Origin of the sequence: Haloarcula amylovorans, from assembly GCF_004681185.1 — an archaeon.
Lineage (GTDB): Archaea > Halobacteriota > Halobacteria > Halobacteriales > Haloarculaceae > Haloarcula > Haloarcula amylovorans.
On record NZ_SRIF01000007.1, the window covers coordinates 107397 to 164265 of the forward strand.

The window sequence follows — 56869 nt, forward strand, 5'->3', positions numbered from 1 at the left end:
CGACAATCACCGCCGACAACAAATATAGTCTACCCTATAAATAGTGGCAGCGGCTCCTTAGCCGCCCCATCATCGCCGCTCAGTCGTAGAGCGTGTACTCGTCGGTCAGTCCGTCGACGCGGGCGCTGACCTCGGCAATCAGATCGTCGTCGTCGGGCGCGTCGGCGACATCGTAGATTAGGTCGGCTACCTCGCGGCAGGCGTCCTCGTCGAAGCCGCGGGTCGTGAGGCCAGGCGTGCCAGCGCGGATACCCGAGGGGTTGAACGCCGAGCGCGTCTCGCCGGGCACGGTGTTCGCGTTCAGGACGATGCCGGCCGTTTCGAGAGCTTCCTCGACTTCTTTACCAGTCGTATCCGGATGCGAGGGTCGCAGGTCGATGAGAACGAGATGGTTGTCTGTGCCGCCTGAAACAAGTTCGAGGCCGTGTTCCTGCAGGCGGTCGCCGAGCGCTTTCGCGTTGGCGATGGTCTGTTCGGCGTATTCTTCGAACTCGGGATCGAGCGCCTCGCCAAAACCGACCGCTTTGCCGGCGACGTTGTGCATGAGCGGGCCGCCCTGCGAACCAGGGAAGACGGCTGAGTCGACGTCGTCGGCGTACTCCTCGTCACACATGATGATGCCACCGCGACCAGAACGGATGGTCTTGTGCGTCGAGCCGGTGACGAAGTCGGCGACGCCGACGGGCGACTCGTGGACGCCCGCGGCGACGAGTCCGGTGATGTGAGCGATGTCGGCGAGGTGGTAGGCGTCTACGGCGTCGGCCGTCTCCTGAATCCGCTCGAAATCAACCTCTCGGGGGTACGCCGAGTAGCCCGAGACGATGACGTCAGGTTCGAACTCCTCGGCGTGGTCGGCGAGGCCCTCGTAGTCGATGTAGCCCGTCTCCTCGTCGACCTCGTACTGCTCAACCTCGTAGACCTGTCCGGCGAAGTTCACGGGGTGGCCGTGCGAAAGGTGGCCGCCGTGAGTCAAGTCCAGGGAGAGGATCTTGTCGCCCGGTTCGAGGGCGGCAAGATAGACGCCCATGTTTGCCTGTGAGCCGGAGTGTGGCTGGACATTAACGTGGTCGGCACCCCACAGTTCCTTCGCGCGCTCGATGGCCAGTTCTTCGACCTCGTCAGCGTACTCACAGCCACCGTAGTACCGCTCGCCGGGATATCCTTCGGCGTAGTTGTTGGTCAACTCGGAGCTCTGGGCCTCCATGACTGCTTCGGAGACGTGGTTCTCGCTCGCGATCATCGCTAGCGTGTTATTCTGTCGCTCCCGCTCGCCTTCGAGCGCGTCTGCGACGGCTGGGTCTGCCTCTCGGACATTTTCGTACGTCATAGCCGAACGATAGAGCCATAGCGACAATAAACTGACTCTCGACACAACGTGTCTGGTGAGTTACGAGACGCGCTACGCCTCGTCGGCAAGGGTGTGTGGACGGTAAGTGAGAATACAGCATGTCGACCAGGCTACTTTTTGAGGCGCTCGTACCTCCACGACATGGTATCTGGGGTCTGGTTAAACGTGTAGATGTGGACCCCGCTGATATTGTACTGGCCATCGTCAACGTAGGGCGCCTTCTTCTCCCTCGCCTCGGCGAGCGTCTCGTCGTCGATGAAGTCGTGGACCTCCGGGTAGCCGGTGACAGTTCCTGCGTCTGCTGGCGTCGGAGGTCGAGGTGTCGCTGGACCTCGTAGATGGTCGCTGAATCGACGACGGTGTCGGCGACGTCCTCTAACTGGACGTTCTCGGGGAGGCCGTCGGTGACGAGTTGCTCGTTGGGAATCGTCTCCACTGGGTCGTCGGTAGTAGTCGCCGTCGTAGCAGGGTCGACGTCTGTCATCACGTTCGAGTCGTTAGCGTCTTTTTCTGTCACCTCGGTGGACGTCGACGTATCGTAGGTGGTCGGGTCGTGGACGCTCGTCTCTATCATATAGCGCCGGACCGTCTCGGAAAATATGTCCATCCGATTCGTTTGCTCATCTCGATAAAGTTTGCGCAGGTCTCGTAGAGACGCTGGAGGTCCGCTGTGTCCTCGTACGGCGGAACCTCGTCATCACGGACCTCCGCGAGTTCGTCCGAGACCGACTCGTCTCGGCATCCGCAGACGACGGGGTCGTTCAACGGATTCCTCCTCTGTCTCAGCCGACTCGGTGCCGATGGGTCCGAGGTCCGTGAGTCGGGAGCGACGTCTACGTCCGCACCAGTCTCAGACGTCGTCTCGCCATCGGACGGGTCGATAGTCAATTCCACTTCTAGAACGATACTGCCGTCCTCGACACGTATGGCCTCTTCGCTCGTCGAAATAGAGGCCGCGGCGGTCGACGGGAGCGAAGCGAAGGCGGAGGTCGAGAACTCGACCAGTAGCCCGCCATTGTCGGTCAGGGTGGCCGTCTCCGGGGTGAGCTCGCCATGGACGCCGTCACCGGATACTGCACACAGCGACACCGGAATTTCCATCGACACCTACAGTGACCCGCTATCGCCGTCGATTGTCATCGCTTCGACCTGTCGGACGGCCCTACCACGCGACTCGCACTGTTCGACTATATCGGCGAGGACGTCGAACGAAGTTTGTAGACCCATGTTATTGGTTATCGATGTCACTTTGTGAAGTATAACGATGTGTAAGTGGTAACTAATTTACATATATATATATATACCTCGAATACGGCCTTGGCTATCTTACACCTGTGGGCAAGGCTGGTCCGGCGCCGACTGGAACACAGTCACACCAGCGTCGCGACACCGGCGATTCGCTCGCCCGCGACGACCACGGCCTCGCGGGCCAGCGAGTAGGCGACGCCACCGTCGTCGGTGGTGACCGTCTGGAGTCGTTCAAACGTCGAGGGGGAGTAAACAGTTCCCAGTGTCTCGCCGGGACTGAGGTGGTCTCCGACCGAGAGGTCCGGCTGAAGTTCGAACAGGCCGGAATCTTCGGCTCTGATGGTAGCTCCGTCGTTCCGGAGTCGCGTCTGGTTTGGCGGCCGGGCCGGATCGTCCGGAAGGATACCGAGTTCACGGAGGACATTCTCGACGCCAGCCACGCCGGTGTCAATGGCCGAGTGCGTGACGGTTCTGCTGTTGGCTAGTTCGACGGTAATCGCCGGGATATCCGCGCGTGCGGCGGCTGTCCGGAACGTCCCGCTAAACTCGTCGTCCGCAGGCGTTTCGTCGTCGACGATTAGATACTCCGTCTCGAACGCCTCCGCGAGCGTCTCGGCCTCGGGTTCGCCCTCCCGATAGCGGACATGTTCGAGCATATCCGCAGTGCCCGTGTGAAGGTCGATAGCGGCGTCGGCGTCACCTACGAGGTCCCACAATCGGGCGACCAGTCGCTCCTGCAGACTCCCGCCGTCGTCACCTGGCCAGACGCGATTCAGGTTCGGGTTCATCACGTCGTACTCCGCGGGGGTCATGTACGACCGGTGGTCGAACGCTAGCGGGTTCACTACCGGGACGACGACGACGGTGCCCGCGATGTCGGCGTCCACCAATCGCTCGTGGAGACGCCGTAGTGCCGCCGGGCCATTGAGTTCGATGCCATGCTGGGCACCTTGTACATAGATGGCCGGGCCGGGGCCACCGACGTACCGGTGGACGGTCACCGACACGTCGCTTCCCGAGGGGAGGCGATCGAGACGACGGTCGCTCGTAGTATGCGTGACAGACTCGTACTCCATACGTCGCCACTGCGGCGCGAGTGGAAAAAAATACCGGGAGTAGGAGCCTTTATTCGAGTCCGAACAGAGGGTGCGCGTATGCACATCACAACAGAGACGTGGACAGACCTCAACGATGTCGAGACGAATCTGGCCCTCCTCCCGGTCGGGAGTACGGAGCAACACGGGCCGCACGCGCCACTGGGGACGGACACTCTCAACGCGGAGGAGGTAGCCGAACGCGCCGCCGAGGAGTACGACGGTGAGGTGGTCGTCGCACCCGCGGTTCCGGTCGGCGTCGCTGAAGAACACCGCGCCTTCACGGGGACACTCTGGACCTCCGAGTCGACGTTCCGGGCCTACCTCAGGGACGTTGTGGAGAGTTTGGCCCACCATGGATGGGACCACGTGGTCCTAGTCAACGGTCATGGCGGCAACATCGCGGCGCTTCGGGAGGTTGCGGGTCGGATTTCGAGACACGACGAGGCATACGCGGTACCTTTCACGTGGTTCGACGAGGTGGGTGAACACAGTTCCGACATGGGCCACGGCGGCCCGCTCGAGACATCACTCCTCCAGTACGCGAACCCCGAGACAGTACACGAAGACCGACTAGAGACTGCCGCCGAAGAGGGGAGCGAGCGCTGGGGCAACTGGCAGGGTCGCGTCAACCTCGCGTTCGACTCCGCCGAGTTCACCGAAAACGGAGTGGTCGGCAACCCCCTTGAGGGGAGCGCCAAACTGGGTGAGAATCTGCTGACTGCGGCTGCGGACGCCCTCACGGACCTGCTCGACGCCGTCGAAGAGCGTAAGCCGGGTCCACGGGACGACTAGCGGTTCGTCACTTTGTGAGTTCGTTCCACCGTTCGACGCCTGCCTCTGCTACTTCCCGGTCCTGTGAGACGGCGCCACCGGAGACGCCGATGGTGCCGACAATATCGCCGTCGCGTTCGAGCGGGTACCCCCCGCCGAAGATGACAATTCGTCCCTCATCCGTGGTCTGAAGCCCGTACAGCGAGTTCCCGGGTTCAGACGGTTCGGCCAGTTCGTGGGTCGGCGTCTCCAGTGCCGCGGACGTGTACGCCTTGTTCCGGGAGATGCTCACCGACGCGAGCCACGCACCGTCCATCCGGTGCTGAGCGACGAGGTTGCCCTCGCTGTTGGCCACGGTGATGACCATCGGATTCTCTATCTCTTCGGCCTTTGACTCTGCAGCTGCTATCAGTTCTGTCGCTGTCTCCAGCGCGATGGAGTCGACCATGCAGGTGAGAAGGCACACGAGAGGGGCAAAAGGATTGTCATCACTTGCGAACGGCACCTACGCGGAAAGGCAACCATTCGAGACGCTCTGGCGCTTAATCCGCCGTATACACTGATGGGTGTGGGGCATCAGTCGAGGACGTCAAACCGTCCCTCCACAATGTTTCACAACACTATCACTATGAAGTCAAGAACCTATACCAGATAGTGAAGTGACTATTTGAAAACCATCAGGGGAAAGGGGATAACTATATTTGACCGCCAGAGTCACTTTCGAACCAGCATATGGAGACGAAAGACAGCCTGCCGTCCGAGGCTGGCACCGTCATCGTCGGTGCCGGCATCGTCGGCTGTAATCTGGCGTATCAGCTAACGGAACTTGGTCGCGACGACGTCGTCGTTGTCGACCAAGGCCCAATGCCGACTACGGGTGGATCCTCGACGCACGCGCCGGGGATTATGTTCCAAACGGCCGAGTCGAAGGTACTCAGTCAGTTCGCGGACTACAGCCGTCAGTTGTACTCCGAACTCGAGGGTGCCGACGGTGAACAGGCGTACAAAGAGGTCGGCGGCATCGAAGTCGCCCGGAGTGAGGAGCGAATGGACTTTCTCCAGCGCCGCGTCGAACACGCCGAAGCGTGGGGCATCAAGGACCCACAACTTCTCTCTCCCCAGGAAATCACGGACCACCTCCCACTGGTGAACGAAGACGAAATTCTAGGTGGCTACTATTCGCCGACGGACGGACAAGTGTCCGGCGTGGTGGCCTGTGACGCGCTGGCCCGGGAAGCGATGGACAACGGCGCGACGTTCGTCCCCCACACGCGCACCGAAGGCGTGGTGACCGAGGGAACCTCCATCGAGGGCGTCGTCACGGAACACGGCACCATCAGCTGTGACGAAATGGCCATCGCGACGAACATCTGGGCCCGGCAACTCGGCGAGAGACTCGGCGTCCACCTGCCGGTGACGCCCGTCGAACACCAGTACACGGTGACGGAGTCACTTAACGAACTTGCGGAGAGCGCCGTTGACATCACGGACCATCCGCTGTTCGAGAACTATGAGAACGTCTCCGGTGAGAAGGCCAAGCGCTTACTCGTCGGCCCGGACCGTCCGATTCTCCGGGATCAAGATAACGCGATGTACTACCGGACTCACGGAGACGCCTACGGTATCGGCTCGTACAACCACGAGTCAATCGTCCCCGACCCACAGGAACTCGGCAGCAACGACCCAGACGGCGAGCAGGGGTCTGTCCACGAGTTCACGGATTACCACATGAACACCGCGACGCACCCGGACCGGCTGGACAAGGCGCCGCGACAAGCCAGCAACGAACTCCTTCCGTCGACGAACGACAAGAACCTCGAACACAAGTACAACGGGATGTTCGCGGAGTCGCCAAACGGCCTCCCGATCATGGGACCGGTTCAAGAATACGACGGCCTCTGGACAGCGGCGGCCATCTGGGTCACCCACGCAGGCGGTGCAGGGAAGGCCCTGGCCGAATGGATGGAAAACGGTGTGCCGCGCCTCCCTGAAGGGCCAATCGACCTCGCGCACTGCGATGTAAATCGCTTCGACGAACACGAGGGCAGTTGGGACTTTGCCCGTGATATCGGTGGCGAGGAGTATCGCATCGTCTACAACATCATGCACCCTAAGTGGGTGTGGACGGGCAAGCAGCGCGACATCCGGAGGACACCGATGTACCACTCGCACAAGGAGTGGGACGCGGAACTGTGGGCCGAGGCCGGCTGGGAGGAACCCCAGTGGTTCGAAGACAACGCCGACCTGTTAGCGAAGTACGGTGACCAGATTCCCGACCGTGATGGCTGGGAAGGCAAGTACTGGTCGCCTATCGAGGGCGCCGAGGCGTTGAACGTCCGCGAGAACGTCGGCTTGCACGATATGACCTCCTTCAACAAAATGGAGGTCGTCGGCGAGGACGCCGGCGAGTTCGTCCAGTATCTCTGTACAAACGATATGGACATCAATGTTGGCGAAGTGAAGTATACCCTCATGTGCAACGAAGGCGGCGGCGTCCGCGCCGACATCACCGTTACGCGCACGGATGAGGACCGGTACCTCCTCCTGACTACGGGCCGTGAAGTAGGGAACAACCACGTCGCGTGGGTCAAAGAACAGTCCCCCGACAGCGTCCTCGTCAACGATGTCACCTCGAGCCTCGCCGCGATGGTCTGTACGGGACCGAACGCCCGGAAGGTGCTGTCGAAGGTCACCGACGTCGACCTCTCGGACAATGCCTTCCCATTCTTCACCAGCCAGCAGTTCTTCGTGAAGAACGTGCCCGTGACCGCATTGCGTGTCTCCTACGCCGGTGAACTCGGGTGGGAGCTGTACACGCCCTCCGAGTACGGCGAACGGCTCTGGGAGCACATCATGGAGGCCGGCGAAGAGTACGACATCCGACCGTACGGAAACGGTGCGCTCGATGCCCTCCGCATCGAGAAGGGCTTCCGCCTGTGGGGCGAGGACCTACACACTGAACACAATCCCTACGAGGCTGGTCTCGGCTGGGCCGTCGATCTAGAGACCGACTTCATCGGCAAGGAAGCCGTCACCGCAGCCGCCGACGGCAACAACATTGACCACAAAGTCGCCTGTCTGACGCTGGACGATCCCGAGGCGGTCGTGTTAGACAGCCGACCGGTACTCGACGGTGACGAGGTACTGGGCTACCTCCACAGCGCCGAGTACGGGTACTCCGAGGGCGCCTGCGTCGCCTATACTTACCTGCCGCCGGAATACGCCGAGCCTGGCACCTCAGTAGAGGTTCTCTACGAGGGCGAGCGCTACGACGCGACGGTCCGCGAGGAGCCACTCGTCTCCTGACAGGCCCGTCCTTAGCGCCGCTCCTAATCGTATCGTTCTACTGTCATACTGTGGTTCACGCAATACGCTCGAGAGTCTCATTCTCCCGGCCGGAACGTCCAAAATCCCAAAATTGTCGATTTCGATACTCTCTATACTTCTGTGGCTACTTCACGAAACAGGGCCATTCTCACCGTCGGTGTATTTAAGATAGTGACAGAAGGACTCAGAGACGAGATACATGAGCACAGAGGACCCACCATCACAGGCAAACACCGTCGTCATCGGTGCCGGTGCCGTCGGGTGTAGTGTTGCATATCATCTGACCGAACTCGGCGCAGAGGATGTGACAGTCATCGACCAAGGCCCCTTGCCGGTCACAGGCGGGTCGTCCGTCCACGCGCCCGGCATCATCTTCCAGACGTCGCCGTCGAAGATTCAGACAAAGGCGGCTCACTACACGAGTCGGTTGCTCTCGGACGCCGGCGTGTACAACGAGGTCGGTGGCATCGAACTCGCGCGAAGTGAGGAGAGGATGGACTTCCTCCGACGCCGCAAGGAGTGGGCGGTATCCTACGGACTGCCGGAGCCACAGCTCCTCTCGCCCGAAGAGGTCACCGAGCACCTCCCACTGGTGAACGAAGACGAGATTCTCGGTGGCTACTACTCGCCAACTGACGGCCGCGTCGACGGCATCTCGGCTCTGCAGTGGTACATAAGCGAATCCTCGGCGGACTTCTACGGTAACATCGAGGTTACCGACCTGGATGTTTCCGGTGGCGAGATACAGACCGTCGAGACTGACAAGGGCCGCATCGACTGTGGCCGCTGTGTCATCGCCACGAACAACTGGGGCTACCAGACCGGGCAGATGGCAGGGCTGGACCTGCCAATCGCGCCTGTCGAACACCAGTACGTCGTCACCGAACCGATGGAGGAACTGTCTGACGCTGGCTTCTCTGTCGGAGACAACACGACGGGACTGGATGTGCCCGGCGAGCGCTCCATCGCGGAGTACATGAGTGAAGCGCCGCACCGTCCGGTCGGTCGCGACCAGGACCATTCATTGTACTTCCGTACCCACGGCGACTCGCTGGGGATGGGGTCGTACAACCACGAGACCCTGTCCGTGGATCCTGAAGAGATGGGCAAGAACTCCGAGGAACGACAGGCGTCGGTCCGTGGGTTCACCGAGGAACACTGGACTCAACCGACCCACCGCAACCGCGACAAGTCTGCAAAGCAGGCCTTCGACGAACTGCTCCCTGCGAGCCAGGATCTAGACTACGAGGTCACCGAGAACGGCATCTTCGTATTCACGCCTGATGGGATGCCCGCCGTCGGCGAGACGGCCCAAGTCGACAATCTCTGGACGGCGCTAGCCATCTGGTGGACCCACTCCGGCGGATATGGCCGCATCCTCGCAGAGTGGATGGAAAACGGCACACCCCGCCTCCCGTCCGGACCAGTCGATACCGGTGGCATCCACGTCCGGAGATTCGAACCCCACGCAGGTGAGAAGGATTACTTCGTCGACCGGGGGGCGAAGCGCTACGAGCAGGTGTATAGCATCGTCGAACCGCGCTGGCAACCCGACGACCACCGCCGCCTGCGCACCAGCCCGTTCTACCATCAGGAGAAGGAACTGGGCGCCGAGTTCTACCAGAGCGGCGGCTGGGAGTCCCCGCAGTACTACGAGTATAACGAGGACCTCGTCGACGAGTACGAGGACCAGATTCCCGAACAGGACGGCTGGCAGGGCATCAACCGCTCGCCAATCGAGGCCGCGGAGCACCTTCACACTCGCGAGAAAGTGTCGATGTTCGACATGACCACGTTCAGTTCCATCATGGTCTCAGGTGAGGGGAGCGGCGAGTTCCTCCAGCAGGTCTGTAGCAACGACATGGACATCGACGTTGGGCAGGTCCGCTATTCGCTGCTACTGAACGAGGGTGGCGGTATCCTCGCTGACATCACCGTCGTGCGCCTCGACGACGAAGAGTACATGGTCACCACCGGTGGCGGCAACTCGCCGGGCATCCACGGCGGGTGGCTCGAAGAACACGCACCCGAGACTGTCTCGGTCCACATCGAAGAAGGCGCGAAGTCGACAATCGGTCTCTGGGGGCCGAAGTCGCGTCTCCTGCTCCAGCGATGTACCGATGCCGACGTGACCGATAATGGCTTCTCGTACTTCAGCGCGAAGCGGATGTACATCGGCGAGGTGCCGGTCATCGCCCTGCGCGTCTCCTACGTGGGTGAACTTGGCTGGGAGCTGTGGACGCCCACGGAGTACGGTCAACGCCTCTGGGAGACACTCTGGGAGGCCGGACAGGACCTTGACGTCCGTCCGATGGGCGGCGGCGCTCTCAGTTCGATGCGACTGGAGAAGGGCTTCCGACTCTGGGGCACGGACATCGACACCGACTCGAACCCGTTTGAGGCCGAACTCCCCTTCGCCGTTGACATGGACACCGACTACATCGGAAAGGAAGCGCTCGAATCGGCAAAGGCCGACGGCATCGATAACCACATCACGCCACTCACCCTCGACGATTCGTCGGATATCATGCTCTCTGGGCGTCCCGTTCTCAAGGACGACGAGGCTATCGGCTACGTGCAGGCCAGCAACTACGGGTACACCATCGGCGAGTCCATCGCCTACACGTACGTCCCGAGCGAGTATGCCGAGGCCGGTACGTCGGTGCAGGTACTCTGCGAAGGTGAGACATACGACGCGACGGTCCGAGACGAACCGCTGTTCGACCCCGGCCGGGAGAAGATACTCAGATGAGCCGTCACCGGTATCGTTCCACGACCAACCAGGGATAATCCTGATACACACACACCCATGACAACGTCAGAATCCGCAGAGCTGCCCGTCACCTACGCCGACATCGAGCGGGCGCGCGAACGCCTCGACGACGACACCGTCGTCAAGAAAACGCCAGTCGAACGGAGTTCATCGCTCGACAAGTTCGTCGGCGGCGAGGTGTACCTGAAGATGGAACACCTCCAGTGGACGGGGTCGTTCAAGACCAGAGGCGCGTACAACAAGATTTCACAGGACGTCGAAGAGGGCGTCGACGAGTTCGTCGCCGCGAGTGCGGGCAATCACGCACAGGGCGTCGCCCTCGCGGCGACAAAGTGTGGTGCCGACTCGACCATCTTCATGCCGGTCAACGCCCCACAGGCGAAGGTCGACGCCACACGCGACTACGGCGCGACGGTCAAACTCGTCGGCAAGGACTTCCAGGAGACAATGGCCCATGCACAGTCGGCCGTCAAGGAGAGCGACGCCGCCTTCGTCCACGCGTACGACGACACGGACATCATCGCCGGACAGGGGACCCTTGGTGCCGAGATGTACCAAGACTACCCCAACATGGATACCGTCGTGGTGCCAATCGGCGGCGGCGGCCTCATCAGCGGTGTCTCGACGGCCATCAAGCATCTCTCGCCAGAGACGCGAGTCGTCGGCGTACAGGCGACCGGTGCCGAGACGGTCCACGAGAGTATCGACAAGGGGATGCCTGTGACGCTTGACGAGGTCGATACCATCGCAGACGGCATCGCAACTGGCGGCATCTCCGAGACGACCCTAAGTATCATCCAGCAAAACGTCGACGACGTGGTGACCGTTACTGACACCGAAATCTCACGGGCCATCCTCCTGTTGATGGAGCGTGCTAAACAGGTCGTGGAGGGCGCGGCGGCCGCCTCCGTCGCCGCCATTCTGGGTGACGACCTCGATGTCACCGACGAGACGGTGATGCCACTGCTCTGTGGCGGGAACCTCGACATGACACAACTCCGGACGGTACTCATCCACGCGCTTACCGAGCGTCGGCAACTTCTGCGCCTTTGGGTCCGTATCGACGATCGACCCGGCGCCATGGAAGATATCTCGGGGACTATCGCCGACCAAGGCGCGAACATCCACGACGTGCGTCACGAGCGCTCCGTCGAGGATTTAGATGTCGGCGAGGCGTATCTCGTGTTCAATGTCGAGACCAGCGGCCAGGAACACGCCAATTCCATCGTGGAAGCCATCCGCGAGACTGGCTATCCCGTCGAAGATATAGCTAGGGCGGTCTGATAGGGCACTGGTCTCTCCGTTTTTCGAAGTGTGATAGTGTTCGTCCCGTTTTTCCTTCGAAGTATACGTCAAATACTGTTGGATTTCGTGTGAAATTACCTCTGCGCAGTCGGGGAAGTACGATTGCACCATAGGGTATACACGAACCTATGTTAATTCCATACGTCGGGGTGGAGGAATTGAAGAAGCCGTCGAGTCGGCCGCCGTCACGATAGATGACGGCGCCGCCAAACAGCACCGCCAGGAGAAACGACGTTGTGACCCAGAACAATGGGGATACGCCGGTGACCATCGTCGGGTCGAATGCCTGCAGGGACGCTATCGAAGATAGTCCCGTGAAAGCAGGAGTGGCGGCCACACGTCGGCTGTTGGCGTGGCGCTCAGTTTCACGATGGTGTGAAAATCTGTCGGTCGGCTCCGGCCTGAGGGCTGGCTCTCGAAGGCATCCGTTCGAGATCCACTATACGTCGTTCGCTGCTGAGACGGTTCGAACAGCCGCCGCGTTCTCCCTAACGTCGTGGACACGGACCACGTCGGCGCTCCGTTCAGCTGCCATCGTGGTCACGGCAATAGTCGGAGGTAGACGGCCCCCGCTGTGACAATCGACCCTCTCGAACATCGACTTCCGGGAGTGGCCGACCATCACGGGACAACCGAGCGCCCGTAGCTCTGCGAGACGGTTGACCAACGCGAACGATTCAGCGGCGTCCTTGCCGAACCCACAGCCCGGGTCGACAATAATCTGCTCTCGGTCGATGCCCGCCTGTTCTGCGAGAAGCACTTGCTCTCGCAGGTCGGAGACGACGTCGACGACTACGTCATCGTACGTCGCCGTCCGGTCCAGGTCGACGGGTGCCGAAAGACTGTGCATGAGAACCAGTGAGGCGTCGTGGTCGGCAACGACGAAGCGCATCTCCGGGTCCGAGAGGCCCGAGACGTCGTTCACGATGTCAGCACCAGCGTTCAGTGCGGCGTCTGCGACGGCTGCTTTCCGGGTGTCGACAGAGATAGGGACGCCCAGCGACGAGAGCGCTTCGATGACCGGGACCACGCGGTCTATCTCTTCGCTCACCGGGACTGGGTCGGCGCCAGGCCGGGTGCTCTCTCCGCCCACGTCAACGATGTCCGCACCGGCGGCGACCATCTCCTCGGTGCGTTCGACTGCCGTGTCGAGACGGTTGTACTTACCGCCGTCGTGGAAACTGTCTGGGGTGACGTTCAGAATACCCATCACTGCAGTACCCTCGGTGTCGATTGCTTCGAGCGACGAAGGACCGTCCAGCGCCGACTCCAGTTGGTCGGCGAAATGACCGAGTCCGTACCCCTCGTCTTCGAGAGCCTGTGTGAGGGCTCGTAATTGTGAGGGCGTCCCTGAGAGCGTCGTCGAGACTAACTTTTCCGGCGCACCGCGCTCGGTACGCACGCACGTGCCGCCGATGTTTTCTATACGCTCGCCGACGACTGTGGCCTGTTCGTGTCGCAGTGTGGTTGAGAGAACGCGCGTAGCCACATCCTCGTCGGTCGGCCCCATCGTCCCGTCAGCGGGCCACTCCACTGTCGGCGCGCCGCCGCCTTTCGGGACGACGGTCCGCGTCCAGTGGTCCCGTGCCTCCGCGACGGCGTACAGCGATCCAGCGACGAGTACGCAGTCGAATGCATCCGCAGCGGTTAACGCCTGCTCCGTCGCTTCTGGAACTGACTCGACGCGCCGGAGAACGTCGGCATTGCCGTCGAAGGCCTGGCCGAGCATCTCGACGTCGGCGGCCCGGTCAACCTTCGGTTGGGTGACGAAGACGGTATCGACGTGCGGGAGTTCGGCGACCATCCCTTCGATGTCCTTCATGTCCATCGCCGCGAAGACAAGATGCAGGTCGTCGTAGTCATACCGTGAGAGTAGATCGTTGAGCGTTGCTATCGCACTGGGGTTGTGCGACCCATCGAGGACGACCAGTGGGTCTGTCGAGCGTACTTCGAACCGGCCGGGCCACGTCGCACACCGGAGGCCGTCCGCAATCGTCTGTTCGTCGACCGACGCGACCTGTCGGGCGAGCGTCGCCGCGATACCGGCATTCGTCGCCTGATGTTCGCCCAACAATTTGAGGTTCGTCTCTACTGCCCAGTCGGGGCTGGTTATCGACACTTTGTTTTCGACGGCCGAGCGCATCCCATTCTCGACGGCGGTGACGTCCGCACCGTCCGTATCCACAGTGATCACGTCCGTCTCAGAGCGCACGGCGTTGAGAGCAGCACCCGTGGTGCCGGTCACGAGAGGTGCGTCTATGGGTGCGACCTGTACTTTGTCACGGGCGATCTCCTCGACGGTGTCGCCAAGTAAGTCCGTATGCTCCAGACTGACGCTCGTGACGGCGCTCGCGACGGGGTTGACGGCGCTGGTCGCGTCGTACCGGCCGCCGATACCGACTTCAAGAACGGCGACGTCGACGTCCTCGGCACCAAAGTGGAACAGCGCGAGGGCGGTGAGGACTTCAAAGTGGGTGGGCATGTCGTCGTCTGCCCGCAATCGCTCGATGCAGGGATCGATTCGCTCGACGAACTCGGTAACTCGCGTTTTCGGAACCTTCCGACCGTTGACTCTGACCTGTTCGCGGAAGTCGTTCAGTGCCGGCGACGTGAACAGCCCGACATCCAGACCGGCAGTCCGAAGGACACTCTCCAGCATACGGGCGGTACTCCCCTTGCCGTTCGACCCCGCTATCTGGACGCAGTCGACGGATACCTGTGGAGTCCCCAAGTGTGAGAGCATCCGCGCCGTCGTCTCCGTGCCCAGTTTGGGCCGACGACGCTGTAGTGACTGCAGGTAGTCGGCGGCCTCGTGATACTCCATAGCACATGTGGTGGGCTTCACCCTGATTAAAGCTATCGCCGTCCAACGGAACGACCTTGAACGAGTGATTTATTGGCACGGACTGTGAGATGCACGGTATGACTGTGGAAGCGACAGCCAACCTCGCGAGCGAGCAGCCCTACGTGACGTTGTTCGACGCGACGGTGCGCTCCGTCGACGGCTGTGACGTGACGCTGAATCAGACGTATTTCTACGCCGAGGGTGGCGGCCAACCGGCCGACAGAGGCACTCTATCCGGCATCAGCGTCGTCGACGTCCAGAAACACAATGGCGAGACGGTCCACACGCTTGCCGAAGCACCCGATATCGAAGTAGGCGCGACGGTCAGCGGTGAGATAGATGAGCAGTTCCGGACCTACAGCATGCGGGCCCACACCGCGAGTCACGTTGTCTACGGTGTCGGCCGGAAACTGTTCGATAGCCACGGCTATGGCGGGTTCGACATCGGTGAGGACAACATCCGCCTCGATTTCTACGCCGACACCGACGCCGACGGGGTGAACGCGCTCACGTTCCAGCGCATGGCCAACGAGGCCGTCTGGGACGGCCGCTCGGTGGAGTGGTACGAAATGGACACCGAGGAGGCGCGCGACGACGACGACATCGTATTCAACCTCGGAGACGCCGACCCAGCCGACAGCGTCCGTATCGTGGAAATCGATGACTGGGACATCTCAGCCTGTGGCGGCACCCATGTCCGGAACACGAACGAAATCGGTTCCATCGAAGTCATCGACGTCTCGAACCCGGGTGCGGACCTCGTCCGCGTCGAGTACGCCGTCGGGCCGTCGGCGATTCAGCATCAAATAGACCGGCGGCGGAGCGTCTCTCGCGCCGCCGACATGCTCGATACGAGTGTCGAGGACCTCGCACAGCGATCACGAGAGCTACTGGAGGAAAAGAAGTCGCTACAGGCCGACGTGGACGAACTGCACAAACGACTGCTGGATGCACGCATTTCCTCGCTGGCGGCCGACACGACGACCAGAGACGGGCAAGAATGGCTGGTTGGCACTGTTGACAGTGTGGGACCAAACACCGTTGCCAACCGCGTGGGAGCGCTCAACGAGGACGCCGGAGACGTGGTCGTTCTCACCGGGCGAGACGGATCGACGTTCGTGGTCGTCGGCACGGACGGCGAGACGGACGCCAACGCGGTCATAGACGACGTGACTGGCGAGTTCGGCGGTGGCGGCGGCGGCCAACCGACGCTCGCTCAGGGTGGTGGCCTCGACGCCGATCCAGAGACAGTCGTCGAGTATCTACGCTAGGAGTGACGCGGCCCCACGACGGGAGAGAGATCTCGTCGCGTCGGCTGCCAGATCCGACGAGCGAACTGACTGGTCGCGAACACATCCTATTCTGAACTTGTCATATGTACTGATATCATTACGACGGTACAGAGAACTACCTGCTTTCTGGTTGAAGCCCCCACCTCACAATGCATCTATGTGCTCGGTACGGACGAGATGATGGAACACTAACTTGTCGTGTAAAACGGACTATCAGCGGATTCGCTGGACGGGGTCAGTGGCCGTCCCGCGTAATGCCGTGGCGCCGAATGGCTTCACGGAACTGGTCGTGGTCCGACTCGCTGAATGTCCCTGTCTGCTCTCTCGTCGTCGTTTCCGTCGATGTCTCCACGCCGCGCATTACTTCACACATATGCGTCGCCGTTAGTTCCACAGCTACCCCGCGGGCACTAAGTTCGTCGACGAGGCCCGTTGCGAGGTCGTGTGTCAGCGCCTCTTGCGTGGTCAACTGGCGTGATTGCCACCGAACGTAGCGGATGAGTTTCGAGAGGCCGACCATCTCCTCGTCCGGTCGGTACGCGACGTGGGCAATGCCCTCAAACGGAAGCATGTGGTGTTCACACATGCTGTGGAGCGGGATTCCGGTTTTGATCACTAGACTGTCCGTCTCCGCTTCGAACGTCCGCATTACGGGCTTCGCTTCGTGACGCGTTCCCTCGGTCAGTGTCTCCAGCATCTCTGGGACGCGACGGTTCCACGTGTCGTAGATACCCGCTTCGTCGGGATTGCGTCCGACCGCCTCAAGGAGCAGTCGCGTGCCCTCACGTGCCTTCTGTTCGTCGAATCCGGCCATCGGACCGGTCGTCTCGCTACCAGTATCGTACTGGAACTCGGCTTTCTGTTCCTGCGAATCCATTACGTCGGACAAACAGAATCCAGCGTATAAATCTACTGTCGGCGGAGGCGAAATCGGCTCGTGGCCGGTGTGCGTAACAACGATAACACTGTGAAAATATAGTCAGAAAGTTTGAACTACCACATAAGTTAGAACTGAAGTTTCGTGAGAATGGACTGCCCGGCCTCAGTCGTCGCTGGCCACACCCCCGGCGTCCGCAGCACCGTCTCGTCAGTCTCTGGTCCGAGCGGTTCCAGACGGACGTTAGACATGTTTTTTGGAGATACCCACTGTTGGGTCAAAGGTCTCCCCGGTGAGTTTGTTCACCGCGCCAGCCGCGAAGTGCATCAGGATGAAGAGCGTCCCCAGTCCCACACGCTTGGGGGTTGCGCCTTCACGGCGATAAAGCCCCGCCGAGACTCAACACGAGCGTACTCGCCGTCGATGACGCCCAACTGCTCTGCCGTCTCCAGGTTAATTTCGACGAAGCTCTCATCAACATGGCTGCTCAGCCCCTCGATGCGGCGCGTAATCTGGCCTAAGTGCCAGTGGTACAGCACACGCCTAGACGTCAGCGTCAGCGGGAACTCCTCGTCCACGTGAAACGCTGTCTCTACAGTTTCGGTCCGCTCTTCGACGCGTTGACCCACCATCTCGCCGGCGGTCCGTTCGGTCTGCTCGGCGAGAGAATTCACCCCGTCGACGACGACGGCAATCTCTCTCCGTCAACAGCGGTTCGGTCACCGCCCGCACGCGCGGCCTCGATGTTCGTGTTCAGCGCCAGCATAGCCGTATCGATCTGTCCCCTGATAGCGTCGAGTTCGTCGAAAGCCTCGTTGGCTGTCTCCTGCCCATCCCGTCCCGTGTCCGTGGTCTCCTCGTCTGTGGACGCGATTGTCGCAGCGGTCAACGTTATCACCTCAATAGTTTCCGAGAGGTCGGATATCTCCTCGGACCGCCTCCTCGGTCGTCGTCTACACGTGTTCCGATTGTAGCAACGGGTCAGCCGAATGGCTGATCGGACCAGCAAAACGGATGACGAAAACGGCGGCTGACGTCAGTTTGTCGTCGCGATAGCCTCTATCTCGACGGCAGCGCCCTTCGGTACGGCGCCCGCGCCGACGGCACTCCGGGCTGGTGGGCCCTCGTCGAAGAACTCGCTGTAGGCCTCGTTGAACTCGTCGAAGTCGTCGATATCGTCCAGGAACACCGTCGTCTTGAGCAGGTCGTCCATAGAGAGGCCTTCGGATTCGAGGATGGCTTCGACGTTCTCCATGCACTGTTCGGTCTGGTCGGCGACGGACTCGTCGTCCAGTAGTTCGCCGTCATTAGTTAGCGGCAGTTGACCCGCTGTGATGAGGATGTCGCCATTAGTCGTCGCCTGACTGTACGCGCCGACCGCCGCCGGCGCATCGTCGGTACTGATTGTGCGCTTCATAATCGCTCATTGCCGGGCCCATCTCTTAAATCCCGGTTGAGTGGCCCGTTAGTGCCACATCACGTCAGCGAAACGATCGGTTGTGGCGAATCGTGGCTACTGGTTGATGACGACGATTGCGGTCGACGGCAATCCAATGCCCGTGACTTTCTGGGCAGACACCGGTTCGCCCAGGATGACGGTGCTGATGACCGCCACGGTGACGAAGTACATCCCGCCGGTGCTCGAGACGCCGGCCGTCGACCCGACGGAGACGCTAATGAACGTCGAGACAACGCCGACGGCAGCCGCAACGTCCGCCAATCCGGAGTTCAATAACACTTGTTTGTGACCACAAGCGACGCGTCAGAGGTGACACTAGAAGCCGGCGACGACGGCCGCTGTGGCGTACGAGAAGAATGCCGACACCACTAGGTAAATCGTGTTCGAAGCGACGTTGCCGAAGATTATCTAGAACCCCCCACGCGACCATCGTGCTGAGGCCGGACAGACGGCCGATTTCATCCCTGTACCCCCACGTGTGCGACATCCGAGTGTCTCGTGACCGCCAACGCGGACACGGCCGCCGACCTCCAGACGGACGGGGCAAACGTCCTCACCGATGACCCAACCGACGAGAAGCGACCTGTGGGTCAGACGTCCGCGACGTTCGTACAGAAGTTCTCGACTATCCGCTTGCCGGCGTCGGTGAGAATGCTCTCGGGGTGGAACTGCACGCCCACGTGCGGTCGGTCGGTGTGCTGGACGCCCATCACAACGCGCTGTTCGTCGTCCGTATGGGCCGTCTCCACGAGTTCATCGGGTAGGTCGCAGTCCTCGACGGCCAACGAGTGGTACCGGCCGACTTCAAAGGGGTCGTCAACGCCTTCGTAGAGGCCCGTGTGGTCGTGTCGGACCTCCGAAGGCTTACCGTGGACAACCTCCGGAGCGTGTCCGACCGCCGCGCCGTGGGCCGCACACAATGCCTGATGTCCCAGACAGACGCCAAGCGCGGGGTAATCCGTTTCGGCGAAGACATCGATGGAGACGCCCGCGTCGGCCGGCGTGCCCGGACCAGGCGAGACGACGATGCCGTCGGGGCCGAGTTCGCGGATACCGGCTACGTCGATGGCGTCATTGCGTCTCACCTCAACGTCGTCGAATTCGCCGACGTACTGGACGAGGTTGTACGCGAACGAGTCGTAGTTGTCGACGATGAGTATCATCGAATCCCCTCCATGGGGTCGGACGTCGACTCAACCACAAACGATCCTTGCTCGCCGAGCGCCTCGTCTACGGCGTTGACGAGTGCACGGGCCTTATCGAGCGTCTCTTGATACTCCTCTGCCGGCACCGAGTCGTGTACGACACCGCCGCCGACGCGCAGCCGGTACTCACCCTCATGGTGGACCAGCGTCCGGATGGTGATGTTGAGCGTCGCCCGGTCGTCGAATCCGAAGACGCTGATGCTCCCAGTGTAGGGACCGCGACGGGTCGTCTCCACCTCGTCGATTATCTCCATTGTGCGCGGTTTGGGTGCACCCGTGATGGTCCCACCCGGAAACACGGCCGCGACGGCGTCGGCGATGCTCACGTCCTCACGCCGTTGTCCTTCGACCAGTGAGACGAGATGCATCACCTCGGAGTAGCGGTCGACGCGGCGGTACTCGGCCACGTCGACCCTGCCGTACTCGCAGACCTTCCCGAGGTCGTTCCGTTCGAGGTCCACAAGCATCGCGTGTTCGGCCCGCTCTTTCTCGTCGGTCGTGAGGTCACATTCCAATTCGTCGTCCGCCTCGGGTGTGTCGCCCCGGGGCCGCGTGCCGGCGATGGGTTCAGTCAGGAGTCGGTCACCGTCGACGTCCAACAGGAGTTCGGGGCTGGCACTCACGAGGTCGACGCCTGGGAACTCCAACAAACCGGAGTACGGGGCCGGATTCACGCAGCGGACGGCGTCAAACGTCTCGACGGGATGGACCGCCGCCGGTGCCGTCAGTCGGTGAGAGACGTTGGTCTGAAACGTGTCGCCGTCGCGGACGTACTGCTTGATTTTCCTGACGCGGTCGGCGTAGGCTGCCTCGCCGCACTCGCTCTCGAAGGTGGCCTGTCTGCTCGCGGTGGGCTCCGACTGGACATGCGGGTCGCCGTGGAGGGCGGACTCGGCGAGCGCCGTCGCCCGTTTGACGCCCATCTCGTAGGCCGCCTCGGTGGTGCCGTCAACTACCGGGCAGGCGGTCACGCGAAGCGTGGCATCGCCGTTGTGGGGTTCTTCCCACGCAGCGACGCAGTCGAAGACGCCGAGCTGGAGTCGTGGGAGACCGTCGGCGACGGTCGTCTCTGGGATGTCTTCGATTTCGCGAGCCACGTCGTAAGAGAGCCACCCGAACGCGCCGCAGGGGTAGGGCACGTCACAATCACCTCGGACGAGTTCCTCCCGTTCAAGGACGGCATCGATGGCCTCAATAGACCGGCTGGCGTCCCCATCCGCTGTCTCGTCGGACCCGACTTCGACTCGTTCGACCGGGTCGACAGCGAAGTACCCCCACCCGGGCTGGCCACCAGTTGTCTCGAGATAGACGCCGTTCCCCTCATCCGTTCGTGCGCGCCGATAGGCATCGAACGGGTCAGAGACGGTGATACGTACTTCGACCGGCACGCGGGCACCCTGTGGTGCCGCCGCGGCCGTCTCGACGAACATAGCTTGCTCCGTGACGGTTCGTATATCACTCATCTGGTACTAGGGCCTCCACGAGGGCCGATATGCGACCCTCGGTGTGGTTGTGTAACACCATACACAGAGTCCGATAAAAACTTTGCGTGGCCGGGGAATTCGACCGAAACGATGTTTGTTGGGGAACATATCGGGCCGATCTCTGTACGAACATCGGATGGTATTTCAACGGGTGGACTATTCCCCATCCGCGGTTATATCGTAGCGGACTGAGTTGGTGAGCGAGTGCGGTGGCCACACAGTCAGGGTCGACTGGTGTCGGTCCCAATTCGATTGAGCAGTGTATGGTGACCGACACCGCCACCCACGACAGTGACATCACTATGACTACGATAATCGACGGAAACGAAATCGCGGACCAGGTTCGAGCCGAGGTGAGTGCGTATACAAATACTCTCGCAGAATCGGACGTGCGTCCGGGCCTCGCAACGGTGTTGATGAGCGACGACGGGGCCAGCGAGACGTACGTCTCGATGAAACAGCAGGCCTGCGAGGAGACGGGTATAAACGGCTTCCACCACGAAATCGACCCGGACGAACCCGCGGAAGTACTGTTTGAACGCATCGATGAGCTGAACGCTGACCCGACGGTCCACGGCATCCTCGTCCAGTTGCCGGTCCCGGACCACGTCGACAAGCGTGAGGTTCTCCAGCGTATCGACTCGAAGAAAGACGTCGACGGATTCCACCCCGAGAACGTCGGCCGGTTGGTTGCCGGAAACGCCCGGTTCAAACCCTGTACTCCTCACGGTGTCCAGAAGATACTGGCCGCTGAGGGCATCGGGACGGAGGGCAAGGACGCAGTTGTGGTCGGACGGTCGGATATCGTCGGCAAGCCGATGGTCAACCTTCTCGTCCAGTACGGTGAGGGCGGCAATGCAACGACGACGGTGTGCCACTCCCGGACTCAGAACCTCGCCGAGAAGACCCGGAACGCAGACATCGTCATCGCGGCGGCCGGCGTCCCCGAGATGATAGACGGCGACATGATTCAGGAAGGAGCGACGGTCATCGACGTGGGCATCAATCGCGTCGACGCTGACAACAACAAGGGCTACGAGCTCGTCGGCGACGTGGACTTCGAGAGCTGTCGGGAGAAGGCAGGCGCCATCACGCCTGTACCCGGTGGCGTCGGGCCTCTCACCATCGCGATGTTGCTGTACAACACAGTCAAGGCAGCGAGCCTTCAGTCTTGCGTTGAGGTCGGCTTATCCTAGTCGACGTTCGGCCACCGGTCCGAATGGCTGTTCCACGACGTCTTAGTGTCCCGATACGACGAGGTTCGTTGAACACTATTGTGTCTCGACCGCGCCACACTCCGGGCAGACGATCTCCACGTCGCCGGACGAGGATCCGACCGACTCTATCAGGTTGTGTCCGTCAGCGCACTGTTCGTGGAGGTACACCTCGTGGTTGCCGTGTTGGTTGAGGATGATATGGTCCCGTTCCGAACCCGAGACTAACCCGTGGCAATAGTGACACTCTCCGCTCATACCCTACGGTAGTAATCCGAGGGTAAATAACTAGCCCGCCGACCGGCACAGGTCTCGACGTCGGCGTTCGCTTGGGGGCTGGGTAAGTTGGCTCAACACTTGCACAACTAAGGCTTTGCAGCGTATTCAGCCGCCGGGGGACTGACCCCACGCGGCGTTTCTTCACCGATTCACTGAGAAACATACTGTCGACGATACAGAGCTTCTCGTGGATGCTGGCGACTATCTGACAGCCCTTGCCCGCCAGGAATTGAGCGGTCGGCTCGACTACCATATCCGGAACCACATCGAAAAGTAGTTCCAGACCGTTATCAGGCGGATTGACCGCTGTCACACCTTCTGGCGGGGCAGTCAGCGAAGCGCGGAATAGGAGAACCAAGCCTTTCACCGTTTGTTGGATTAGCTGTAGTGACACAGCACTTGACCAGCCAGCTGTACCACACCCGATATTGTATCGGGCGTGAGCGATTGTGGACTCGGCAGACTCGCTCGCATATGCGAGAACATTGTCCAGCAGCACTCCACCGCCTCGGTCTCTGTGATATCGCTGTCAACATCGATGGGAAAGAGAAGATCGTTAGTCCTATGCTGTTCTCGATACGTGCGTGGTAGCGAGCGAGGCGATAGCAAAGCGAAAGTCAAATAGTTACTTCATCCGCCACTTATACGTCAGAATCGACTTCAGCAAGGGCTTCTGTCGCAACATCTCCTAATTCCCCGGCTTCGATATGTGAGTACCGCTCTCGTACCATTTCCTCTGAATTGTCGAGATAGCGAGCCGCAACGGTATAGCCAAACGCACGAACGAGAACTTCACCCATCCCGCGGCGACCGCCGTGTGGGGCAAGATAGTCGTGTTTCGGATGGTCGATGTCGATTCCGCGATTAATGACTGATATAGAGCCAATACTGCCCCAAATATCACATAACGCCCTAGCATACCTAACGCTCTTAGATAACTATCTTAGCCAACTGTCTTAGATTAGTGTCTTAGACAAGTGTCGTAGGACAGTTGTCTGACGTAGATACTTATCTTAGAAAGACACAGATGTCTCTATGCTGAGTTATACGGTCTACAGTGAAGCTGGCGGCGTCGGAAAGACATCACTGGCTGCAAATCTCGCCGTCGCGCATGCTCGCGGCGGCCTCAATCCTCTCGTCGTCCCACTCGATCCACAGGACGGTGACCTCTCCAGACTACTCGGTGTTGATGACAACCGGGCAGACAGCAGTGCCGATAATCTTGTTCGGCACATGGTCAATAGTCCACGTGGTCCGTTCGACGAACTTGTTCGAACTGCGGAGGGCGTCGATATCGTCCCCGAGCACAACATGCTCTCAGATCTGTCGAACCACCTTTCGCGCGAGCAGTCCAAGGCTGAGGACCTTGGCGACGCATACAACATTTACGCTCAACTTCGACGAGTACTGCGCGACGCTGACGTAGGTGGGAAGTACGATGTCCTCATTTGCGACCCTCCCGCAACAGAGTCCGACCACCTCTACAACGCGATCTACGCGACGAGGAACCTCGTCATTCCAGTTGAGCCTAGCTGGAAGGGGCAGGCCAGCGTCGAGGGACTTGCGGACCTCGCGACCAACTTCGCCGATCAGTTGAATATTGACCTCGGTGTCCTCGGTGCTATTCCAAATGGCGTCAAGAACACGAGCGACCAGCGAGAGATGATCGAGGATATCGAATTCCCTGTTCCAGAGACCATCGCTGATAGAACGTCACTGATGGAAGGCTGTTGGCGACGACAGTGCTCGGCATTTCATTATGTCCAAGAGCATCGCGACCGCCGTCGTGACTACGAGTTGGAGACGCTAGCACAACTTGACCGCCTCGCCCGGTTTCTTGAAGAACAGGGTGGCATCGAAGCACCGAATCCACCGGAACCCGGCGCACTGGAGGAGACAGCATGACTGGGTTCAAATCAGGAGCAAGCGATGACGACCCACTCGGCAGCAGCGATACTGAGACTGATGAAGCCGCGGAGGCCGATGAACGCCAGCAACAGGAGACAGTATCTCGCGACTCTATTAATGACGACATGACGACATCGACGGAGACCGAGTCCTCGACTAGCGGCGGCCTGCCATGGCTCTACTCCCGGTCCTCGATTACGGACGGTCGAGAAAAGACTGTCCAGTTGCACCTTCAGCAGTCCACACTCGATTTAGAGCGGGCAGCTCGTCGAGATATCGAGATCGATGACACAGTCAAGAAAGCCGACCTGCGAGAGGCTGCGGTCATCGTGGCCCTTGACCGCCACCTCGAAGATGTCGCAGATAAGCTTCGTGAGTGGGGCTACGACGCTGAGTGACACAGCTACCACATTTCGGTGTTCGGGAGTAGGAGAAACCTCAGTATTTTCTGGCTGTCGTTCTCGATAGCGTGCGCTACGCTGGTTACGGAACCGAGTGATTGGGACGTCGGTGACGTCGTCGGCACCGGCAAGAAGCATCCCCTCGACATGCGCTGCGGTACCGAGTACAAAGGCATCACTGAGTGCTGTCGAGTATCGGAATTTGACTCCGTCCCGAGGTGAGGCGCTATGCAGCACGAAATTCGAGAACTACACGGGTCTATCACAGTTGCTCGTTGAACATCAGCTCGCATCGCTTGGTGAGATTTGTCTCCTCTCGGCAGGTGGAGAGAAAGGTTGATTCAGTTGCTTCGCCCTCACCAGGCGAGCTTCGGGTGAACTAACTTGGAGTCTAGCCCCGAGGGACGCGGCCTGTTCGGTGGAGAGTGCATTATTGACACCTTCAAAACCAGCGGTATGGATCACGCACTGGCCGAGACATCATCGGTATCGAGGTCGTCAACGAGTGGGTAATCGATATGCATCTCGATACGGTCGAACGGAACAACAGGACGCATTGCCCCGCCAGGGCCACCTTCTTCGAGGTCAAGGATGCCGAGGACCTCCAGATGCTTGAGGTCAGCATGGACGTCGGAAACATCACGATCGACGAGCCGGGCAGCCTCACGCATGCTCTGAGGGTCGTGTTCCGCAATGGTCTGGATTAGATCCAAGCGCAATGGGGTGAGACTATCGATGAGATCGTCGTAACTGCCGAACTGCAGTGTTACTGCTTCATCAGAGTCATCGAGCGTGCCCTCCTCGCCTGCTTGAACGAAGTCTATCGCGTCGTTTCGGAGCTGTTCACGGTCGCCAACAGTGATGTGGAGCGTGGTCATGGTTAGATTGGGTTTGATTCAGTGGTCAGTAGGGTCGGTTTGGTCCGCCATCGACGGCCTCCCAGTGTTTGTCAGCAATCGCCCAGAACTCGACAAGCCGCTCTTCCATTCCGGGAAACTCTACATCGTCGGCGTCACCGGCTGCGGTATGATGTTTTGGCCTTTCGTATCTTCGTGCGCGTTATCGTACCGAACGAGCGTCAAGTCTTCTAGGGTACCTAGATGGAGCGTGTGCTTCCAGCCCGAGGGATAGGTCTCGGTTTCGTCAGTCCGGCGAATAACGACGTTCTCGACGAGGCCAGCTTCGACGTGTGTATACTGGAAGGTTAACTCGCTGCCCATCTACTATGTGTTGGTTCTTCTCCCAACACCGTAAAGGTGTTGGGTAATCAGCCAACACCATTTTTACGTCTGTCACACAGCCCCAGATACAAGTGTCTGACTCAGAGTTACGGCAATCGTCTTCTCTATGAGAACACATCCAGAAGCTGCTTTGCAGTGGCTCGTATACGAACTAGCTGAACTGATCTAGATTTTGATCGACCATCAGTTCTTCAAGTCGGTTATTTTCACTCAAAATGTTCAAGAGGAGATCCTGTTTGATGTCGAGTTCATATTGATAGTGTTTCCCGCCACTTCGACCTTTGTTAACTTCGTCAACATGCAGAAATCCTTTGAGCGAGAGCTGACTGAGACGGTTAAGTACAGTTCGCTTTGCTTTGACAGTCGTGTCCAGACGGGTAGCTATTGTTTCATACACCTCGTAGATTCGCTTTCGTCGAGCAGGGAGTTCACCCTGTTCGGCCAGGAGAGCGACAGCATAGAGCACGAGATGGCTCTGTGTGGGTAAATCTCGCAATTCGTCTTCGATCACGCCCTTTTCGACGAGGCTTATCGCTTCCCGAACATGGTCTTCGGTGACAGCATCTGCATCCTTTTTGCGAGCGAGTGAACCGGCATTATAGAGAATATCAAGAGCTCGTCGAGCACTGCCCGTATTCTGTGCTGCTGATGCCGCTACAAGCGGGATAACTCCACTAATGAGCATTCCCTCAACGAACGCTTTCTCAGCGCGTTGTTCGAGAATAGTCTGGAGTTCACCAGCATCGTAGGGACCAAATCGGATTTCGTGCTCACAGAGCGTCGATTTTACACGAGCAGAGAGATTGTCACGGAACTTGAAATTGTTCGAGATACCGATAAGCCCTAGATAGGTGTTATTGATGTCTTGATTGCTCCGTGCTCGGGGAAGCTTGTAGAGCAGATCGTCGTCTGTCCCAAGGCTGTCGACTTCGTCAAGCACGATGTAAAGATGGGTTGCATCAAGTGCATCTATTTCCTCCCAGAGCATATCATAGACAGCTGCATTGGAGTGACCAGACATGCTGATCTTCTGGCTCCGCTCTCGGAAGGAATTGACTAGCTTCACCGCTGTCTGATACGACGTTAGCTCTTTGCAATTTGCCCAAACGACTTCAACGTCAACGTCGTCGAATTGCTCCATATCCTTCGAGAGTTCGTTGAGAATCATACGTGTGGCAACCGTTTTGCCGACACCTGTATCTCCGTAAACGAAGATATTGCGGGGGCTGGCCGCATTTGCGACCGGTTGGAGGGCTTCGATATAGTCTTCGCGTTCCTCTTCACGCTCAATTAACTCATCTGGCGTATACTCCTCTTGGAGCACTTGCTCATTTTTGAACACTTTTTTTGAGCGTTCAAAGGTAACCATGGAAACGCATACCGAGACAAGCATGATAAAACCACCGTTGCGAGTGTTGCGAGTGTTACCTTCCTTTATATAACACACCCCCTCCGTTTTGCGAGTGTTCCTCGCCACAGAGAATGTAACCACCGAGGAACCCACTCTATCGTGCAGTAATTACTGCGGATTGCGATCTGTTCTAGTATCTAGTAAGTTGGATGCTGTTGTTTATTATTATATTAACGTTTACGCTAGTACTAGTTATAGCCGGTAAGTTAGAACGAGATAATCACTCGCTGTATGCCGACTTACTCTCTATAGAGGGGTAGTTCAGTTGAACTACCCCTCAGTCTTTAAGTCAAATCCAAAATCTGCTCAAGAGTTGTCGGAGACAATTTTTGAGAAGAACACTCGCAAAACGGTGTGTGTGTCCTTTATATACCACCGGAACACTCGCAACGGTGGTGTCTGATGTCTAGTGTAGAGGCAACTTCTTTCTGCCATCCTTTGGCTTGTTTTGTTGTCTCTTCCACAGGTAGATATGCCGATAAACGGGCTGTAGCCTCTATCAGAACACTCGCAAAACGGTGTCCCCCGACTATATTTCTCGTCTCAATGTCAGATCTGCACAGACTTCTATTCTACAATCTAAATATTTTAGTATTCTCTGCTAGCATGAATTTTGTACATCTAGACCTCAGGTAGTGATTAAACACTCGCAAAACGGTGTCTCCGTTAGACTCTCGTCAAAACCAGTTCAAGATTCATCCTGTCGATCGCGATTCGCGATTTCTCAAACCGCGCTCAGATAGCGAGCTAGCGGTGCAGAGTTCAAAGCAGCTCTCTCAGTTCGTTTGCGCTGTCTGCCGCCGGTGTTCTCTCGGAGCGGGTCGAGATCGACGTTGATGCCGATGACGGGAAGCTTCGATTCTGCGCCGACGGTGGTATCGATAGCGTGGTCTACCGCCCTCAATCCCAGGAACTGATTGCGTTCGAGCCTGCCGACGCACTGGCGCGGCTCGGGACGAGTCACCTCCGCACCATCGACCATGCCCTGCCGGGCGAGGCCCCTCGTAAGCGAGAGGTGGGCCAGCACAATCCTGTGCATCTCAGTGTGCCATTCCCCGACGCCGAGGGTGTCTGTCAGTTCATGGTCGCACCGACGCTGCCGACCTGACTGCGCTCTCCGCTGGAAGCTCCGGACACAGTGGTGTGTTGCTAACCAACAAATCCGTGGATAGCTCGCTGACTGTTAGTTAGCTTTCTGTCCCCCTGCCGAAGTGAGGGGGCAACCTCTTGAAACATCATAGACAAGATGATTCCAGAGTACGAACGATTCGAGCGTCGCCAACTAGCCATCGACCGTGACACAGGAACGGATTCACTCTGTATCGACGAGTCACTCGCACACGAGCTTGTCGAGGACCTCCGTGCTGCGGGAGTTGTCGACGTCATCCCAGAGGAGCAGCTGCTTACTCACTCGCCGTCAGGAGAAGTGTTCGAGTCGAATCAAGCGCTCGCGTACTTTCATGCGGGCTGGGAGGCTGCAAGCGAGTAGCCTTGCTACGTTTCTCTCACAGCTAACGTATTGTCTCGGAATGTTAAATCACCGAAGTATTTATATTTATGTATATTAATTAGGTAGGTTGATGGGGAAGAGTGTCTCACGGGGTGTGCTGGGAGCATCGAATATGGACAGGGTCCTCGATATGTTCGCCAAGCGCCAGCGGCGCTTGATTCTGTTTGCTCTCCAAGATGGAGCGACGAAACACGAGTCTGACTTCGTGTTTCGCGGCGCAGACAGCGAGGACGATCCACAGCTCCAGCTGATCCATACTCACCTCCCAAAGCTGGCTGAGGCGGGCTATATCGAGTGGCACCGGGAAACTGGCGAGGTCTCGAAGGGACCTCGGTACGACGAGATCGAGCCGCTTCTTGATTTGATTGAAAATCACGCAGACGAACTGCCGCCTAATTGGCCTTAACTTGTCTTCAGGAAGACCGAGAAACGGTTGCTTCCTATCCTATTGAGGGATCTACTTCTTCCGCTAGCAATGCGTCCAGGTAATTGCTTGATTAGTTTGAGTCCGTACTGATCGTTCTCTATTCAGCAGCAGCGCCGCATCTCTCACCGGTAATACGCGCAACAGCGTGGATTTTCTGCCCCCCCGAGGGAGGTGCGGGGGCGTACCTGAGAGTGCGTCCCGATACAGACCAATGGCGACGATCCAAACTGACATTTCCGACGCAGCGGCGGATAGCCAGCAAACCACGCACTCTTTCGACGATTCAGATACCCGAGCCGACGACATGCGCGACCAGCTCGATGCATGGGTCGAGGACCTCGCCGATCTGACCGACGAGGCTCAGGCTAGCGAGCAGTTCCAGCAGTGGCTCGAAGTCCAGAGCAAGTTCCACGATTACTCGGCCCGGAACACGCTACTCATCCAGTTGCAGTGTCCCAATGCGACCAAGGTCGCCGGGTACAATACGTGGCAAGCAGAGTTCGACCGGCACGTCCAGCAAGGCGAAGATGCGATCTGGATCTGGGCACCGATCATCACCAACAAATGTCCCGAGTGTGGCAACTCGCCATCCTATCACGCAAATACGGAGTGTGAGTACAACGAAACCGAACCTGACGAGTGGTCACGCGGGTTGGTTGGGTTTCGGCCAACCAGCGTGTTCGATATCTCCCAGACCGAGGGTGAGCCGTTGCCCGACCTCGAAACCGAAGCCTATGGTGATGCAAATGGGCTTGTCGAAGAACTGTTGGCCGCGACCAACGCTATCGGTGTGGATGCAATTATCGTCGCTCCCGACCAGTGGGAGCACGGCTCGGCACGTGGGGTGTGTGAACGGCGGAGTCTGACAACGACAAACCCGGTCGTGGAGGTAATCGACCGTGAGAATCGGGCGGATCTTGCGAGTACGCTCATCCACGAGTTCGCCCACGCGGCCATGCACTCTGCGGACGCCCTTGAGGAGTTCGAACAGTTGCTCGCCAAGTACGAAGCGGAGTACGGCGACCAAATGCGAACAATCCAGCCGACCTGGAATGGCAAGGGCGACGCCTAGACGTTCTATTGCTTTGTGGACTCTGTGAAGCCCTCCTCTTCAGATACTATTTGAGATGAAACAGCTGTTAGAGAGAACGTGCGTACAGTGCAACCTTTTTGTCTGCCAGTAGAGAGGAGACAATATGGAGAAGACAGAGGCAGAGCTTCTTGGCGTGCAGTTGACGCTCGTAGGTCTGCTTCTCATAGTCTTCTTCGAGGGAGTCTTTCCGTATCCGTTTGTGGGACTGGTATTCGGTGCTGTGGGAACATCCGTCTTCCTGACCGCACTTGTTTCGGACACTTGGCCGTGATAGCTAAGACCGCTGTATTGACTATACTGGGTCAGGATCTATCATCTGCTAAGGATTTAAACGAAGTCTATTGTTTAGCAAGGTCGAGTAGAACTACGCCGGCTCGACCGGCCCGATATATTGGCTCTTGATCTGCTCGCCTTCTCGCCACAGCAGGTAGTAGTAACTCCGGCCATCGATGAGTTTCGTCGTCAGCGTTCCTTTTCCCGAGGGGACGTCTGCTTTGTCACGGGCAAGCTCAAGTGCCTCATCCCAATCCTCGTCATCATCCCATCTATCAGGGGCCTCTATGTATGGCTTGTCTTCGGACACTTGCTCGCCGTCGAGAGCCGTCACCAGCGCTTCGATTGCGACGACTGCGTCCGCATGGACTGTCTCTAGGTGCTCGTCATCAGTGTCAATCTCTTGCAGCGTCTCCAGTGCTCGCTTTGCTCGGTCAGTGTCGTTCATGCGCTAACCAACACAATCTGGTCACATAGACGTTATGACGTATTTTATTGCTCAATGTTGGTTAGTTATTTACCCTGCCGAACCTTCCGTTATATATCTCAGGCGGGAGTAATACTGCTCATGACATACGCGAACCATTCTAACGCTGTACTCGGCTTCACACTCAGTAGCTTCATCGCACTCTTGTTGATGGTCGTTGTCGCTGCCGTAGCAGATACATCTCTCGCTATTTCGAGGAGTGGTCAGTTAGCCACTCTTCAGAGCGAAATCATCAGAACCGTTGCGGGATTCCTCATGCTCCTCGTCGGCGGTACAGGGGTTTTTGTGGCGTCCCTCTGGGCCTGTACGCCCCAACGATATACACAAAATTCGCTGTGTGTCGCTACGAGCCGACACTCCACAGTGGCTACTCGCCCAGCGGCGTGACATCGAACATCTGGAGATGGGACCGAAGCCGGGCGTAGGCACCCTCACCACTCCCGGAGGTCACACAGAACCGGTTCGGCCGAGCAGAGTGGGGGTCGCCACCGGCGTCTATCCAGTGCTCCATCGTGAACTCCTGTGCGTCAAGTTCGTCTTCGTCCGTTTGAAACAGCGCTACAACCACGGGCGTTCCGTGATTCTCGGCTCGATAGGCGGCCTCAACTGCCTCGTGGTCGGCGTCGAACCGTGTCCATCCCTCGAACGTCGCTGGCGGGTCCGCAGCGAACGCTTCGATTTCCCGGCGCTCTTTCGTTGCTTCGACGGCATCCCGCCACGCCTGCTCGATATCGTCGAACTGGGATTGTTCAATTCCCTATAGAGTTTCCATCTCGATACAATCGGCTGCCCACGCTAGCACCGTTTTGGCCTTCTTCGCTCGCACGTCGGACTCCCCATCCAGACAGCCGAAATTCCGCTCTCGGGGCGCCAGTGGAAATGCCATCCGCCGCCAGTAACCGGGATCGACCGCTCGGTCCTCGCCACGGCCGGGCGCCCACTCGGCCATCGACTGGCAAATGTCCTCGTGGTGATCGAAGCCGGTGCGCCGACCAGCCACGGAGAGAATCTGTTCGCCGAGGTCGATTGTTCGCTCAGTCTCGTCGGCGGGCACTTCGTCGGGTCGCTCTATGTCGACGTAGAACGGAAGCCCATGTTCAGCTGCGATAGCTCGGTCAACGTCCCGTTTGATAGGTAGTTCATCAAGGAAGGTCAGTTCGACGCCGTCGGCTGTTTCAGCGTGCATTTTGAAAATGCCTCCACTCGTTGGAGGCCGCACAAAATCGACGAGCAAGAAGAAATAGAGACGCTGTCGAAATCCTTGGGGTCGAATGTATTCACACCTTCGGCCGGTCAGTACAGGTGAGCTACTCACCGTGGGTGCTGATTTTCTCCCTGAGTTCTGTCAGAAACCAGCTGCTGAATATAGAGCATGTATTCAGCAGTCGGGCGCTGCTCTGAGGGTCCGTGATACGGTAGAGGGACAGAATGAGCGCGCGACTCGTCAGAGCTACGATTAAACTGACTCAGAACGAAGACGGCGCGCATCAACGCTCTCTCGCGGCGTTCTCTGTGACGACTGTCGTCTCAATAGTCCCTACTCGCCAGCCTCACCGCTCCCACCCAGCGAGGCACAGACGGGAGAAAATCCACGGACTCTTCCAAATCCGGCATAAAAAGGTTATACGAATAAGCTACAGGCCAATACGGTCACGGGTCGTTCACTCGGTCGTATGGCAGCGAGAACACGTGCCGACGATCGAGACAGAGCGACTGACCTAGACTACACCTCCCGGACGAGTACGCCGAGGAACTCGGCGAACCTGTCTATGTGACGTTGGCGAAGGTTCCGGTCAAAGAGTCGGCCAATCCCAGCGCTCCCGAACAGGCCAAGATTCATGCCAGGTACGATATGGAGGAATGAGCGTCGTTTCTCTGAAGATGCAGTACGAAAATGATGGTTCGTACCGAACATCGCAAAAACGGCCGCTTACGAAGGGCCATATACTCAAACCGCCTACCTCACGGAACGATGACCGATATTAAAGCGGTTGTGCGAATCGAGCGTCCCGACATAGTGCTCACAGAGACAGTCACTCACGACCGAACTTCGAACGTCAGGTCAGTGTCAGAGGCAGGAACTGACCCAACGTCGGGAAAGTTCTTCTATCGCGTAGAGTCATCTGACTTCTGCCAGTTCGAGGCCGGATTGCGGAACGACCATACCGTTGGAGAATTCGAACAGGTTATTGAAACCAGAGACGGGAAAGCAATCTATAGCTTCGAGTATACGGACGAAGCGAAGGTCTTCTCACCAGTCATCTCGACCGCGAACGGTGTTGTTCTCGACATGGAGAACGACGAAAGCGCCTGGATATTTACAGTATGGATGCCCGAACGAACGAACCTGGCCAATCTCTGGGATCATGCACGACGGCACGACATCGACATCGAGTTACTGCACGTGAACGAATACGCCAGTCTGGGTAATACCGACGCCGGGTTAACCGACAGTCAACGAGAGGCACTCCTCGTCGCGTTCGAAGCGGGGTACTTCGAAGAACCACGGAACGCAACTCTCGGCGAGGTCGCCGCTGAACTGGACATCTCTCAGCCAGCAGCCGGTGGTCTCCTTCGACGTGGAATTGAGCGACTCATCGTATCGTCCCTGACGGAGGACAGTGAACGGACTGACTGACGATCGGAAATTCGACGACGATTCAGTGTGGCGCGGGACAACTATCACAGCCGGATGGCTGCTGCTCCTGTTCGTCGGTGCATACCTGATCACGCCAGCCAGTATCCTCCCGTTAGTGATGACCGACCTCGGCGTCACTGAAGCCACAGCGGCCGCACTCGTCTCGATGCCACAGGTCGCTGCAACAGTGATTGGTATCCCAGTCGGCATTTATCTAGACCGCGTCGAGACCCGCGCGACGGTTCCGGTTGCAGCAACCGTGCTGTTCATCGGCAGCACCGGTGACTGGTTCGCTGCGAGCGGGGGTACCGTCTCACTGTTGATTGCCTCGCGATTACTCGCCGGCGTCGGGATGTTCGTGCTGTGGGTGACCTGTATCAATGTAGCGGCGAGTACGTTTCCACCGACCAGGCGGGCGACGGCGACATCGGTAATCATCTCCGGCTATCCGGCAGGATACGCGCTCGGACAACTGGGTGCGCCACGCGTCGCCGCGATCGTGGGCTGGCCGGGGGTATTTCCAGTCTTCGGCGTCGCGGTGCTGGTGATGTCGTTCGCCTTCTACGTCGCTGTCGGGCGCGTACCGCGGTCCCCCCCGTCTACGGAGCCGATGACGCTACTCGATTTCAGAAGGGTGATTTGGAACCGGAACGTGTGGGCGGTCCTCGTCGTCACGATTCTGGGCTGCTCGCTGTACATGGTGTTCAATTCGTGGATGCCGACGTACATCACCCGTCGGTTCGGCGTCTCGCTGGCAGAGAGCGGGACGTTCGTCGCGCTGTTTCCTGCGGTCGGAATTCTCGCCCGGCCGATTGGAGGATGGCTCTCGGACGCAGTGCTGGACCAACGACGACGGCCCGTCTTCGGGGCCTCGTTCGTCGGAGCCACCGTACTCGCGGTCGCGATGTTCTACAGCACGACGATTGTGGTGCTGGTCGCGATACTCGTTCTCGCAGGGGTGTTCGTCCAGCTTCAGATCGGACTCATGTACCAGTCGGTTCAGGAATTTGTTGACCCCCGGGCTGCCGGGACGGCCGTTTCGCTCGCGAGCGTGGCTGGGTGGCTGGGGTCGTTCGTTGCACCCGTAGTGGCTGGAGAACTGGTCGCCACCACTGGAATCTACGCCGTCCTGTTCGTGTTCGCGGTCGGCCTCGGTCTGGCAGGAGGACTCACTGTCTGGCAGATGGCCGAGTCCGGCGAGTCGACAGCGCCAACCTGATTGCACCCTCTACCTCTTGCACAATATCTATTACAGATTTTAGACAGGTGGAGGCATTCTTCAGATGTACGCTGGCACAGCCGACGGAGTTGAACCGACCTTTCTCGACGAATCACCTCTCGAACAGGATATTGATTGAGTTATCGCAGCCGAACATGGGCTGCCATTCTACGTCGACGTAGAGTGACCTGAGGACGTCCCTGCTAACGAACCTGAGCGAACAATTGACCTTACCGAACGGATTCTCTCCGCGGCTGGTCGTCGTACAGGGTTTGGCTACCAGGAGGACATTCGGTCGTCGATGGCCGAGTGGGCACCTGAGCGGGACGAAACACGAGCAGATGATCCTGGCTACTGGCGACGGATGACACTCACTATGTCGCCCCGAGTGCGCAATTTTGGCCGTCTCGATGGACCTCCTGACGAGCGAGCGAAGAAGGCTGAGACGGTACTAGCGTGGTCGAGATCGTGTATCGACAAGGACCTCTTGGTAGAAATAGAGCGGTCTCAGTTCGATGATATCGAGCAGGCATGGGAGGATGCTGTCGTCGCCGAGAAAGAGCGCTGAGAGATCAAGGTATTTGCTCGGGACCCACCGGACACGTTCGAGGGCTGGACACGATTCGATGCAACCCACGACGCGGTTGACGTCGCGTATCATGCGAAGAACCATGGAACGCCCGTGGTTGCAGCGGTATTCCGGACGACCGAGGGTGAGCTTGATGCACAGGAGTTCACGCTAGAGCGCTGGATCGACAACGGAGGGGACCCTCGTTCCACTCGGCCGAACCGGCATTGTGTCACCAGTACTGGCGACGGAGCCTACGCTCGTCTGTGGTCGCATCTGCAGACCTTCGACGCCGAGTCAACCGATGCCATGACAGAGTAACTACACTCCGCTATCGATCTGTTTTCTGCGTCACCGCAGTGGGCTGGGTTTATAAATGAAGATGAGAACATCCATGTGTGTGACCAATCGGAACCCCGAGTTCGATCCGGCGGATATCCGTGGGACTGCCAGTTCCGACCCCAAGGCAGCAAGTGCTGATGGTGAGGAACTTTCCGGGAACTATTCAGGCGATAGTGCGGCGGATGATCCCGGTACCTGTGCAACCTGCTGGCGAGAGACACCCGATAGGCGGCCTCAATGTCCGCTTTGCGCTCAGAACGATGTTGCCGAATCGGCTGTCGAAGGTGGCGACACAGCTCGTTGGTCATTTGGCCGGGTTGTTGTCGCTGTTGTCGAGGCTACCAGCAAGTACCATGCGCGGGCGCTTGGGGCTGCAGCCTTTGCAGTGAGTGACGATCTGACGACCGACGCCGAAACGCGTGCTGACGTCAAGTGTCGGGCAGATTTTGACACCGAGCCAGCCCCACAGTTGACCACGGGGTGGCCGACACTCCCCGATGTTGTCCGGGTTGACGCGGCGGTGGGGCAGACCATCTTGTCGACCGCTGTCGAGGAAACTGAGTGGGATGACGCCCAGACCGAACCAGTGCTTTTCGTTGAGGATGGGGATGGGTTAGAGGAGTATAGCGAGCTCGAAGTGCTGCAGACGTTAGTCGCAGAGAGTGATGAGGGCTACTGGCTCGTGCCCGGTATCGTCCAGCAATATGCTGTCGGAGAGTCTGTCGATATTGCATCGGAGTTCTACTGTGTCGCGTGTCAGGAGCCGACGCCACACTCGTATACTGATCGGGACGGGATTGGCTCGTACCCGGTGGTCGGCCGGGCGATTTGGACCTGTAACGCGTGTGGCCAGTCGCGATTCGTCGACGAGGTTGCGAGTGAGACGAATCAGGAGTCTCCCCGTGAGTGGCTGCCTGAGGAGGTCTCGTCCGAGGACGTCCACGCCGGCGACCCGCTCCCACACGAAATCAAATTCGACCACCAGATCGGGGCCTACCGCGAGCGCCACGGGCAGTATCCGTGGGAATAAGTAGGCGGCCGATGACGCCTCTAAGAACGATGGTGTCTGAGTAAATGGAAATTCCGCCACAAATGCAGTGTCTATTCTCTGCTGAGATCGAAGAGGATGGTGCGTCGTTCGTCGTTGAGGTTCCCGATAGAGAGATTCAAACCGGTGATTTGGAGGTCGGTAAGACGTATCGGGTCGCGCTGCTCTCGACTGAGTCGAGCCCGCAACGACGGGCCGCCGGCGGCCAGTCGGATGATACACAGGGGCCGCCAGTCGAAGAAGGGGAGACGCGCCGAGTCGAAATCGAAGATATCGGTGAGCAAGGCGATGGGGTGGCGCGCGTCGAACGGGGGTATGTCGTGATCGTCCCCGACACGGAACTCGGCGAACGCGTTGCTGTTCAGGTTCAAAATGTGCAAGCGAACGTCGCGTTTGCTGTGGTGACAGAGCGGTTGAGTTACGACGAGTGACGCAGCGAGAGCGTTGTCTCTTGAGTTCGCCAGTCGTGGTGGCGGTAGCGCAGCGGCTTGAGAAAGACAATGTCCAGACCCGCCTTGCTCACACTGCTGGCTACTATCAAGAGACGCTATCGAGTCTATGTCGTGTTGAACGAGGCTGTGAGCTGTTGCTGTGTGCTGAGCCCGGTCTGGAATCGGTCAACGATCTGTGATTGATGGTCCTGACAGGCAAGCACAGCAACTGCGCCATCCTGGACTGGAATCACAGGGTGACGTGGGTTGTGGGCGGCGAGGTGACAGCTAGGACAGTTCACACCGCCAGCGGGGTGATGGTCGAGGAGTTCAGCTGTGTCTGTGGTCGTATACGCACAGATGTCGGCGAACTTAGTGAGATGAGAGTCACAGCCAACGAGCGGCACCGTGAGCTGGTCAAGGAGCAGGAATGATGGTGTGTCGTTTGACTGGAGCGCAGACTCACACGCAGGACATTGAACCGGCGGCTGACTCGGGAAGTCGGCCGATTGGATGGAAGATTCTGCTGGACACATACTGAGGAGTGTGGCCCGTCTCGGTTCCCCACGCGGGTAAGTTCTGGGAACCACATGTGGCTTCGTTTCCCTACTGAGTGACTGTACTACCCACGATCGGAGCTACAACCGAAGTTTAGACGACTGGGTCACACTTGCTAACCAACAAACGGGTGAGTCACACCGCTGTGTTGGTTAGTCTCGGAGACCGATCTCGCCATCGGTGACTAGATAGCTAGTAGCATCGTCTCGATTATATCAAAAATACAGCATAGATCTGGTGGCGACTTGCTGTTCCGCCGTGGAATCTAACTGCGGAACGGGCTCAGCTGCGTGTTTGCAACGAAAACGGCTGCCATTGTGAGACCAGTAAGAATAGAGCATTGTCCCCCATTGAGCGAATGTAGTAGCAGACTGCAGAACAAGCGAACTACCACGTTAGTGAGAGGTAGAGATCGTCGTCGACGGCGGGCCCCATTCGGGCCGAATATGTAGCGCTAGGTCGTAGTATTCGAGTGGCCAGGCATCAGGATCGGGGTCGTCCGGATTCGGGTCGAACTCGCCGAAGGTTGCGGGTTCCGGGCGTGGGACGTCAACCGTGTCGCTTAGCTGTTCGCCGAAAATGATGCGCACGTCGTGGCCCTCGTACTCTAGGGGATAGGTGTCCTCGCGCCAATCGGGCCACCGCGTGGCCTCGTCAGCAGTGGAGGGAGGGGACACAGGCTGGAGTGGAAGAGCCGTCGGCAAAAGGATTCGGCGATGAATTCGCTGTGTCAGGCTGGGGTGTTACTGTGGCGTGCCAGTCGCGGCTGCCAGTTCGTCGGTGAACGAAGTCAGGACTGCCTCGGGGTCTGGCGCCGTCGAGCGTGGCGCTGCTTCCCAGAGTTCGACGTCTAATTCTTGTGTGGCTGTTACCTGCCCGTCTGTGGCGGTGACCATGAGAATCGCCTGTTGATAGATGACGACGATTCGCTCGTCGTCGACGTCGAGGTGCTCGATGCCGGCTCGTTCGAGTGTGTCTCGAAGATTCGTCGGTTCGGGGAGTGTGTAGTGGTGCACTGGCGTCTCGTCGTCAGTCATAGTGGGTGCTACTGCCTGTTTGCATAAGTATATCCGGTAGTAGGGCGGTTTCTGGTGGCTCTCAGCAGAGTGCGATTGTGCTAGAACTGGAGTCGTCTTATTGCCCAGTACAGTGGTGTTCTGAGCAATATGACCGATGATCTGGAGCCAATCCAAATTGGTGAAATTAACGGGGAAATTATCAGCCTACAGTACTATGGTCAAATAGAATTCTTCCTCAGCGACGTGTGACGAACGTCTCAAGGTGGCAAAACTGTCAACTCTCCCGGGCGATCATAGTTTAGCAACCACATCATAGGGCCATCAATTATCAGGATCAGCCCCTACCGTTTCGTAACAATTACGAATCCGGTACTATCGACAGTTACCTCACATCCACAATACCAAAATTCGACCGTCCCCACCATCGATTCTCTATCTTCCGCCGTCTGAAATAGCGAATCCAAGGCATCAGGGTCTATCGTATCGAATAGTGGTTCAAGTGCTTCCTGCGTTCCATTGGCATTTGCTGTGATTGTCTCGCGGCCCGTAAACGCCGACACGGCCCAAATGACTGCTTCGGACAATGATTGGTCCTCGTCTGTGTGGTAGGTGTACTCTTCTTCAGTCAGCTCTTCACTGTTGGATTCGGATTCGGTCATTGACTTTGACTTTGAGACCAACGGGTGAATCACCATGGCCTCACCTAATTCGAGGTTTATATAGATGGTTCCTGAGCCAAGGTATTACGGAGCAGTGCTTGCTGGCCACGCCGAAGGCGCGATGACAGGGCAGAAGTCGAAATGTCAAGGCTTTCGGCCACAGCTTTCATCGTTGTCTGCCGTGGCACACTGAAATAGCCTTGTTCCAGGGCAGCGAGAAGAGCTTCCTGTTGTGCATCCGTGACGCCGTATCGATTGCTACTCCCACCGCCGTTTTCAGTTGGCTTCTCTTCATAGAGACTGAGCAACTCAAAATTCCTGTTCCGCTCGCGAGCGGCATCTCGCAAGGTGAAAAACGCTTCACGAGACGGAAACCGAGCCTGGAATTCTACACCTTCAGCCGTCAGAGTGACATTCCATGCTACGATGTCCTCTCGTGCGGTAATCTGATACAGTGTAGTGGCACGCCCTTCTTCTGAAAGGAATATACGGTATAACCGTCGATCTGGACGCTTGGCGAGACAGGAATAGGAGGCGATGGTTGGATCAGCATCAAGGGCAGTCTCGAACGTCTCGAAGTCATCACCAGAGGCCCAAAAGATGAATCTTTCTGGCTCCTCCTCCAACCTATGGGCATCTTCTATCTGGAGGACCATGTTGGGAACGGCTTGAAGCGCCTCAAAGGCCACTGGACGGTCTATGTTCATTCTGGCGATGTATGTCATTGCATGGCATTCGGTCTCCAAGAGAGATATCGGCTTCGCGTGAACTACTTAGCCGCCATGTTTTCCATCACTAATACTGGACTTGCTGACAATCAATTTACTCGGATATGGGAACTCACTCGGCAGTGCACGCTCGAAACCGGTCACTCCTAAAGAGCGACCCATCACTTCTTTCACGCCGATCTCAACTGAGAACGACTGCTCACTCTGCATCAGCTACCTATCGGCTGTTCCAGACCTTATCGTGAGCAAAAAACGGATGTAGAAGAGAGTCCGTATTAGCCAGTACCCAGAAAGCGCCTCACTGAACTAGCTGCCCACCGCCAGACCGGAGCTCGTCAGCTAGTGCGTAGTCTGCTGTCGATCCGTTGTTGTGAGAGGCTACGATGGTACGGGCGCGATCATCGCACCAGCCACGCGACCGCTGCGACGGTTGTCCGACAGCACCCATCGCGAGGTACCCGCTGAGTAGCATAGTGGGACTGGGTTCGACGAGTTTCGCGAGTGCGGCGCCGGCGACGCACGCCTTTGCGATGACGACTGTCGTGATTGTAAGGCCCGTGTGCTGGCCGGTGTTCATCGGACGACTCCTTAACGGAGTCGGTCGTGCTGGGCATCGCTAGTGGCACCAATCGCCCGTCGCGATATGTGCAGGCGGGTGTTGTGGCAGGTGGTGTGTTCGTTACTGGTCGGACCACTTCGGCGATCGATGGGTGCGTCCCGGTGTCTTGAGATGTATGGTGGACGCTGGGTCGACGCGAGCGACAGCGATGGTTCTCTAGCGGTTGTTTGGCTAGGGATGTCGCTGGTGAGTGGTATCCCGCGTCTCGTAGAATCACCCTCTCTCTTTTTACGTATAACTAGATACAAAAAGAAAGCATAACTTGGAGATATAGATATATAACAGGGGTATTCTGTAGTATAAACGTCTAGAAGCGACAAAAGAGATGAAAATAGCTATCAGATGGGATTACATCCGATATTTTCTTAGGGGGGAACTATCTCTGCCATCAAACTACTGTAACCCGCCCTTATCTCAAATAACGAGAGTTCCGTTATCTTAGAGGATGCTATTCAATTTCTACAGATTCAGAATAACATGAGTACGCACATTATTCTAGCTCGATCGAATAGGGCAGATAGCATTTCCCGGCCACTTGGATTAATTACTGACTATTTTATTATAGTACATTCAAAAAACAGTAGATTTCTACCACCCGAGAAGAGGTGGTCTTACACAAAAAATATGAGCGTTTTCGTTTTGAAGGCGCCAATTTCATGTGGGGGTCTAACACACCCTGTGGAATAATTCTACTTTTTAGGAATTGTATTCTAAAATAATAGCATGGAACAAGATTTTGATAAGCAGTGCTCTCTTTGTATTGGCCATCTTCAGTATGCTCTCTGTGGATTATTTCTGCGATGTGGAGAAGGGGCTTGCAATGATATACTGTGGTAGACGTATGTTAACAGAACTGCAGGCGCTCATATATTCACTTTAAATTCTTACCGCGTGTCGCAGACCACTTGTAAAGGTAGAATTCGTTGGAAAACCTAGATCGAAAATAACGGTGACCCCCTGAAAAGATTTTTATAGAGGGACAGTTATTGACTAACTGAGTCTGAATGACTGTAAGCAAGCTGCTCGACACACCGTCGGGTAACTCAGTAGTCGTTGCACTAGACCACGGACTATCCCTTGGAGCACCCGATGGGTTTAGAAGCCCGCCAGAAACACTCGATAAAGTCCTCTCTGGGGGCGCTGATGCCGTGCTCGTTGGGCCACACTTTGCACGACAATATCAGGATCAGATCGCTGAAGCTGGAGCCGACGTTGTCCTAACAGCTGACGTTGTTACTTGGTCGACGAATCCCGGTCGGGAGCACGATAAAGATCTCTGGACGCCGGCATTCGACCCTGAACTGTTGAAAGATATTGATCCACTCGGAGTAAAGACTGTGCTGGTCTTCGGCCGAGATGATCAAGAAGTTTTCACGGAGAACATACGGTACGTCGCCGAATTGGCGGAAGATCTCCGTGGGACCGGTATTCCGCTGATCGTGGAGCCAGTAATGTGGGGGCAGCGGATTCCTGATTCACTTGAGACCGACCCTGAGTATATCGCCGATGGTCTACGAATGGGATGGGAGTTCGGCGCAGATATTCTCAAAGCACCATATACGGGAAGTCAAGAATCTTTCGAGCCGATCGTTTCGAACTCACCGGTACCGGTTATGATTCTTGGTGGTCCTGCGTCCGGTGAAACACGTGAGATGCTAAAATCGGTTGAAGAAGCAATCGCTTCGGGAGCTCGAGGGCTGATGATCGGTCGCACGATTTGGAAATCAGAGGACCCGACCCGAACTGTCGAAGCACTCACACAGATTGTTCACGAGGGCGCCACTGTCGAGGAAGTTTGGGACTGAAGTCGAGTCTCAGTCTCAGGACCCCCGTGTCGCGACGTATCGAGTGAGAACTTATTTTATCTTTTGAGTGCTATCTGTTGCTATGCACCTATACATCGCTGCAAAAACGTCGCTGAAACACGGTGATAGCATATGATGGACCCGGAAAAACGACGCCGGAAGATTGTGGAAATCGTAACAAATAATGGCGGTCTAACGGTGGCTGAAATCGCCGATCAGATCGAGTTTTCTAAATCGACCGTCCGTCGCGATCTCAATCACCTTGATGAGCGAGAACTGATTGAACGAACCCACGGCGGCGCGATTCCAGCGACTAATGCTGGCTCGGAACCATCGTTCGATGAAAGAGCGGTTCAGGGATTAGAACAAAAGCGAGCCATTGGAATTCGGGCGGCAGAGGAGATTACAGAAGGACAAGTCGTGTTCTTTGATTCGGGCTCAACGACGTTCCAAATAGCGAAAGCAGCCCCAAAAGATGGCTCCTTTCTTGCGGTCACAAATTCGCCCCTCCTCGCAATGGAGCTAACAAAGGGTGACGGAAATGTCAAGATGACCGGTGGCTCGCTTCGTGCGAATTCGATGGGCCTTGTTGGACCAGCGATGGAGAATTATATTAAGTCCTCAAATATTGATATTGCATTTATTGGGACAAATGGACTTGATGAGGATGGCTCGATTTCGGTCCCGATCGAAATAGAAGCCAGTCTCAAAACAACAGTAGTCGAAAATTCCGCACACCCGTTCATCGTTACTGAGTCCGAGAAGTTTGGCGTAAAAAACTTCAGGGAATTCGCTACTCTCGATGATATAGACGCTATTGTGACCGATCAACAGGTATCTGCAACGTACAGAGAGCTATTCGAAGAAACGGACACGGAGTGTCTCATAGCAGACGCTGACTGATTAGTCTGGTCTGTACTATTCCATGTAACCCCTGAGATACCATCGACAACGAATAGTGCTGAGACTGCATTTCGAAACCGGTTCTAGCGACCCTCAAAACATGTCTCGATACGAGTTAACAAAGTCACACACTGCTTCGTATGACGGCGGAGAACCAGTTCTGACGAAAACGCCAGCTGCGGCATTACCCGTGACTATCGTTGCGGGGAGCGAAAGCCCGGCGAGTTGTGCGATTAGGACGCCGAAATTAAAGTGATCACCGGCGCTGGTCGTCATTGTTGGCGATTCTGTAGTTGGGACCTGTACTGCCACGTTCGAAGACTGAGTGACGCCGACGCTCACTACAGGGCTATGCCCGATGAAGCGATCGACATTAAGTACGTCGAACGCCGCCTGCGCGTTGGAGCGCAACTCACTATCTGGGTCCGCTCCATCCACAGCAGCGATAGCCGCCGTTTCGGATGGGTTTGCACTCACGGTTACTGGGACAATTTCGTTGATTTTTTCGAGATATGAGGCACCATTACGGATCTCCTCGTCTGGCAGATTCCTGATGTCGCCTGGATCGAAGAACACCTGTTCTGGAGGTGAGTCCTGTAGCGGCCATGTTTCTTCAATGAGATTATACACGAGTTCCGGGAGCGCTGAGGTTACATTCCAGTACCCCACGCCAAGGATATCCCGGCCGTCAAGGTGTTCGGCGAGCTGCTCGATATCGAGACGGTCGGTCAGTGTCTCCCAGTCGAGATAGGCGGCCTCACTAGTTTCGCTCAGCATCAACTTGCCGTCGTCAAACTCAACGGCATCGCAATAGCCAGGTTCACCGACGCTAAGAAGGGTTGATTCGGAAAATTCGGTTTTGAATATTTCTTGTATTGGCCGTCCGTATGTTCCGACCATCAATGTGTCCGCCCCTAATTTGGTGAATGCACGTGAGAGGTGACAGGCGTGGCCGCCAGTTCTAGTTCCTTCTTGTTCCCATTCGACGGTGAGGGAACTCTCGGCTTCGAGTGAATCGCTCAAGCGCTTCTTCAGATCCGAAAGATGACTGAGACGGTCGTATTCAGTTGGACCATGGCGAGTGTCAATCATCGTCCGGACGTTGTCAATGACGCCATCGAATCCGAACGCAAGGCTTCCACCGCTGAACTCCGCTGGTAATTCTCGACCACATGCACTGATTGCCGCTTCAGTTTCTTCTGTAGGTGTATCCGCTGTCATACAGGCCGATATCAGTGTTCTCCGTAATAAAACCTGACATACTGGAGTTAATGCATCTGCCGTATGAACACCGTCGCAACCGAGACGAAAACGGGGCCGATCTAACCTAAAATTCGTGGCGCGTGAGAGTTGTTGAGTCGCGTTATGCTGAGGGGGCCTTCTCTGTTGGCATCGACCCCATCATCATCCCGAGTACGTCATCTTCGACTACGTCTTCAGTTCGAATTGTCCCAACGAGGTCACCATTATCTAGCACAGTGATTCGGTCAGTAAGATCGAAGACCTCGTTGAGATCGTGGCTAATCATCAGAACCGCGATACCGTTGGACTGAAGCGTCTTAATGAGTTCCTGAACCCGTTCAGTCGAATCTGCGGAGAGGGCTGATGTCGGTTCGTCCATGATCAGGATATCAGGGTCGGTGACGAGTGCGCGGGCGATGGCGACAGCTTGGCGTTCCCCACCGGAAAGGGATTCAACCTTCGTCGTTGGATCGAGGTGAATATTGAGCCGTTCGCTGAGTATCTCTTCGGCTCGTTCGCGCATTTGTTTGTAATCGACAGCTGGGATAACCCCTGCAACGGATTTATGCGGCATACGGCCGAGAAACATGTTCTGTGCAAGCGACAGTTCATCAACGAGTGCAAGGTCCTGATAGACAGTCGCGATACCGTGTGATCTCGCATCTTTCGGGCCACTGATCTTAACGGGTTCACCACGGATGAAAATCTCACCCGCTGTGGGGTCGTGGATTCCGACGAGTACTTTCACAAACGTTGACTTCCCTGAGCCGTTGTCGCCGAGAAGACCATGTACTTCGCCTTCTTTCAGGTCAAAATCGACATCATTCAGTGCCTGAATGTTCCCGAAGTTCTTCGACAGACCGCGAACTTCTACAAGTGGGGTGCTATCGCTGGCCATATCTCAACGATGTAATTAACACTATTTATAACTGACGAATGATGGGGGTAAAGAGCTACGAGATGGGAACAGTAGAGCCGAGAGCTACAGCAGTCTCAAATACTCCATTCCTGAGACCGGTTATATACAATACTCAAGGATTCTATGCTAGAGATCCGGCACAAATGCCTAATGAGGGAAAGTTATATATGCGGTTGGACGTATATCAAAACCTGTAGGTACTCGATAAATCATGACTGTTAGCAGACGAAAGCTCTTGAAGACGGTAGGAGCAACGGGCACCATTGCGCTAGCTGGCTGTTCGAACTCCGGTGATAGCAATGGCAATACTGATTCTTCCGGCCAAGGAGGTGGCTCAACTGATGGTACCACAAGTCAGGGCACTTCCGGTCAAAGTGGACAGTATCACATCGGCTTCCCGATCATGGGTCTCGGTGGCGACCCCTGGATGGGTGCGTTCCGGAACGGGGCTGAGTGGTACGCTCAGGATCACAATCTCGAGTTGACCGTTACCGACGGTGAGTTCGACTCGGCAAAGCAGATTAACGACGCCAAGCGCCTCATCCGTCAGGACGTGGATGCAATATTAACGAGTCCTGTGCAGTCCGACGCTGCCGTGACGATCGTCGAGCAGGCTAACGCGGAGAATATTCCTGTATTCACTGCAAACTCGACGGCATCGACCGGTAAGGTCCCGATGTTTACTGCATTCGGGAACGCGGATGCTGCCGCCTCGGCCGCCGAAGTCATGGCTAAGCGTCTGGAACAGCGAAATGGTGCACGTGAGGGAACCGTCGTGGAAGTTATGCTTCCACAGGACACGGAAACCTTCGTGCAGCGCCATGAAGGATTCGTCAACCAGATGAAGGAGTATTCGGATATCGAAATCGTCGGCCAGGTCCAGTACGACCAGACTCAGCAGGACGCCGCGAACAAAATCGCGACGCAATTACAGCGAAACGATGACTTCGACGGGCTATACTGCCCGGATCTTCTTTCTGGGTTGGCGGCCATGTCGGCGTTCGAGAATCAAGGCGTGAAGAAGAAAATTGGGAACGAGGGACACATTACGACGGTCGGGCTCGACGCTGGACCGACCACGCTGGAAGCGATTCAAAACGAATTCTTCGATGCGGCGATCGACCAGCCAAACCTGTTCTACGCTCCGATTTCGATGAAGTATATGACCGATTATCTCGATGCAGGTCAAGACTCCAGCGCGATTCCAGAGGCTGGGAAGGAACTCACTGCAGATCAGTTGACGATCGCTACAGGGAACAAACATGGTGGAATCAACCCATGGGCAGAACCACTGTGGGCTCCCGGTCAAATCGAAACACTCGAATTCGATGATGGGAAGCAAACGTATTTCAAAACGAGCAGTGTCACTGTAACCCAGGAAAACGCGGATGCACCGTATCTCTGGGGTAATCTAGCGTAAAGAAGGATCGAGAATGTCAACCGATACAGATTCTGGCCTCCGGAACGCGCTTGACTTCAGTCGCGACGAGGCGATTCTTTTCGTGCTAGACAATATGATCTGGCCGATTTTGCTGATTACTATTCTGATTTTTTCTGCAATCGTTCCCATATTCAGTTCTGTAGGGAATATCCGGGCGCTGTTGTTCGGCACAGCTGCATTGTCAGCAATCGTTCTCGGTGAGACACTTTGTCTCCTCAGTGGTCACTTCGATCTCTCGGTAGGTGCGTCAGCGGGATTCTCCGCGATATTCACTGCAGTGCTCCTGACAGAGTGGTTCCCGGGCACACCCGGCATAGTAGGTATCGCCATCGTCCTACTCGTTGGAATGTTAATCGGCTTGATTAACGGCGTCTCAATAACGTACATCGGCGTGAATCCCTTCCTCCAGACGTTGGCTATGCTCATGATCCTCTCGGGAAGTATCCAACTTCTGTCTAGCACTGCTCTCTCCGGCCTCCCAGAAACGTATCTGTTTGTTGGTGGTGGTCAGATCGGGACCATCCCGGTCGCCATCGTGCTGATGGGGCTCCTCTATCTAGCGTTCGGTATCTGGCTGAAGTACTCCGCCACTGGCCGTGCGATCTACGCGGTCGGTGGTAACAAGAAGGCAGCTACCGAAGCGGGGATCAATACAACCTTCATCGTCGTTCTGGTTTACGTTTTCTCAGGTATGCTGGCCGCTCTCGGTGGACTACTGTATACCGGATTCCTCGGGGTTGCACCGCCAACGATTGGACAGAATGACGTCTTTCCGGCGTTCGCTGCCGCGGTCATTGGTGGTGTGAGCCTCTTCGGTGGCCGTGGGAACGTTCTCGGTGCAGTCGGTGGTGTAGTCCTGCTGGCGTCAGTTGAGTCGGCACTCGTTCTCATGGGTATCGAAGCCACGGCAGTCGATGTGATCAATGGCTTTGTGCTACTTATAGCAATCATCCTATACACCATGGAAGAACGGATTCGTCAGCGTGTGATCACGAAGTACTAGTTACCACCTCTTCCTCATCTCTTCTCAGGCTCGGCGCTCATAGCTCTCTAGCTGAGCACCACCGTTCTCTTTTGCAGAGAGCTTGCGAGTGAGCGATAAGGTTTCCCAGCCGCCAATGCTTGCCCTTCAGTTCCGACTGTGTTGGGACCGTGCTCAGTGAATCATTCCGCGGCCTCAGTAGTGAGATAGTCTTTAGAAAATCTGCCAACCACCATCAACAAATAACAACTCACCGGTGACGTACTCTGCTGCATCACTCGCTAAATATAGATATGCTGGTGCCACATCCTCGGGCTTCCCAGCTCTCCCTAGTGGGACCATCTTCACCAACTCGTCGTTCTGCGCCTTCGTCTCTGCCTCGTTCGACCAGTCTTCAATAAACTCGGTCGCGATCTGCCCGGGGGCGACCGCGTTGACGCGAATGCCGTGCTCGGCCAATTCGAGGGCTGCCCCTCGCGTTATCATTCGAACGGCGCCCTTTGACGAATCATACTGTACCTGTTCGAATTGCGCAGTGTGGGAACTGATGGACGCAGTATTGATGATCGATCCGGGATCATCTCGCTCAATCATATCATTGGCTGCGACTTGGGTCCCAAAGTAGATCCCTTTCGCGTTGACGTTATGAATCGCCTCGAAGTCTTCTGGATCAAGCTCAAGAATTGAGCCACCGATGAACAGACCAGCATTGTTCACCATCACGTCGACACCGCCGTACTCGTGCGCTGCTTCGACGAGCACTTCGATATCATCCCGCTCACTCACGTCCGTCTCGACGAACGTTGCTGTGCCGCCTTCCTCGTTGATGAGTTCATGAGTGGGAGTGCCACCTTCCTTGGGTTCCTCATCAAGATCGGCAACGAGGACGGTCGCATCAGCGGCCCCGAACCGCCGAGCGATTTCTCGGCCGATCCCCGACGCACCACCGGTCACGATTACAGTCTCCTCAGCAAAGCTGGGATTCAATTTACCCATACCAACGCGTACGAGGGCTAATGCTTATATTTTATTCCTGCTGCACCAGCTCAATATGCCTCAGTAGCGAACTCGCCATCATTCAAAGAGAGTGGTTGGAGTTCGCCAACACTCACATCTGGGCGTTCCCTTAGTTCTGGAACAACTGGTTCGGAGACGAGCAGTCGGCCGGGTTCCATTGTATTCGGAATTCGAGCGATTCGTAATTTCGAGGGATTGGGTGTCCCAGTCGTCGAGGGGGCCAATAACAAGGCGCTCGCGTCATCGGGTACTATCAATGGAATCTTCGCTCGTTTGGTTTCCCCGCTCGTGGCAATGTTGACGTACGTATCACCCAGGTCGAGTTCGCTGACAACGTTTTGATGCACCATATCCGCGAGCCCGATTCCCAAGCCGTTTCCGTGAGACGACGGTGTCAGCGATCGGACGTAGATTCTCGTGTATGACGGCCGCTCTGGTTCTCCCTCTCCGTGAAAGTACGTCCGTCCGAGCACGTTTGTGTCCATCCCGGTGCCGCTGATCTCTTTTCCCATCTCGTCGACGATGAGGAGGTCGAGATCGTCGACTGGCAATGTCGGAAGTTCCTCGTAGGCTTGTTCCAATAACTCAGGCTCCCGCTTGAGGATTCTATCCGTTGGGACACCCTCGATATGCGTTGCTCTATCTCGCGCGTTCTCGATGAGCGCGATTCCACCAATAATCGGCAATTCCTTGAACAGGGTCGCTGCACGGGTTTGTATCTCTGAACCCATGTCACCGGTCAGCGCCGCGTTGTGCATCATCTCTGCGCCTGTATGTTTCCCCATCCCGATGACCGCCATCTTACAGAGACCGGATTCGATCCGATCATTGAAGTCTGTGTGTGGTTTCACCCTGTTTGCGAGAAGGATTGCATCGGCATCTGCAGCAAGCTGATCGGCATAGACGCGACTGTCAGCACCAACTTCGACAGTCTCCATCGAAGCGCGAATCGAGCAACCCAGTACCTCGGGTGTTATTCCAAGGTCAGCGAGTACAGCACGCTGGCCCTCTGCTGTTGCGCCTCCGTGGCTGCCCATCGATGGAAAGACGAACGGCTCGTAGCCGCGTTCTTGGAGAGCATTGATAGCACCAATCAGCATTTCGGGGAAATCGTGAATCCCACGACTGCCAGCTGTAATAGCAATCGATGCACCCTGTTGAAGCGAGTCAATGGCAGGTAGCTCATCGATAGCATTCCGTCCCGCGTCTGCCACATCCGATATCGTGTTGGTGTCGTATTCGACTGTCGCTGGCGCGAACCGCGGAAGATCGGCAACTGTTACGTCATTAGCAGTCGCGGTCCGCTCACGATTAGGCACGCTAAGCGGAATCTCGGGCATACCTGATACTGCAGTCGCTGTTATAAAGAACTATTTGTCGTATTTCGGTTGAACGATCAGCCATTCGACCACAACTTGCGCCGCATCAGTAAGACTCCGTTCAGCCATCCCCCCCAGCAACGGTGGGGGCCGCTTCATGACCTACGCTAATTCGGGTTTCCGGAGGTATGATAGTCACGGTGACGCCTAAGACAGCCGACTCATTAGTGACGGAGATTAGCTACGCCACCGTAGCGACCCTGGCGGTTATGTTATGGCCAGTCTCACCCGTCGTAGACGTGTCGGGCGCCAGTAGCGTTGTTCTCGATATAGTCCCAATCGTACTCGACGCCGAGACCAGGGCCATCTGGTACAGGCACGGTCCCATTGCTATCGACTGCCTCGATCATGTCTGAATACTCGCCTTCGTAGACCGGCGGTTGGGTATTCTGACACTTCGGGTGAACCAAGGCCATTTCGTAGTAATTCGAGTTCCGGGTCGCGGCAATGCACTGACGTTGGGCAGGTCCGGGCGCATGGAACTCCACGTCCATTCCGAATCCTTCGGCGACGCGAGCCACTTTCATCGCCCCTGTGATTCCCGCATCGTACTCCGGGTCCGCCCGCAGGAAATCGGTCCCGTCGTTTGCTGCGAAATCCGACTTCATCTCTAGGCCGCGTACGTGCTCGGTCTGAAGAATCGGTGTGTCGAGCTTCTCTGCGAGTTTTCGATGTGCGTGTTGCGAGATGCCTGCATCGCGGAACGAGTCCTCGTACCAGAAGAACTCTTCTTCATCTAATGCTCGACCGAGCTTCAGCGCGTCTGCAAACGTTTCCAACTCGCAGGCGGGATCGTGCATGAGATCCATCTCGTCACCGACGCGCTCGCCGACCGCATGCACTGCCGCGATTTCCCGACCTAAATCGCGCGACCCTTCGCTGCCGCCCCAGCCATGAATCTTGAACCCACCAAACCCGCTCTCGAGACACTCTTCAGCGAAATCCGCGAATGCTTCGGGCGTGTCGAGTCCGCCAGCCTCGTCACCATGATACGTGGAGGCGTACGCCGGAATCCGCTCGCGATAGGTTCCGAGTAGTTCGTGGATGGGGGCATCATAGTATTTTCCAGCGAAGTCCCAGAGTGCGATGTCGATCGGACCCATTCCCATCCGGTCGTACTTCCGGAGTGCACGCTTGATCTCTGACCAGTGTTTTTCACGGGCCAATGGATTCTTCCCGACGAGGTAGTTTGCGAACATATTATACTGGGCGGCGGCGGGAGAGTTCCCCCCGACGTATTCCCCAGTGATGCCCGTATCCGTGTGGACTTTCACTGCGAACAGTTTTCGGGTCGTGGTCGTCCCGGGTTCGTAGACGAGGTTGAAGCCGTGTTCATCTGTTCCTACGTCTTCCAACGGATATTCAAACTCTGTACTCTCAATTTTCGTGATTTCTGGTCCCACACAGAATCAGCCAAGTGCGAGTATAAAAAAGGTTCGCTTATGACATCCAATAGCGGTCCGTCGCTGTTCGTCGAGGATGGATTTCTTGGACTAATTCTGTGTTACGTAGTCGAATAGTATGCCAGCGTGCGTGCTTGCTAGGACGGTTGCAGTGGCACCAACCAGAAGATACCGGATGATTCTCAGCTAGTCAAGTTTGACGCCAATACCGAGACTTCTTCAGTAAATGACCACCATGAAACAGATATTCTGGCACTCTACCAAAGGAAAAGAGTGATAGATTCAAATATAGTTGACTAGAAGTACATAGTTGACGCATACATATACAAATGGCCTATTCCATATTTAGTATGCTTGTATATGATTTTACATTTTTGCCATTAGACTATATCTACCAGAACCTCCCTCTCTATTCTATACCATTCATATATTCGACGACGTGGGAGCAGTGTCGTTTACGGACCGATTGATGGCGGCGAGTACGAACGGTGATGACCCGGATCAGTTCGAGCAACTGATCGCAAATGCGTTTTCGCGGCTAGGGTTCGAAGGCCAGTGGATTGAGGGCGGTGACGATACGGATGTGCAGATGACACAGCCCGAGCACTCTATCGTCGAAGTGAAGGCTCGTGGAAACGGAATGTTGCAGTCGCCTGACGGAGCTCGTATTCAGGGCCATCAAGAGGCCCGTGGGGCCGACCACGCGGTCGTCGTGGCGTCAGGGTTCACGCCGGCAGCTATCGATGACGCCAATCGTGTCGGGTTAGTATTGGTGACTGCCGAGCGGTTGGCGGCCCTAGTCGAGCGGACCGAGCAGTACGGGTTGCTGCCCGAGTCGATTGCGGACGTGTTGTTCGAGCCAGGGGCGTTTCAGGATGATCGGTTGGATGAGGTGGACGACCTGCTTGAGGATCGTGAAGCGGCCGCCGAGCAGTTGGTCCGGTGTTAGAAGCCCTTGAGCGAGGCGGTGGATGGCATACGGCGTATGAGGTGCATCACGTGTTAGTTAGGATGCTCGACGATGGTGTGACAAGTGAGGTGTTGGTCGAACAGTCGTTGGTGTTGTTGGCCCATCCGAGCGTGGGGGTTGTCGAACGTGGTGAAGAAGGGTATCGGTTGGTGACGTCGGCCGCAAATGGAATGGATGTGTTGCGGCGGTTTGAGGGCCTTGTTGGAGGGATGGAGGACGAGACGTCTCGAAGACCGCGTCCGTCTCGGCGGTGATCGTCACCAGCGGTCGAAAGGTTACCTGTGAGTGTGGTTCTGGAAGGGTACTGGCGTCGATGTTCTCGATGTCCCGAAACGTCTCTTCGACGGGTGCAGCGGCGGCAGCGGCCGGGTCGTAGGGACGGAGTGTCTCATTACAGAGAATCTCGATGCGACCATTGTAGAGATCGAGCCCAATCTCGTCGGCGATCTCCCGCAGATCTTGTCCGTTGAGCAGTTCGATGGGATGAGGGTCGCCGTTCTGTTGGAGACGCTCGGCAAACTCCTGTGCTGGGTTCGTGAACCGCCCAGTTGTAACGACGATGCCTCGCTTTGGGCCGTCTTCTTTACCTGTCGGGGGGCTTGGTTGTCATCTCCTGTGGCTCGATCGCTCGGCTTCGATGAGTACCGAGACCGCGTCGGTGCTGACCCGTGCCAGGCCATCGGTGACCGTCAGTTCGAAAGTCAACCGCGTCGTCGACTCGACTTCCGGCATGGTGAACGACGAACTGGCACTGTCAGCCCCCGAAAGCAACATTGGGGTCCCTTCGGTCTAGTACCAATCGTAGGTGTTTCCGTCGCCTGTACACACCTTCAAGCGTGACGTCAGCGCCCGCCTCGATGACTTGGGCTGTCCCCTGGTTTGCGACCGCCGGCGTTGGACGGATTGGGGTGGACGATCAGCATCTCCTCGGCGCGGATATCACGCGAAGAGGCACCGATCAGCACCTGGAACTTCCCGGGATCGATCGTCCACGTCTCGTCTTCGGGGTCCCAGTACTGGAACGCCTCCGCGTCAAGTTCGATTGTCGCTGTCCTAGTCTCGCCGGCCGGAACGGACACCTTGTCGAACCCACCTAGCTCTTTGGGCGGTCGTTCGACCACAGGATCGACCTCACTGACGTACACCTGAACTGTTTCGTCTCCATCCATATCCCCGGTGTTGGTCACCTCGATATCGACGGACACCGTCTCTCCGGCCGGGATGGCTCTCTTGCAGAGCGTCATGTCGCCATACTCGAAGGAGGTATACGACTCGCCGTGACCGAACTCAAACAGCGGTTCGATGTCGGCCTCGTCGAAGTGGCGATAACCGACGAACACACCCTCGTCGTAGTAGACGTTCCCGCTAATACCGGGATAGCCACGCCCCTCTTCGGGGAGTGTGTTGATCTCTTGGGGGAGATAATCCTGGTAGTCCTGTGCGAACGTCACGGGTGTCTTCCCGGATGGATTGACGTCCCCGAACAGCAGATTGGCGACGGCGCGGCCACCTTCTTGGCCCGGATACCATGCCTGCAGAATCGCGGGGACGTCGTCGACCCACGGCATACCGACTGGCGCTTCTGTGTTGAGAACCACCGCGGTGTCATCGTTGGCGGCCACGACGGAACTGATCGCGCTCTCCTGGTCACCCGGAAGCCCAAACTTGTAGCGATCGTCGCCGTAGTTCGTATAGGTACGTGCAAGGAACACGACGGCATCGTTGTTCTTCGCGGCCTCGACGGCTGCGGCCCTGCTGGACGGCGGGTTCCATCGGAGCCGGGCCGGCGAGCCGCCACCGACCTCTACGCGGACATCGTAGCTTGTTCCGGCCTCCAGGTCGACGCTGGAGCGCTCGGGCGACGGTGGGAAGAAGGCGAATGCGAACTCCTCGTTGTATCCGACGAGTTCATCGTCGACGTAGACGTGTCCCTGACCGCGACTGGTGAACTCCAGCCCGTACGTGCCACTTTCCTCGGGGGTGACTGTCCCTTCCAGGACCACGCCACCGGCCTCCTCCGGGAAACTTGCAAGGTCTATCGCTCCAGTAGTACCGGTCTCGATCGGTTCCCCTTCGAGGTCAGCGTTGTCGTAGTAGGAGTACTCGAACTCGTCATCCGCAGAGACGAGTTCGAGATCGTCGGTCGCAGCCGTCTCGACCGAGACGCTGCCATCGGTCGCTGCGTTTATCCCCTCGGCCGGTGCGACATCGCCGGTTGACTGGACACTGTCGCTGCCACCGCCGCTCTGTTTGAACTGGCTCGGATCCGGGCCGACGACAGCGACTGAACTGACGCTATCGGCGAACGGAAGAAGATCCTCGTTTTTCAACAGGACTGAAGCGTTTTGCGCAATCGTCCGTGCCGTCTGGACGTGCTCGTCAGCCCCGATCACTGACGTATCTCCGACGCCATCGCGATCCCTGCTAAGAGCACCGATCGCATCTTGGGCGTGCAGCCCACGTCGGACCATATCGTTGAGGACTGCCTCATCTAGGTTATCGTTTTTGATCGCTGTGGCGAGCGCATCACCGAAGTAATTCGCTCTCGGCATCTCGATGTCGAGACCGCTGTTGGCGGCGTCGACCGTGCTGTGAGTCCCGCCCCAGTCCGAGACGACGAACCCCTCAAAGCTCCACTCGTCTTTCAGAATTTCTCGGAGGAGCGTTTGGTGTTGGCTGGAATAAGTACCGTTGATTCGGTTGTACGCCGTCATTACAGCTTCTGCACCCCCCTCTTGAACCGCTTTTCTGAACGCTGGGAGATACAGTTCTCGGAGTGTTCGCTCGTCGACAATGACGTTCTGTTCGGCGATCGAGAACGAGTCGGCGACATCGCCGGTTGTCCGCGTCTGGTTGTACCCTGTGAAGTGCTTTGCCGTCGCGATGACTCCTCCGTCTTGGACCGCCTCGACGTACGGTGTGACCATCTCCCCGGCCAGCAGCGGGTCTTCGCCGTACGTCTCCCCGGCCCGACTGTGGAACGGAATCCGGAAAAGGTCCATCGACGGGGCGAGCAAGACCGATACCTGAGCCGCTTTCAGCTCCCGTGCCATCGCTGCGCCCTGCTCAGACGTCAGAGATGGATCGAACGTTGAGGCCGCTGCAACCGGATGCGGGAAGTCCGTTGTCGGTTGTCCGACTGACGCACCAGTTGGGCCATCAGCCATGTGTACCGGTGGAATGTCGAGGCGCTCAATCCCGGCGACGGATCCGGCGATACTCCAATCTCCCTCGGGTGGACTTCCGCTCCCATACGTCCGAAGCACCTTCTCTTCGAGGCTCATCTGGCTGATCAGCTCATTCAGGTGGCTGTCCGTTTCCTGGGTTGCATCCGCGAGACCGGTGCTCGACAGGAATGCAGCACTGGCCGGCAACGCTCCTATTACTTTCAGAAACGTCCGACGATTTGTCGTTCTGTTCCTACCAGTTGTGTCCTGGTCGGCTTTGTCATGCATGCCACGCTCAAAGAGCAACGATATACTAATAAAAGAATATCCAGAAATAGCTGATAGTTGTATAATATATTTTGGAGGAGTACAAAATCACGCATTCAGCCGAGGAACGCACGAATTCATCCCGATCAGATATTTATTAGCCTGGATGAACAAGCAGAGTCAATGAGCGATGACGTGCGACTCCGAGCACGACTGCAGCAGTTTGGCCTCTCGGCTAAGCAGGCAGCCGTGTACTTGAAACTGGTCGAA

55 protein-coding genes and 6 pseudogenes (2 of these 61 only partly in view) are annotated in these 56869 nt (G+C 57.2%); 29 read left to right on the top strand and 32 right to left on the bottom strand.

Features of this window, described 5'->3' with window-relative positions:
- From E4S61_RS25645 to E4S61_RS19515, 4 genes are all read right to left on the bottom strand, one after another.
- On the bottom strand, positions 1 to 6 hold the start of the coding sequence (locus E4S61_RS25645; protein ID WP_167768581.1) for a hypothetical protein. The gene continues 264 nt to the left of window position 1, outside the view; the window shows 6 of its 270 coding nt (coding positions 1-6); its start codon is at positions 4 to 6; the stop codon falls past the left edge of the window.
- Between the two features lie 73 nt (positions 7 to 79).
- Positions 80 to 1327: a serine hydroxymethyltransferase gene (gene glyA, locus E4S61_RS19500; RefSeq protein ID WP_135305604.1), complete on the bottom strand. Its 1248-nt coding sequence runs from the start codon at positions 1325 to 1327 to the stop codon at positions 80 to 82.
- 591 nt (positions 1328 to 1918) lie between these two features.
- Entirely contained in the window at positions 1919 to 2449 is a 531-nt protein-coding gene (locus E4S61_RS19510) for a hypothetical protein (protein ID WP_135305605.1), read from the bottom strand.
- 269 nt (positions 2450 to 2718) lie between these two features.
- Positions 2719 to 3672, bottom strand: a complete 954-nt coding sequence (locus E4S61_RS19515) for a succinylglutamate desuccinylase/aspartoacylase family protein (protein ID WP_135305606.1) — start codon at positions 3670 to 3672, stop codon at positions 2719 to 2721.
- A gap of 78 nt (positions 3673 to 3750) precedes the next feature.
- Here E4S61_RS19515 and E4S61_RS19520 point away from each other — a divergent pair, with 78 nt between their 5' ends.
- Complete coding sequence (locus E4S61_RS19520; RefSeq protein WP_135305607.1) at positions 3751 to 4485, top strand: creatininase family protein; 735 nt, start codon at positions 3751 to 3753, stop codon at positions 4483 to 4485.
- A gap of 7 nt (positions 4486 to 4492) precedes the next feature.
- On the opposite strand, the gene E4S61_RS19525 is transcribed toward E4S61_RS19520, so the two are convergent.
- Positions 4493 to 4912, bottom strand: a complete 420-nt coding sequence (locus E4S61_RS19525; RefSeq protein WP_135305608.1) for a GlcG/HbpS family heme-binding protein — start codon at positions 4910 to 4912, stop codon at positions 4493 to 4495.
- A gap of 284 nt (positions 4913 to 5196) precedes the next feature.
- Here E4S61_RS19525 and E4S61_RS19530 point away from each other — a divergent pair, with 284 nt between their 5' ends.
- The 3 genes from E4S61_RS19530 (at position 5197) to ilvA (ending at position 11848) form a co-directional block, all read left to right on the top strand.
- Entirely contained in the window at positions 5197 to 7770 is a 2574-nt protein-coding gene (locus tag E4S61_RS19530; RefSeq protein ID WP_135305609.1) for a GcvT family protein, read from the top strand.
- A 220-nt stretch (positions 7771 to 7990) separates the two neighbouring features.
- Complete coding sequence (locus E4S61_RS19535; RefSeq protein WP_135305610.1) at positions 7991 to 10543, top strand: GcvT family protein; 2553 nt, start codon at positions 7991 to 7993, stop codon at positions 10541 to 10543.
- A gap of 57 nt (positions 10544 to 10600) precedes the next feature.
- Entirely contained in the window at positions 10601 to 11848 is a 1248-nt protein-coding gene (ilvA, locus tag E4S61_RS19540) for a threonine ammonia-lyase (RefSeq protein WP_135305611.1), read from the top strand.
- Positions 11849 to 12308: 460 nt separating this feature from the next.
- Here ilvA and folP read toward each other — a convergent pair whose 3' ends face one another.
- The gene (folP, locus tag E4S61_RS19545; protein WP_135305612.1) at positions 12309 to 14693 is read right to left on the bottom strand and encodes a dihydropteroate synthase; all 2385 of its coding nucleotides are present in this window, start codon (positions 14691 to 14693) and stop codon (positions 12309 to 12311) included.
- Between the two features lie 98 nt (positions 14694 to 14791).
- Here folP and E4S61_RS19550 point away from each other — a divergent pair, with 98 nt between their 5' ends.
- Positions 14792 to 15985: an alanyl-tRNA editing protein gene (locus E4S61_RS19550; protein ID WP_135305613.1), complete on the top strand. Its 1194-nt coding sequence runs from the start codon at positions 14792 to 14794 to the stop codon at positions 15983 to 15985.
- Between the two features lie 256 nt (positions 15986 to 16241).
- Here E4S61_RS19550 and folE read toward each other — a convergent pair whose 3' ends face one another.
- The 7 genes and pseudogenes from folE to E4S61_RS19585 all read right to left on the bottom strand — a co-directional run bounded on the left by folE (position 16242) and on the right by E4S61_RS19585 (position 21010).
- Complete coding sequence (gene folE / locus E4S61_RS19555; protein WP_135305614.1) at positions 16242 to 16883, bottom strand: GTP cyclohydrolase I; 642 nt, start codon at positions 16881 to 16883, stop codon at positions 16242 to 16244.
- Between the two features lie 128 nt (positions 16884 to 17011).
- Positions 17012 to 17458, bottom strand: a pseudogene (locus tag E4S61_RS26835) (molybdopterin dinucleotide binding domain-containing protein); the annotation flags it as partial.
- A gap of 95 nt (positions 17459 to 17553) precedes the next feature.
- Positions 17554 to 17772: a methyl-accepting chemotaxis domain-containing protein gene (locus E4S61_RS19565; protein ID WP_135305615.1), complete on the bottom strand. Its 219-nt coding sequence runs from the start codon at positions 17770 to 17772 to the stop codon at positions 17554 to 17556.
- A 147-nt stretch (positions 17773 to 17919) separates the two neighbouring features.
- Entirely contained in the window at positions 17920 to 18300 is a 381-nt protein-coding gene (locus E4S61_RS19570; protein WP_135305616.1) for a Rid family detoxifying hydrolase, read from the bottom strand.
- 96 nt (positions 18301 to 18396) lie between these two features.
- A complete protein-coding gene (locus E4S61_RS26330) occupies positions 18397 to 18621 on the bottom strand; it encodes a hypothetical protein (protein ID WP_245180868.1) in 225 nt (74 codons plus the stop codon).
- A 311-nt stretch (positions 18622 to 18932) separates the two neighbouring features.
- Positions 18933 to 19505 (bottom strand): anthranilate synthase component II, encoded by a 573-nt coding sequence (locus tag E4S61_RS19580; RefSeq protein WP_135305617.1) that lies wholly within the window; start codon positions 19503 to 19505, stop codon positions 18933 to 18935.
- On the bottom strand, positions 19502 to 21010 hold the full coding sequence (locus E4S61_RS19585) for an anthranilate synthase component I family protein (protein ID WP_135305618.1): 1509 nt from the start codon (positions 21008 to 21010) through the stop codon (positions 19502 to 19504). The genes E4S61_RS19580 and E4S61_RS19585 overlap by 4 nt, the downstream gene beginning before the upstream one ends.
- A gap of 323 nt (positions 21011 to 21333) precedes the next feature.
- On the opposite strand from E4S61_RS19585, the gene E4S61_RS19590 reads away from it, so the two are divergent.
- Positions 21334 to 22227 (top strand): bifunctional methylenetetrahydrofolate dehydrogenase/methenyltetrahydrofolate cyclohydrolase, encoded by an 894-nt coding sequence (locus tag E4S61_RS19590; protein ID WP_135305663.1) that lies wholly within the window; start codon positions 21334 to 21336, stop codon positions 22225 to 22227.
- A gap of 75 nt (positions 22228 to 22302) precedes the next feature.
- Here E4S61_RS19590 and E4S61_RS19595 read toward each other — a convergent pair whose 3' ends face one another.
- Positions 22303 to 22503: a hypothetical protein gene (locus tag E4S61_RS19595; protein WP_135305619.1), complete on the bottom strand. Its 201-nt coding sequence runs from the start codon at positions 22501 to 22503 to the stop codon at positions 22303 to 22305.
- A 122-nt stretch (positions 22504 to 22625) separates the two neighbouring features.
- Here E4S61_RS19595 and E4S61_RS19600 point away from each other — a divergent pair.
- Positions 22626 to 22867 (top strand): annotated as a pseudogene (locus tag E4S61_RS19600) (IS6 family transposase); the annotation flags it as partial.
- A gap of 298 nt (positions 22868 to 23165) precedes the next feature.
- Here the strand turns inward: E4S61_RS19600 and E4S61_RS26335 are convergent.
- Positions 23166 to 23381 (bottom strand): annotated as a pseudogene (locus E4S61_RS26335) (site-specific integrase); the annotation flags it as partial.
- Between the two features lie 178 nt (positions 23382 to 23559).
- On the opposite strand from E4S61_RS26335, the gene E4S61_RS19610 reads away from it, so the two are divergent.
- Both E4S61_RS19610 and E4S61_RS19615 read left to right on the top strand, forming a co-directional pair.
- Entirely contained in the window at positions 23560 to 24429 is an 870-nt protein-coding gene (locus E4S61_RS19610; RefSeq protein ID WP_135305620.1) for a ParA family protein, read from the top strand.
- Positions 24426 to 24830 carry a hypothetical protein gene (locus tag E4S61_RS19615; protein WP_135305621.1) on the top strand — a complete coding sequence of 135 codons (405 nt, stop codon included), beginning with the start codon at positions 24426 to 24428 and terminating at the stop codon, positions 24828 to 24830. Before E4S61_RS19610 ends, E4S61_RS19615 begins: the two co-directional genes overlap by 4 nt.
- 464 nt (positions 24831 to 25294) lie before the next feature.
- Here the strand turns inward: E4S61_RS19615 and E4S61_RS19625 are convergent, their stop codons facing one another.
- From E4S61_RS19625 to E4S61_RS19635, 3 genes and pseudogenes are all read right to left on the bottom strand, one after another.
- A complete protein-coding gene (locus E4S61_RS19625) occupies positions 25295 to 25711 on the bottom strand; it encodes an HVO_A0114 family putative DNA-binding protein (RefSeq protein WP_135305622.1) in 417 nt (138 codons plus the stop codon).
- Positions 25712 to 25736: 25 nt separating this feature from the next.
- Positions 25737 to 26053: pseudogene (locus E4S61_RS19630) on the bottom strand (toxin-antitoxin system TumE family protein).
- A gap of 172 nt (positions 26054 to 26225) precedes the next feature.
- Positions 26226 to 27443, bottom strand: coding sequence for an orc1/cdc6 family replication initiation protein (locus E4S61_RS19635; RefSeq protein WP_135305623.1), 1218 nt, complete (start codon positions 27441 to 27443; stop codon positions 26226 to 26228).
- A 928-nt stretch (positions 27444 to 28371) separates the two neighbouring features.
- Here E4S61_RS19635 and E4S61_RS19640 point away from each other — a divergent pair.
- The 5 genes from E4S61_RS19640 (at position 28372) to E4S61_RS25650 (ending at position 30786) form a co-directional block, all read left to right on the top strand.
- Positions 28372 to 28593, top strand: coding sequence for a hypothetical protein (locus E4S61_RS19640; RefSeq protein ID WP_135305624.1), 222 nt, complete (start codon positions 28372 to 28374; stop codon positions 28591 to 28593).
- A 138-nt stretch (positions 28594 to 28731) separates the two neighbouring features.
- On the top strand, positions 28732 to 28974 hold the full coding sequence (locus E4S61_RS19645) for a hypothetical protein (RefSeq protein WP_342447934.1): 243 nt from the start codon (positions 28732 to 28734) through the stop codon (positions 28972 to 28974).
- A 91-nt stretch (positions 28975 to 29065) separates the two neighbouring features.
- Positions 29066 to 29401 carry a DUF7344 domain-containing protein gene (locus E4S61_RS19650; RefSeq protein WP_209309567.1) on the top strand — a complete coding sequence of 112 codons (336 nt, stop codon included), beginning with the start codon at positions 29066 to 29068 and terminating at the stop codon, positions 29399 to 29401.
- A 232-nt stretch (positions 29402 to 29633) separates the two neighbouring features.
- The gene (locus tag E4S61_RS19655) at positions 29634 to 30494 is read left to right on the top strand and encodes an ArdC-like ssDNA-binding domain-containing protein (RefSeq protein ID WP_245180869.1); all 861 of its coding nucleotides are present in this window, start codon (positions 29634 to 29636) and stop codon (positions 30492 to 30494) included.
- 124 nt (positions 30495 to 30618) lie between these two features.
- Entirely contained in the window at positions 30619 to 30786 is a 168-nt protein-coding gene (locus E4S61_RS25650) for a hypothetical protein (RefSeq protein ID WP_167768587.1), read from the top strand.
- A gap of 93 nt (positions 30787 to 30879) precedes the next feature.
- Here E4S61_RS25650 and E4S61_RS26340 read toward each other — a convergent pair whose 3' ends face one another.
- Both E4S61_RS26340 and E4S61_RS19665 read right to left on the bottom strand, forming a co-directional pair.
- Entirely contained in the window at positions 30880 to 31236 is a 357-nt protein-coding gene (locus E4S61_RS26340) for a hypothetical protein (RefSeq protein WP_245180870.1), read from the bottom strand.
- A gap of 406 nt (positions 31237 to 31642) precedes the next feature.
- Positions 31643 to 31843 carry a hypothetical protein gene (locus tag E4S61_RS19665; RefSeq protein WP_135305626.1) on the bottom strand — a complete coding sequence of 67 codons (201 nt, stop codon included), beginning with the start codon at positions 31841 to 31843 and terminating at the stop codon, positions 31643 to 31645.
- A gap of 9 nt (positions 31844 to 31852) precedes the next feature.
- Here E4S61_RS19665 and E4S61_RS19670 point away from each other — a divergent pair, with 9 nt between their 5' ends.
- Complete coding sequence (locus E4S61_RS19670) at positions 31853 to 32038, top strand: hypothetical protein (RefSeq protein WP_135305627.1); 186 nt, start codon at positions 31853 to 31855, stop codon at positions 32036 to 32038.
- Here the strand turns inward: E4S61_RS19670 and E4S61_RS19675 are convergent.
- Complete coding sequence (locus E4S61_RS19675; RefSeq protein ID WP_135305628.1) at positions 32033 to 32461, bottom strand: hypothetical protein; 429 nt, start codon at positions 32459 to 32461, stop codon at positions 32033 to 32035. The two genes, E4S61_RS19670 and E4S61_RS19675, sit on opposite strands and share 6 nt — an antisense overlap.
- Before the next feature lie 534 nt (positions 32462 to 32995).
- Between E4S61_RS19675 and E4S61_RS26840 the strand changes: the two are divergent.
- From E4S61_RS26840 to E4S61_RS25655, 7 genes and pseudogenes are all read left to right on the top strand, one after another.
- Positions 32996 to 33139, top strand: a pseudogene (locus E4S61_RS26840) (aminomethyl transferase family protein); the annotation flags it as partial.
- A gap of 108 nt (positions 33140 to 33247) precedes the next feature.
- Positions 33248 to 33913: a helix-turn-helix domain-containing protein gene (locus E4S61_RS19685; RefSeq protein WP_135305629.1), complete on the top strand. Its 666-nt coding sequence runs from the start codon at positions 33248 to 33250 to the stop codon at positions 33911 to 33913.
- Positions 33897 to 35132 carry an MFS transporter gene (locus tag E4S61_RS19690; RefSeq protein WP_209309568.1) on the top strand — a complete coding sequence of 412 codons (1236 nt, stop codon included), beginning with the start codon at positions 33897 to 33899 and terminating at the stop codon, positions 35130 to 35132. Before E4S61_RS19685 ends, E4S61_RS19690 begins: the two co-directional genes overlap by 17 nt.
- Positions 35133 to 35433: 301 nt before the next feature.
- Positions 35434 to 35700, top strand: a complete 267-nt coding sequence (locus tag E4S61_RS26345) for a hypothetical protein (protein WP_245180871.1) — start codon at positions 35434 to 35436, stop codon at positions 35698 to 35700.
- A 727-nt stretch (positions 35701 to 36427) separates the two neighbouring features.
- On the top strand, positions 36428 to 37072 hold the full coding sequence (locus tag E4S61_RS19700; RefSeq protein WP_135305630.1) for a hypothetical protein: 645 nt from the start codon (positions 36428 to 36430) through the stop codon (positions 37070 to 37072).
- Between the two features lie 44 nt (positions 37073 to 37116).
- Entirely contained in the window at positions 37117 to 37521 is a 405-nt protein-coding gene (locus E4S61_RS19705; protein WP_135305631.1) for a TRAM domain-containing protein, read from the top strand.
- Positions 37522 to 37724: 203 nt separating this feature from the next.
- Complete coding sequence (locus E4S61_RS25655; RefSeq protein ID WP_167768588.1) at positions 37725 to 37955, top strand: hypothetical protein; 231 nt, start codon at positions 37725 to 37727, stop codon at positions 37953 to 37955.
- Positions 37956 to 38474: 519 nt separating this feature from the next.
- Here the strand turns inward: E4S61_RS25655 and E4S61_RS19715 are convergent.
- From E4S61_RS19715 to E4S61_RS19730, 4 genes are all read right to left on the bottom strand, one after another.
- The gene (locus E4S61_RS19715; protein WP_135305633.1) at positions 38475 to 38756 is read right to left on the bottom strand and encodes a hypothetical protein; all 282 of its coding nucleotides are present in this window, start codon (positions 38754 to 38756) and stop codon (positions 38475 to 38477) included.
- A gap of 66 nt (positions 38757 to 38822) precedes the next feature.
- A complete protein-coding gene (locus tag E4S61_RS19720; protein WP_135305634.1) occupies positions 38823 to 39116 on the bottom strand; it encodes a hypothetical protein in 294 nt (97 codons plus the stop codon).
- A 323-nt stretch (positions 39117 to 39439) separates the two neighbouring features.
- Positions 39440 to 39757, bottom strand: coding sequence for a HalOD1 output domain-containing protein (locus E4S61_RS19725; RefSeq protein ID WP_135305635.1), 318 nt, complete (start codon positions 39755 to 39757; stop codon positions 39440 to 39442).
- Positions 39758 to 39813: 56 nt separating this feature from the next.
- Positions 39814 to 40482: a helix-turn-helix domain-containing protein gene (locus E4S61_RS19730; protein WP_135305636.1), complete on the bottom strand. Its 669-nt coding sequence runs from the start codon at positions 40480 to 40482 to the stop codon at positions 39814 to 39816.
- Positions 40483 to 42108: 1626 nt separating this feature from the next.
- Between E4S61_RS19730 and E4S61_RS19735 the strand changes: the two genes are divergently transcribed.
- Both E4S61_RS19735 and glpR read left to right on the top strand, forming a co-directional pair.
- A complete protein-coding gene (locus E4S61_RS19735) occupies positions 42109 to 42909 on the top strand; it encodes a class I fructose-bisphosphate aldolase (protein ID WP_135305637.1) in 801 nt (266 codons plus the stop codon).
- Between the two features lie 132 nt (positions 42910 to 43041).
- Entirely contained in the window at positions 43042 to 43812 is a 771-nt protein-coding gene (gene glpR / locus E4S61_RS19740; protein ID WP_135305638.1) for an HTH-type transcriptional regulator GlpR, read from the top strand.
- Positions 43813 to 43905: 93 nt separating this feature from the next.
- Here glpR and E4S61_RS19745 read toward each other — a convergent pair whose 3' ends face one another.
- Together E4S61_RS19745 and E4S61_RS19750 are read right to left on the bottom strand one after the other, a co-directional pair.
- Positions 43906 to 45033: a hypothetical protein gene (locus E4S61_RS19745; protein ID WP_135305639.1), complete on the bottom strand. Its 1128-nt coding sequence runs from the start codon at positions 45031 to 45033 to the stop codon at positions 43906 to 43908.
- Positions 45034 to 45175: 142 nt separating this feature from the next.
- Complete coding sequence (locus E4S61_RS19750; RefSeq protein WP_135305640.1) at positions 45176 to 45952, bottom strand: ATP-binding cassette domain-containing protein; 777 nt, start codon at positions 45950 to 45952, stop codon at positions 45176 to 45178.
- A 232-nt stretch (positions 45953 to 46184) separates the two neighbouring features.
- Between E4S61_RS19750 and E4S61_RS19755 the strand changes: the two genes are divergently transcribed.
- Both E4S61_RS19755 and E4S61_RS19760 read left to right on the top strand, forming a co-directional pair.
- Positions 46185 to 47393: a sugar ABC transporter substrate-binding protein gene (locus E4S61_RS19755; RefSeq protein WP_135305641.1), complete on the top strand. Its 1209-nt coding sequence runs from the start codon at positions 46185 to 46187 to the stop codon at positions 47391 to 47393.
- A gap of 13 nt (positions 47394 to 47406) precedes the next feature.
- The gene (locus E4S61_RS19760) at positions 47407 to 48417 is read left to right on the top strand and encodes an ABC transporter permease (protein WP_135305642.1); all 1011 of its coding nucleotides are present in this window, start codon (positions 47407 to 47409) and stop codon (positions 48415 to 48417) included.
- A 192-nt stretch (positions 48418 to 48609) separates the two neighbouring features.
- Here the strand turns inward: E4S61_RS19760 and E4S61_RS19765 are convergent, their stop codons facing one another.
- The 3 genes from E4S61_RS19765 to E4S61_RS19775 all read right to left on the bottom strand — a co-directional run bounded on the left by E4S61_RS19765 (position 48610) and on the right by E4S61_RS19775 (position 52195).
- Positions 48610 to 49392 carry an SDR family NAD(P)-dependent oxidoreductase gene (locus tag E4S61_RS19765; RefSeq protein ID WP_135305643.1) on the bottom strand — a complete coding sequence of 261 codons (783 nt, stop codon included), beginning with the start codon at positions 49390 to 49392 and terminating at the stop codon, positions 48610 to 48612.
- A 50-nt stretch (positions 49393 to 49442) separates the two neighbouring features.
- Positions 49443 to 50744, bottom strand: coding sequence for a DUF362 domain-containing protein (locus E4S61_RS19770; protein WP_394346463.1), 1302 nt, complete (start codon positions 50742 to 50744; stop codon positions 49443 to 49445).
- Positions 50745 to 51016: 272 nt separating this feature from the next.
- Complete coding sequence (locus E4S61_RS19775) at positions 51017 to 52195, bottom strand: mandelate racemase family protein (protein WP_135305645.1); 1179 nt, start codon at positions 52193 to 52195, stop codon at positions 51017 to 51019.
- A gap of 469 nt (positions 52196 to 52664) precedes the next feature.
- On the opposite strand from E4S61_RS19775, the gene E4S61_RS19780 reads away from it, so the two are divergent.
- The gene (locus tag E4S61_RS19780; RefSeq protein WP_135305646.1) at positions 52665 to 53144 is read left to right on the top strand and encodes a restriction endonuclease; all 480 of its coding nucleotides are present in this window, start codon (positions 52665 to 52667) and stop codon (positions 53142 to 53144) included.
- 240 nt (positions 53145 to 53384) lie between these two features.
- On the opposite strand, the pseudogene E4S61_RS19785 reads toward E4S61_RS19780, so the two are convergent.
- Positions 53385 to 53744: pseudogene (locus E4S61_RS19785) on the bottom strand (restriction endonuclease); the annotation flags it as partial.
- Positions 53745 to 53802: 58 nt separating this feature from the next.
- On the opposite strand from E4S61_RS19785, the gene E4S61_RS25660 reads away from it, so the two are divergent.
- Positions 53803 to 53958 (top strand): hypothetical protein, encoded by a 156-nt coding sequence (locus E4S61_RS25660; RefSeq protein ID WP_167768589.1) that lies wholly within the window; start codon positions 53803 to 53805, stop codon positions 53956 to 53958.
- A gap of 49 nt (positions 53959 to 54007) precedes the next feature.
- Here the strand turns inward: E4S61_RS25660 and E4S61_RS19790 are convergent, their stop codons facing one another.
- Positions 54008 to 56449, bottom strand: coding sequence for a beta-glucosidase H (locus E4S61_RS19790; RefSeq protein ID WP_167768590.1), 2442 nt, complete (start codon positions 56447 to 56449; stop codon positions 54008 to 54010).
- A 333-nt stretch (positions 56450 to 56782) separates the two neighbouring features.
- Here E4S61_RS19790 and E4S61_RS19795 point away from each other — a divergent pair, with 333 nt between their 5' ends.
- Positions 56783 to 56869: the 5' portion of a TrmB family transcriptional regulator sugar-binding domain-containing protein gene (locus E4S61_RS19795; RefSeq protein ID WP_135305648.1), read on the top strand. 1011 nt of this gene lie beyond the right edge of the window; the window shows 87 of its 1098 coding nt (coding positions 1-87); it begins with the start codon at positions 56783 to 56785; the stop codon falls past the right edge of the window.

Coding starts and splice junctions, on each gene's coding strand:
- glyA (WP_135305604.1), bottom strand. CDS start 1,327: ATGACGTACGAAAATGTCCGAGAGGCAGACCCAGCCGTCGCAGACGCG.
- E4S61_RS19510 (WP_135305605.1), bottom strand. CDS start 2,449: ATGGAAATTCCGGTGTCGCTGTGTGCAGTATCCGGTGACGGCGTCCAT.
- E4S61_RS19515 (WP_135305606.1), bottom strand. CDS start 3,672: ATGGAGTACGAGTCTGTCACGCATACTACGAGCGACCGTCGTCTCGAT.
- E4S61_RS19520 (WP_135305607.1), top strand. CDS start 3,751: ATGCACATCACAACAGAGACGTGGACAGACCTCAACGATGTCGAGACG.
- E4S61_RS19525 (WP_135305608.1), bottom strand. CDS start 4,912: ATGGTCGACTCCATCGCGCTGGAGACAGCGACAGAACTGATAGCAGCT.
- E4S61_RS19530 (WP_135305609.1), top strand. CDS start 5,197: ATGGAGACGAAAGACAGCCTGCCGTCCGAGGCTGGCACCGTCATCGTC.
- E4S61_RS19535 (WP_135305610.1), top strand. CDS start 7,991: ATGAGCACAGAGGACCCACCATCACAGGCAAACACCGTCGTCATCGGT.
- ilvA (WP_135305611.1), top strand. CDS start 10,601: ATGACAACGTCAGAATCCGCAGAGCTGCCCGTCACCTACGCCGACATC.
- folP (WP_135305612.1), bottom strand. CDS start 14,693: ATGGAGTATCACGAGGCCGCCGACTACCTGCAGTCACTACAGCGTCGT.
- E4S61_RS19550 (WP_135305613.1), top strand. CDS start 14,792: ATGACTGTGGAAGCGACAGCCAACCTCGCGAGCGAGCAGCCCTACGTG.
- folE (WP_135305614.1), bottom strand. CDS start 16,883: ATGGATTCGCAGGAACAGAAAGCCGAGTTCCAGTACGATACTGGTAGC.
- E4S61_RS19570 (WP_135305616.1), bottom strand. CDS start 18,300: ATGAAGCGCACAATCAGTACCGACGATGCGCCGGCGGCGGTCGGCGCG.
- E4S61_RS19580 (WP_135305617.1), bottom strand. CDS start 19,505: ATGATACTCATCGTCGACAACTACGACTCGTTCGCGTACAACCTCGTC.
- E4S61_RS19585 (WP_135305618.1), bottom strand. CDS start 21,010: ATGAGTGATATACGAACCGTCACGGAGCAAGCTATGTTCGTCGAGACG.
- E4S61_RS19590 (WP_135305663.1), top strand. CDS start 21,334: ATGACTACGATAATCGACGGAAACGAAATCGCGGACCAGGTTCGAGCC.
- E4S61_RS19595 (WP_135305619.1), bottom strand. CDS start 22,503: ATGAGCGGAGAGTGTCACTATTGCCACGGGTTAGTCTCGGGTTCGGAA.
- E4S61_RS19610 (WP_135305620.1), top strand. CDS start 23,560: ATGCTGAGTTATACGGTCTACAGTGAAGCTGGCGGCGTCGGAAAGACA.
- E4S61_RS19615 (WP_135305621.1), top strand. CDS start 24,426: ATGACTGGGTTCAAATCAGGAGCAAGCGATGACGACCCACTCGGCAGC.
- E4S61_RS19625 (WP_135305622.1), bottom strand. CDS start 25,711: ATGACCACGCTCCACATCACTGTTGGCGACCGTGAACAGCTCCGAAAC.
- E4S61_RS19635 (WP_135305623.1), bottom strand. CDS start 27,443: ATGGTTACCTTTGAACGCTCAAAAAAAGTGTTCAAAAATGAGCAAGTG.
- E4S61_RS19645 (WP_342447934.1), top strand. CDS start 28,732: ATGATTCCAGAGTACGAACGATTCGAGCGTCGCCAACTAGCCATCGAC.
- E4S61_RS19650 (WP_209309567.1), top strand. CDS start 29,066: ATGGGGAAGAGTGTCTCACGGGGTGTGCTGGGAGCATCGAATATGGAC.
- E4S61_RS19655 (WP_245180869.1), top strand. CDS start 29,634: ATGGCGACGATCCAAACTGACATTTCCGACGCAGCGGCGGATAGCCAG.
- E4S61_RS25650 (WP_167768587.1), top strand. CDS start 30,619: ATGGAGAAGACAGAGGCAGAGCTTCTTGGCGTGCAGTTGACGCTCGTA.
- E4S61_RS26340 (WP_245180870.1), bottom strand. CDS start 31,236: ATGAACGACACTGACCGAGCAAAGCGAGCACTGGAGACGCTGCAAGAG.
- E4S61_RS19675 (WP_135305628.1), bottom strand. CDS start 32,461: ATGCACGCTGAAACAGCCGACGGCGTCGAACTGACCTTCCTTGATGAA.
- E4S61_RS19685 (WP_135305629.1), top strand. CDS start 33,248: ATGACCGATATTAAAGCGGTTGTGCGAATCGAGCGTCCCGACATAGTG.
- E4S61_RS26345 (WP_245180871.1), top strand. CDS start 35,434: ATGGCCGAGTGGGCACCTGAGCGGGACGAAACACGAGCAGATGATCCT.
- E4S61_RS19705 (WP_135305631.1), top strand. CDS start 37,117: ATGGAAATTCCGCCACAAATGCAGTGTCTATTCTCTGCTGAGATCGAA.
- E4S61_RS25655 (WP_167768588.1), top strand. CDS start 37,725: ATGGTCCTGACAGGCAAGCACAGCAACTGCGCCATCCTGGACTGGAAT.
- E4S61_RS19720 (WP_135305634.1), bottom strand. CDS start 39,116: ATGACTGACGACGAGACGCCAGTGCACCACTACACACTCCCCGAACCG.
- E4S61_RS19725 (WP_135305635.1), bottom strand. CDS start 39,757: ATGACCGAATCCGAATCCAACAGTGAAGAGCTGACTGAAGAAGAGTAC.
- E4S61_RS19730 (WP_135305636.1), bottom strand. CDS start 40,482: ATGACATACATCGCCAGAATGAACATAGACCGTCCAGTGGCCTTTGAG.
- E4S61_RS19735 (WP_135305637.1), top strand. CDS start 42,109: ATGACTGTAAGCAAGCTGCTCGACACACCGTCGGGTAACTCAGTAGTC.
- glpR (WP_135305638.1), top strand. CDS start 43,042: ATGATGGACCCGGAAAAACGACGCCGGAAGATTGTGGAAATCGTAACA.
- E4S61_RS19745 (WP_135305639.1), bottom strand. CDS start 45,033: ATGACAGCGGATACACCTACAGAAGAAACTGAAGCGGCAATCAGTGCA.
- E4S61_RS19750 (WP_135305640.1), bottom strand. CDS start 45,952: ATGGCCAGCGATAGCACCCCACTTGTAGAAGTTCGCGGTCTGTCGAAG.
- E4S61_RS19755 (WP_135305641.1), top strand. CDS start 46,185: ATGACTGTTAGCAGACGAAAGCTCTTGAAGACGGTAGGAGCAACGGGC.
- E4S61_RS19760 (WP_135305642.1), top strand. CDS start 47,407: ATGTCAACCGATACAGATTCTGGCCTCCGGAACGCGCTTGACTTCAGT.
- E4S61_RS19765 (WP_135305643.1), bottom strand. CDS start 49,392: ATGGGTAAATTGAATCCCAGCTTTGCTGAGGAGACTGTAATCGTGACC.
- E4S61_RS19780 (WP_135305646.1), top strand. CDS start 52,665: ATGGCGGCGAGTACGAACGGTGATGACCCGGATCAGTTCGAGCAACTG.
- E4S61_RS25660 (WP_167768589.1), top strand. CDS start 53,803: ATGAGTACCGAGACCGCGTCGGTGCTGACCCGTGCCAGGCCATCGGTG.
- E4S61_RS19790 (WP_167768590.1), bottom strand. CDS start 56,449: ATGAGCCTCGAAGAGAAGGTGCTTCGGACGTATGGGAGCGGAAGTCCA.